The 57671-nt window shown below is 42.7% G+C and carries 54 protein-coding genes (1 of these 54 running past the window's edge); 24 read left to right on the top strand and 30 right to left on the bottom strand.

What is annotated here, in order from left to right; all coding sequences use genetic code 11:
• Window positions 1–54: 54 nt before the first annotated feature.
• A complete protein-coding gene (locus tag FWE23_04685) occupies window positions 55–795 on the top strand; it encodes an outer membrane beta-barrel protein (protein ID MCL2844732.1) in 741 nt (246 codons plus the stop codon).
• A 77-nt stretch (window positions 796–872) separates the two neighbouring features.
• Here the strand turns inward: FWE23_04685 and FWE23_04690 are convergent, their stop codons facing one another.
• From FWE23_04690 to argF, 5 genes are read right to left on the bottom strand one after another with little or no spacing between them, the layout of a single operon-like run.
• On the bottom strand, window positions 873–2153 hold the full coding sequence (locus tag FWE23_04690) for an AMP-binding protein (GenBank protein ID MCL2844733.1): 1281 nt from the start codon (window positions 2151–2153) through the stop codon (window positions 873–875).
• Window positions 2154–2164: 11 nt separating this feature from the next.
• A complete protein-coding gene (locus tag FWE23_04695; GenBank protein ID MCL2844734.1) occupies window positions 2165–2491 on the bottom strand; it encodes a hypothetical protein in 327 nt (108 codons plus the stop codon).
• The gene (locus FWE23_04700) at window positions 2491–2793 is read right to left on the bottom strand and encodes a hypothetical protein (protein ID MCL2844735.1); all 303 of its coding nucleotides are present in this window, start codon (window positions 2791–2793) and stop codon (window positions 2491–2493) included. Before FWE23_04700 ends, FWE23_04695 begins: the two co-directional genes overlap by 1 nt.
• Before the next feature lie 17 nt (window positions 2794–2810).
• Window positions 2811–3587, bottom strand: coding sequence for an ATPase (locus FWE23_04705; GenBank protein MCL2844736.1), 777 nt, complete (start codon window positions 3585–3587; stop codon window positions 2811–2813).
• A gap of 7 nt (window positions 3588–3594) precedes the next feature.
• Window positions 3595–4524 carry an ornithine carbamoyltransferase gene (argF, locus tag FWE23_04710; protein MCL2844737.1) on the bottom strand — a complete coding sequence of 310 codons (930 nt, stop codon included), beginning with the start codon at window positions 4522–4524 and terminating at the stop codon, window positions 3595–3597.
• Between the two features lie 319 nt (window positions 4525–4843).
• On the opposite strand from argF, the gene FWE23_04715 reads away from it, so the two are divergent.
• Genes FWE23_04715 through lptE form a run of 4 tightly spaced genes read left to right on the top strand, consistent with a single transcriptional unit; the run spans window position 4844 to window position 10202 of the window.
• Complete coding sequence (locus tag FWE23_04715; GenBank protein MCL2844738.1) at window positions 4844–6151, top strand: ATP-binding protein; 1308 nt, start codon at window positions 4844–4846, stop codon at window positions 6149–6151.
• Window positions 6152–6199: 48 nt separating this feature from the next.
• Window positions 6200–6559 carry a flagellar protein FliS gene (locus tag FWE23_04720; protein ID MCL2844739.1) on the top strand — a complete coding sequence of 120 codons (360 nt, stop codon included), beginning with the start codon at window positions 6200–6202 and terminating at the stop codon, window positions 6557–6559.
• Between the two features lie 2 nt (window positions 6560–6561).
• Window positions 6562–9705 carry an exonuclease domain-containing protein gene (locus FWE23_04725; protein ID MCL2844740.1) on the top strand — a complete coding sequence of 1048 codons (3144 nt, stop codon included), beginning with the start codon at window positions 6562–6564 and terminating at the stop codon, window positions 9703–9705.
• 2 nt (window positions 9706–9707) lie between these two features.
• Window positions 9708–10202 carry an LPS assembly lipoprotein LptE gene (lptE, locus tag FWE23_04730; protein ID MCL2844741.1) on the top strand — a complete coding sequence of 165 codons (495 nt, stop codon included), beginning with the start codon at window positions 9708–9710 and terminating at the stop codon, window positions 10200–10202.
• A gap of 80 nt (window positions 10203–10282) precedes the next feature.
• Here the strand turns inward: lptE and hisC are convergent, their stop codons facing one another.
• The 3 genes from hisC to vapB are packed head-to-tail and all read right to left on the bottom strand — an operon-like array spanning window position 10283 to window position 12002.
• Entirely contained in the window at window positions 10283–11356 is a 1074-nt protein-coding gene (gene hisC / locus FWE23_04735; GenBank protein MCL2844742.1) for a histidinol-phosphate transaminase, read from the bottom strand.
• Window positions 11353–11772, bottom strand: coding sequence for a type II toxin-antitoxin system VapC family toxin (locus FWE23_04740; GenBank protein ID MCL2844743.1), 420 nt, complete (start codon window positions 11770–11772; stop codon window positions 11353–11355). Before FWE23_04740 ends, hisC begins: the two co-directional genes overlap by 4 nt.
• On the bottom strand, window positions 11769–12002 hold the full coding sequence (vapB, locus tag FWE23_04745; GenBank protein ID MCL2844744.1) for a type II toxin-antitoxin system VapB family antitoxin: 234 nt from the start codon (window positions 12000–12002) through the stop codon (window positions 11769–11771). The genes FWE23_04740 and vapB overlap by 4 nt, the downstream gene beginning before the upstream one ends.
• Window positions 12003–12198: 196 nt before the next feature.
• Here vapB and FWE23_04750 point away from each other — a divergent pair, with 196 nt between their 5' ends.
• Window positions 12199–13575, top strand: a complete 1377-nt coding sequence (locus FWE23_04750; GenBank protein MCL2844745.1) for a TrpB-like pyridoxal phosphate-dependent enzyme — start codon at window positions 12199–12201, stop codon at window positions 13573–13575.
• Between the two features lie 44 nt (window positions 13576–13619).
• On the opposite strand, the gene FWE23_04755 is transcribed toward FWE23_04750, so the two are convergent.
• From FWE23_04755 to FWE23_04765, 3 genes are read right to left on the bottom strand one after another with little or no spacing between them, the layout of a single operon-like run.
• Window positions 13620–14009 carry a hypothetical protein gene (locus FWE23_04755; GenBank protein MCL2844746.1) on the bottom strand — a complete coding sequence of 130 codons (390 nt, stop codon included), beginning with the start codon at window positions 14007–14009 and terminating at the stop codon, window positions 13620–13622.
• Between the two features lie 4 nt (window positions 14010–14013).
• On the bottom strand, window positions 14014–15726 hold the full coding sequence (locus FWE23_04760) for a glycosyl hydrolase family 8 (GenBank protein MCL2844747.1): 1713 nt from the start codon (window positions 15724–15726) through the stop codon (window positions 14014–14016).
• A 42-nt stretch (window positions 15727–15768) separates the two neighbouring features.
• Window positions 15769–18210: a glycosyl hydrolase family 8 gene (locus tag FWE23_04765; protein MCL2844748.1), complete on the bottom strand. Its 2442-nt coding sequence runs from the start codon at window positions 18208–18210 to the stop codon at window positions 15769–15771.
• Window positions 18211–18362: 152 nt separating this feature from the next.
• Between FWE23_04765 and FWE23_04770 the strand changes: the two genes are divergently transcribed.
• The 13 genes from FWE23_04770 (at window position 18363) to FWE23_04830 (ending at window position 33042) form a co-directional block, all read left to right on the top strand.
• Window positions 18363–19010, top strand: coding sequence for an HAD family hydrolase (locus tag FWE23_04770; GenBank protein ID MCL2844749.1), 648 nt, complete (start codon window positions 18363–18365; stop codon window positions 19008–19010).
• 86 nt (window positions 19011–19096) lie between these two features.
• Window positions 19097–19339: a hypothetical protein gene (locus tag FWE23_04775; protein MCL2844750.1), complete on the top strand. Its 243-nt coding sequence runs from the start codon at window positions 19097–19099 to the stop codon at window positions 19337–19339.
• Window positions 19326–19667 (top strand): type II toxin-antitoxin system PemK/MazF family toxin, encoded by a 342-nt coding sequence (locus FWE23_04780; GenBank protein MCL2844751.1) that lies wholly within the window; start codon window positions 19326–19328, stop codon window positions 19665–19667. Before FWE23_04775 ends, FWE23_04780 begins: the two co-directional genes overlap by 14 nt.
• Window positions 19668–19815: 148 nt before the next feature.
• Window positions 19816–20577 carry an exodeoxyribonuclease III gene (locus FWE23_04785; GenBank protein ID MCL2844752.1) on the top strand — a complete coding sequence of 254 codons (762 nt, stop codon included), beginning with the start codon at window positions 19816–19818 and terminating at the stop codon, window positions 20575–20577.
• A 2-nt stretch (window positions 20578–20579) separates the two neighbouring features.
• On the top strand, window positions 20580–20810 hold the full coding sequence (locus tag FWE23_04790) for a hypothetical protein (GenBank protein ID MCL2844753.1): 231 nt from the start codon (window positions 20580–20582) through the stop codon (window positions 20808–20810).
• An 18-nt stretch (window positions 20811–20828) separates the two neighbouring features.
• Window positions 20829–22562, top strand: coding sequence for a hypothetical protein (locus FWE23_04795; protein MCL2844754.1), 1734 nt, complete (start codon window positions 20829–20831; stop codon window positions 22560–22562).
• A gap of 15 nt (window positions 22563–22577) precedes the next feature.
• The gene (locus FWE23_04800; GenBank protein ID MCL2844755.1) at window positions 22578–23549 is read left to right on the top strand and encodes an adenosine kinase; all 972 of its coding nucleotides are present in this window, start codon (window positions 22578–22580) and stop codon (window positions 23547–23549) included.
• Between the two features lie 14 nt (window positions 23550–23563).
• Entirely contained in the window at window positions 23564–25609 is a 2046-nt protein-coding gene (locus FWE23_04805; protein MCL2844756.1) for a hypothetical protein, read from the top strand.
• A gap of 10 nt (window positions 25610–25619) precedes the next feature.
• Window positions 25620–28202 (top strand): LptF/LptG family permease, encoded by a 2583-nt coding sequence (locus FWE23_04810; GenBank protein MCL2844757.1) that lies wholly within the window; start codon window positions 25620–25622, stop codon window positions 28200–28202.
• Entirely contained in the window at window positions 28199–28606 is a 408-nt protein-coding gene (locus tag FWE23_04815; GenBank protein ID MCL2844758.1) for a hypothetical protein, read from the top strand. The genes FWE23_04810 and FWE23_04815 overlap by 4 nt, the downstream gene beginning before the upstream one ends.
• A gap of 65 nt (window positions 28607–28671) precedes the next feature.
• The gene (tmk, locus tag FWE23_04820; GenBank protein MCL2844759.1) at window positions 28672–29295 is read left to right on the top strand and encodes a dTMP kinase; all 624 of its coding nucleotides are present in this window, start codon (window positions 28672–28674) and stop codon (window positions 29293–29295) included.
• Between the two features lie 15 nt (window positions 29296–29310).
• A complete protein-coding gene (locus FWE23_04825) occupies window positions 29311–31176 on the top strand; it encodes a S41 family peptidase (GenBank protein MCL2844760.1) in 1866 nt (621 codons plus the stop codon).
• Window positions 31177–31224: 48 nt separating this feature from the next.
• On the top strand, window positions 31225–33042 hold the full coding sequence (locus FWE23_04830) for a peptidylprolyl isomerase (GenBank protein ID MCL2844761.1): 1818 nt from the start codon (window positions 31225–31227) through the stop codon (window positions 33040–33042).
• A gap of 46 nt (window positions 33043–33088) precedes the next feature.
• Here FWE23_04830 and FWE23_04835 read toward each other — a convergent pair whose 3' ends face one another.
• Window positions 33089–33523 (bottom strand): rhodanese-like domain-containing protein, encoded by a 435-nt coding sequence (locus FWE23_04835; GenBank protein ID MCL2844762.1) that lies wholly within the window; start codon window positions 33521–33523, stop codon window positions 33089–33091.
• 107 nt (window positions 33524–33630) lie between these two features.
• Between FWE23_04835 and hydE the strand changes: the two genes are divergently transcribed.
• The gene (hydE, locus tag FWE23_04840) at window positions 33631–34662 is read left to right on the top strand and encodes a [FeFe] hydrogenase H-cluster radical SAM maturase HydE (GenBank protein ID MCL2844763.1); all 1032 of its coding nucleotides are present in this window, start codon (window positions 33631–33633) and stop codon (window positions 34660–34662) included.
• Here hydE and FWE23_04845 read toward each other — a convergent pair.
• From FWE23_04845 to FWE23_04860, 4 genes are read right to left on the bottom strand one after another with little or no spacing between them, the layout of a single operon-like run.
• Complete coding sequence (locus tag FWE23_04845; protein MCL2844764.1) at window positions 34659–35213, bottom strand: manganese efflux pump MntP family protein; 555 nt, start codon at window positions 35211–35213, stop codon at window positions 34659–34661. The genes hydE and FWE23_04845 overlap by 4 nt on opposite strands.
• The gene (dxr, locus tag FWE23_04850; protein ID MCL2844765.1) at window positions 35210–36349 is read right to left on the bottom strand and encodes a 1-deoxy-D-xylulose-5-phosphate reductoisomerase; all 1140 of its coding nucleotides are present in this window, start codon (window positions 36347–36349) and stop codon (window positions 35210–35212) included. The genes FWE23_04845 and dxr overlap by 4 nt, the downstream gene beginning before the upstream one ends.
• A 37-nt stretch (window positions 36350–36386) precedes the next feature.
• On the bottom strand, window positions 36387–37490 hold the full coding sequence (locus FWE23_04855; protein ID MCL2844766.1) for a type II toxin-antitoxin system HipA family toxin: 1104 nt from the start codon (window positions 37488–37490) through the stop codon (window positions 36387–36389).
• Window positions 37480–37710 (bottom strand): helix-turn-helix transcriptional regulator, encoded by a 231-nt coding sequence (locus tag FWE23_04860; GenBank protein ID MCL2844767.1) that lies wholly within the window; start codon window positions 37708–37710, stop codon window positions 37480–37482. The genes FWE23_04855 and FWE23_04860 overlap by 11 nt, the downstream gene beginning before the upstream one ends.
• 347 nt (window positions 37711–38057) lie before the next feature.
• Here FWE23_04860 and FWE23_04865 point away from each other — a divergent pair, with 347 nt between their 5' ends.
• Complete coding sequence (locus tag FWE23_04865) at window positions 38058–39161, top strand: polysaccharide deacetylase family protein (GenBank protein MCL2844768.1); 1104 nt, start codon at window positions 38058–38060, stop codon at window positions 39159–39161.
• 120 nt (window positions 39162–39281) lie between these two features.
• On the top strand, window positions 39282–40559 hold the full coding sequence (gene ectB, locus FWE23_04870; GenBank protein ID MCL2844769.1) for a diaminobutyrate--2-oxoglutarate transaminase: 1278 nt from the start codon (window positions 39282–39284) through the stop codon (window positions 40557–40559).
• Window positions 40560–40644: 85 nt separating this feature from the next.
• Here the strand turns inward: ectB and FWE23_04875 are convergent, their stop codons facing one another.
• The 4 genes from FWE23_04875 to rdgB are packed head-to-tail and all read right to left on the bottom strand — an operon-like array spanning window position 40645 to window position 43076.
• On the bottom strand, window positions 40645–41454 hold the full coding sequence (locus tag FWE23_04875) for a hypothetical protein (protein ID MCL2844770.1): 810 nt from the start codon (window positions 41452–41454) through the stop codon (window positions 40645–40647).
• Window positions 41441–42016 carry a hypothetical protein gene (locus tag FWE23_04880; GenBank protein ID MCL2844771.1) on the bottom strand — a complete coding sequence of 192 codons (576 nt, stop codon included), beginning with the start codon at window positions 42014–42016 and terminating at the stop codon, window positions 41441–41443. Before FWE23_04880 ends, FWE23_04875 begins: the two co-directional genes overlap by 14 nt.
• On the bottom strand, window positions 42013–42456 hold the full coding sequence (aroQ, locus tag FWE23_04885) for a type II 3-dehydroquinate dehydratase (GenBank protein ID MCL2844772.1): 444 nt from the start codon (window positions 42454–42456) through the stop codon (window positions 42013–42015). Before aroQ ends, FWE23_04880 begins: the two co-directional genes overlap by 4 nt.
• On the bottom strand, window positions 42453–43076 hold the full coding sequence (gene rdgB, locus FWE23_04890) for an RdgB/HAM1 family non-canonical purine NTP pyrophosphatase (GenBank protein ID MCL2844773.1): 624 nt from the start codon (window positions 43074–43076) through the stop codon (window positions 42453–42455). The genes aroQ and rdgB overlap by 4 nt, the downstream gene beginning before the upstream one ends.
• 134 nt (window positions 43077–43210) lie before the next feature.
• Between rdgB and FWE23_04895 the strand changes: the two genes are divergently transcribed.
• Window positions 43211–43402 carry a hypothetical protein gene (locus FWE23_04895; protein ID MCL2844774.1) on the top strand — a complete coding sequence of 64 codons (192 nt, stop codon included), beginning with the start codon at window positions 43211–43213 and terminating at the stop codon, window positions 43400–43402.
• 194 nt (window positions 43403–43596) lie between these two features.
• On the opposite strand, the gene FWE23_04900 is transcribed toward FWE23_04895, so the two are convergent.
• From FWE23_04900 to FWE23_04915, 4 genes are all read right to left on the bottom strand, one after another.
• A complete protein-coding gene (locus tag FWE23_04900) occupies window positions 43597–45081 on the bottom strand; it encodes a hypothetical protein (protein MCL2844775.1) in 1485 nt (494 codons plus the stop codon).
• A gap of 48 nt (window positions 45082–45129) precedes the next feature.
• Complete coding sequence (locus FWE23_04905) at window positions 45130–46362, bottom strand: phosphoglycerate kinase (GenBank protein ID MCL2844776.1); 1233 nt, start codon at window positions 46360–46362, stop codon at window positions 45130–45132.
• A gap of 122 nt (window positions 46363–46484) precedes the next feature.
• Entirely contained in the window at window positions 46485–47888 is a 1404-nt protein-coding gene (locus tag FWE23_04910; protein MCL2844777.1) for an ATP-dependent 6-phosphofructokinase, read from the bottom strand.
• 5 nt (window positions 47889–47893) lie between these two features.
• Window positions 47894–48484: a phosphatase PAP2 family protein gene (locus FWE23_04915; protein MCL2844778.1), complete on the bottom strand. Its 591-nt coding sequence runs from the start codon at window positions 48482–48484 to the stop codon at window positions 47894–47896.
• Between the two features lie 58 nt (window positions 48485–48542).
• Between FWE23_04915 and FWE23_04920 the strand changes: the two genes are divergently transcribed.
• Window positions 48543–50342: an ABC transporter substrate-binding protein gene (locus tag FWE23_04920; GenBank protein MCL2844779.1), complete on the top strand. Its 1800-nt coding sequence runs from the start codon at window positions 48543–48545 to the stop codon at window positions 50340–50342.
• Window positions 50343–50495: 153 nt separating this feature from the next.
• Here FWE23_04920 and FWE23_04925 read toward each other — a convergent pair whose 3' ends face one another.
• From FWE23_04925 to FWE23_04950, 6 genes are all read right to left on the bottom strand, one after another.
• On the bottom strand, window positions 50496–50732 hold the full coding sequence (locus FWE23_04925) for a phosphopantetheine-binding protein (protein MCL2844780.1): 237 nt from the start codon (window positions 50730–50732) through the stop codon (window positions 50496–50498).
• 14 nt (window positions 50733–50746) lie between these two features.
• Entirely contained in the window at window positions 50747–52444 is a 1698-nt protein-coding gene (locus FWE23_04930; protein ID MCL2844781.1) for an AMP-binding protein, read from the bottom strand.
• Between the two features lie 111 nt (window positions 52445–52555).
• The gene (locus FWE23_04935; protein ID MCL2844782.1) at window positions 52556–53308 is read right to left on the bottom strand and encodes a hypothetical protein; all 753 of its coding nucleotides are present in this window, start codon (window positions 53306–53308) and stop codon (window positions 52556–52558) included.
• A 107-nt stretch (window positions 53309–53415) separates the two neighbouring features.
• Window positions 53416–54705: a phosphopyruvate hydratase gene (gene eno, locus FWE23_04940; protein MCL2844783.1), complete on the bottom strand. Its 1290-nt coding sequence runs from the start codon at window positions 54703–54705 to the stop codon at window positions 53416–53418.
• A 122-nt stretch (window positions 54706–54827) separates the two neighbouring features.
• On the bottom strand, window positions 54828–55229 hold the full coding sequence (locus FWE23_04945; protein MCL2844784.1) for a response regulator: 402 nt from the start codon (window positions 55227–55229) through the stop codon (window positions 54828–54830).
• 19 nt (window positions 55230–55248) lie between these two features.
• Window positions 55249–57671 carry the 3' portion of an ATP-binding protein gene (locus FWE23_04950; GenBank protein MCL2844785.1) on the bottom strand. The gene runs 1030 nt beyond the window's last position, so the window shows 2423 of its 3453 coding nt (coding positions 1031–3453); its start codon lies beyond the right edge, outside the window — the gene reads right to left on this strand; it ends in the stop codon at window positions 55249–55251.

The following is a 57671-nucleotide window of genomic DNA, read 5'->3' on the forward strand; positions in this document are numbered from 1 at the left end:
ACCGTTTTTTTGCACCGTTTAATAATTTTTAATATTCAAAAAAGGAGTGGGCTAATGCTTGCTAAAAGAAGTTTATTGGTGTTATTGTGCTTGGTAATGTTTGCTTTTGCAAACGATTCACGCGTGTTTCTTGGTCTTCGTCTCGGAGGCGGTATCGGTATGAGCCGTCCGACAGGAGATGTAAAAGAAGCTTATGACGAATCTGAAGGTTCAAAATTCAGAAGCGGCGGCGGCTCTTTTGATGTTGCTCCTTTTGTGAGTTTTCAGTTGACTGACAACTTTGCTGTCGGAACAGAGTTTATGTTCACTCGTTTCGGTTATGGCGGCGAGAAACTTACGGAAGATGACCCCTGGGATGATGGTAAAGACGGTGATTGGTTTTCAACAAGCAGAGCCGCTATGGTAATTCCTGTTTTGGCGCAGTTTACTTTGGCGCAAAGAAAAGTTAATCTTTTCGTAGGTCCCCATTTTACAATAAATATGGGTGATATGAGAGATGCTGAGAATTGGGCTGGTGAAAGCAAAAGCGAGAAATGGGATTCGGAAGAGATGGACTGGTTCAAAGATGAAATGAACGTTCCTGTTATTGGCTTGACTGTCGGCGCGGCATTTGCCGTTGGTCCTGTTTTCATTGACATAAGATACCTTACAGACTTGGGTGCTGTTAAGCCCAAAGACGCGGGGGAAGTACTTTATGCAGGCGAACCTTGGGAATTTACAATGCCTGACGGCGGAGTTCGTCGTGCAAAATTGGCGCTTTCTGTAGGTTGGCAATTCGGTTTGGGTTCAAGATAATTTGAACTTAAAAAGTTAAGATTTAAAAAAGCGGGAGAACATTTGTTTTCCCGCTTTTTTATTTTATTTAATCTTTTTTACTTTCTGTTATCCACAAAACGAATGGCTTTTCTTGCCTCGCCTCGCAGGTGTTTTATTGAGCCTTTATTGCTCAAAAAGACGGAAACGCGAACTCTCGCTACATTCAAAATCGACTGCGTTATTTTGTTCAATTCCTTTTTATCGGCAATCACGTGGAGAATAATATCGTTGTGATTGTCGTCGGCTTTGTGTCCCTTTAATTCTATAATATAGTCTTCGCAACATCCCAAAGAATCCATAATATTTGTTATTGTCGATGGGTAAATTGTCGTGCCTTTTATCTTTATTAACTGCGATTTTCTGTAAATTATCGGACCTATTCTCATAGAATTTCTGCCGCATTCGCAATTTCCGGGGACTTTAAACGACATATCGCCCGTTCTGTATCTCAGAAGCGGCATTCCTTCCATTCCGAAAGTCGAGACTACGATTTCGCCTACTTCGCCGTCGGGAACGGGATTTCCGTCGTCGTCCAGAATTTCTGTGTAAACCAATTCGGGGTGCGAATGTCCGCCCGTTCTGTATGCGCAATCGCAAAAAGACGAGCAGGTTTCGGTTGACGCGTAAGTGCTGAAAACCTGAGCGTTATAAAGCGATTCTATTTTTTGCGCGGTAGCATTCCACGACATATCTTCGTTTCGTAGCGGCTCGCCTATACAAATAAGCTTATTTACGGACGAAGTACAAATATCTTTTCCCATATTTTTGAGATTTTCGGCAAGTTTTATGAAATACGACGGAACGCCGACAAGAACGGTCGGACGCAAAAGTCGAATGTAATATTCCTGCATTTCAAAAGGCAAAACGCCTATACGCGTCGTATTTACGCCAAGAGCGATAAAACCGCGATAATACGCCATTCCCGCGACAAAAAGACGGTCGAGCGACACCATAACTTGCGCTCGGTCGTGCGCATTAATACCTATCGAATTAAACGACATCGACTCGTTGTAAGCAAGGCGGTCAAGGTCTGCGGCGGTCAGCGGAACAACAAGAGGTTGCCCCGTAGAGCCGCTTGTGACGCAGGTTTCCACAATATTATTGCTACAATAAAAATTATTTGTTTGCGCGCACAATTCCTCTTTGGTTGTAAAAGGCAAGCGCGAAATATCGTCAAATGTTTTTATATCCTGCGCGTTAATTTTATCAAGTTTTTTTGCATAATATGCAGATTTTTCTTTCAGGTTAACGACTTGATTTCGCATCACCCGAAGAGTGTTATTTTCTATTTCGTCTTTGGACTTAAAGTCCCAAGAATATTCCGGTAGAAAAGGCATATCGCCCTCCTTTATTTTTTCAAGTTTTCAGAAAACAGCCAACGCCAATAAATCATTGTAACAGGAAACGTAGAAAGCACAAGCATTGCGCGTAAAGCCATAGTAGTCGTCGATATTTCGTTTTTGTCTGCATCGTTCATAAAATTCGGAAGCACAATATCCGCCGCAATAAGAAAAATCAGCGCAATCGCACAGCCGTAATAATAATGATAGAAATGAGGCACCGCCAAAGCTTCGCCGATTTTTTTGCTCAGAGCCGCTAAAATCATCAGCAGAAAAAACACGCTCGCGTCAAGGATGTGAACCGCGCCTAAAATCGGCAAAAACGCTCCCTCCATTATTGCCCTCCGTTCTTAATGTTTTTTCTTACAATAAAGTGCAATTTTATCCCATTCCAAAGCGAGGCGATTGACGCAACCGACAATGTTAAAATCATAATTTTTGTGAAAATTGCTTTGTCTTCGATAAACGAGGCGCCGATGGCAACGCTTATGGCGCACATCGAAATAACAAACCCCGTCGGATTAAGACGATTATCTACTTTTTTTCGATAATATTCGGCAATCATATAAATAAATAGATTAAGTGCAAAAACAGCTACAAGGTAAGCCAAAAGTAAAAAATTATCAATAAAAAACATAGTCCGACCGCTCCTTTTTACCCTTTTTTCTTCCCGAAAACATTAACAAAAGCGTCTTGTGGAGTAAGGCGCGAACTTCCGCTCATAATTCCCTCGCGACCCATAAATTTGCTTTCTACTTCTATTCCGTTTGCAGTACATTTATATTTGCGAATATCCTTTTTGTGGTCGCTTCCGCGCATTTTAAAAATTGTAAGCGCCTTTTGGATTTCGCTGTCAATTTCCACATATCTAAGCAGTATAAAACTATCTACAACAAAAGGAACTTTGCTGTTAATTGCGTCTATGCTTCCGAAAACCGCGTTGTTTTCACGAATAAGAATTGCCGTTGTTCCCTCGCGCTTAAAGCCGTTTACAATCTGCCGCTCAATTTCCCGCAGTTGATGAATATCCATTGTCAACGCCTCAAAATGCGAAATGCTGTCAATTACAACCCGCTTAATATTGTATTCTTTCATAAGCGATAAAAGTTCGCCGCTCGGCTCGTTAATTTCATTTAAAATAGTCGCAGGTGTGGAAAAAACAATTTTGAGTTTCCCTTCTTTTTCGAGGGTTTTCAAGTCCCAGCCAAGCTGTGCCGCATCGTGATAATACTGCAACGGAAACTCTTCAAATGAGATTATCAGCCCGTTTTCGCCGAAAGTTTTTATTCCGTTATATATAAATTGCATTGCGATAGTGGTTTTTCCTGTTCCCGGCGCGCCCTCTATGAGATTGGCGGAATTCTGCAAAAACCCGCCGCCAAGCATTTCGTCTAATCCGACAATTCCTGTTTTTACACGCTCGTCGCCCACAAAAAACTCACTTTGACTGTTGTAAAAGATACATTATTATAGCCTTGTGAGCGTGAAGCCGATTTTCCGCTTCTTCAAAAGCAATGGAACGCTCGCCGTCCAAAACGCTGTCTATAACCTCTTCGCCTCTGTGAGCAGGCAAACAATGCGAAAATAAAGCGTCGGGTTTTGCTTTTTTCATTAAATCTTCGTTTACCTGATACGGCATAAATATTTCTTTTCTCGACTGCGCTTCGTTTTCTTTTCCCATACTCGCCCAAACGTCCGTATAGACAACATCCACGTCCTTTAGCCCTTCGTCTATGTCGTTTGTTATGGTTATTAAACTTCCCGTATGTGTGGCTATTTTTCTGCCTTCCGCGGCAATTTCCGCATTCAGTTCAAAGCCTTTCGGACAAATAAGCGTAAAATCGTAGCCCATTTTTGTGCAGTAATGCAAGTGCGAAGCACAAACGTTATTTCCGTCGCCGACAAACGCCACTTTTATCTTTTTGTCGCCGAATTTTTCTTTGAGCGCAACTCCGAAAGCGATTGATTGGCAAGGGTGAAATTTATCCGTAAGCGCGTTTATTACGGGAATATTCAAATGTCCCGCAAATTCGCGGAGCGTATCGTCGCTAAAAGTGCGAACAACCAAAAGATGTACCCAACGCTCAAGATTTTTGGCGACGTCGTAAACCGACTCTCTATCGCCCAATCTTCCGTTTGCAGAAGGCATATCAAGCGCGTTGCCGCCCAATTCGTAAATGCAAGTCTGAAATGTTATTTTTGTTCTCAGAGACGGTTTATCAAAAACCAAAACAGCGGTTTTGCCACGCATTTCGTCGCGCATTAATTTTCCGTGCGCTCTTTCTTTCTTCACTTCGAGCGACAAATCAACAATTTTACGAATTTCTTCGCTCGAATATTCCGATAATGTTAAAAAATCTCTTTTCATAATAACGCATACCTCGCTTTGTTTTGCGATTTTTTAAATATATGAGGCACTAAAATAATAAATGCGCACCGATTTTGGGGAATATTTCTTCTTATTTGAATAAAAAATCAGTGAATTTAGAAAAATTGAGTGAAATTTCCAAAACTGAACACTGTTCAAAACACTGTTCAAAAATAATAATTCGCAAAAAAACACACAAACTCCCCACGACTTTATGTTGCATACTACAGAAACTCCCCACGACTTTTGCAAACAAAACACAAAAACTCCCCACGACTTTGTGTAAATATAGTATATTATACTAAAAAAAGGAGGGCTTATGTATAGAAATATGATAGAAAACTTGCTTAATTGGAAAAACAAAGCCGACAAAAAGCCGTTAATACTGAAAGGCGCAAGGCAAGTCGGTAAAACATTTTTGATGAAACAGTTCGGTGAGCGGCATTATAAAAGCACGTTTTATGTGAATTTTGAAAACAATTTTGCCATAAAACAACTGTTTGCAAACGACATTTCGCCCGAAAAAATAATTCGCGGACTTGAAATACATTTCGGGCAAAAAATAGACAGTCAAAATTCCTTGATTATCTTTGATGAAATTCAGGAAGAGCCGAAAGCGGTTAGTTCGCTTAAATATTTTAACGAGGACGCGCCGCAATACGACATAATTTGCGCAGGCTCATTGCTTGGCGTTGCGCTTCATAAAGGAACTTCTTTTCCTGTCGGCAAAGTGGAATTTCTGAACTTATTCCCTATGTCTTTTGAAGAATTTTTGCTTGCAATCGGCAAAGAAAATTTGGTGAACTTATATAAGGAAAAGGAATACGACCTTATTAACGCGTTCAAAAACGAGTATATTTCATTGCTTAAAACTTATTATTTTGTCGGCGGAATGCCTGAAGTCGTCGCAAGTTTTGCCGTTGAGCAGGACTTGGAAAAATGCAGAAATCTACAAAATAACATCCTTGCGGCATACGAACAGGATTTTTCAAAACACGCGCCGAACGAAATTGTTCCTAAAATTCGGATGCTCTACAATAATATCCCCGTTCAACTTGCCAAAGAACACAAAAAATTTGTTTATAGCCATATAAAAGAGGGAGCGAGAGCAAAAGAATTTGAAATGGCAATGATGTGGCTTATTGATTGCGGGCTTATTCACAAAGTTGACAATGTAAGCACGGTTCGCATTCCGCTTAAAAGTTATGCCGACCCAAAAAACTTTAAACTGTTTTTGCTCGACGTCGGACTTTTGTCTTGTATGAGCGGCTTGCTTCCTCAGATAATTTTGGAGCAAAACAAATTTTTTGTAGAATTTAAAGGAGCGATAACAGAACAGTTTGTATTGCAGGAAATGAAGACTTTCAACGATTTTGAGATTTTTTATTGGTCTAACAGCAACGGAAGCGCGGAAGTCGATTTTTTAATTTCCAATAAAAACAATCCTATACCCATCGAAGTAAAGGCGGAAACTAATTTGCAGGCAAAATCATTATCTGTTTTCAGGGATAAGTTTGCGCCCGATTTGCTTATGAGAATATCCATGAGCGATTACAGAAAAGACGGAAATTTACTTAATTTGCCGCTTTATTTGATAGAAAATTTGAAATCGGAGATTGGCAAATAGTATTTTCCCTCTAAATTTACTAAAAAGTTTGGTGGGAGCAAACCATAAATGCGGGTAGATGCGGAAACGGTTTCGGAATACTATAAGCAAATGCAAATTGAAACTTTGCCTCAGTATAATCGTGTCGCGTTTCTGCACGAAACTATGTATAATATGGTACGACAGGCAATTTTAGGCGAAAAAGAAGACGTGCGAAAACGTCTCGATACCGTCCAAAACATACTTGTTCAACTTATGGCGGTCGTGAAAAAAGACGATGACGACGAAATCGCCGAAGGATTGCTTTTGCTTTACGACTATATATATGTAAAATTGGAAAGCAACGACGTTGTCGCAATGAACGAAGCTCTTCAGGTGCTGTCGGTGCTTCACGAAACTTTTGATAAACTTATGAAGAAAAGAGTGTAATTATGTCTATTTTTAATTTTGCCGATGAAGAAACAAAGAGAAAACTTTATGCGATGAAGCATATGTCCAAGAAAAACATAGAGGGGAATACGCTGAGGAACACACTCGGGCAGACACACGTAAATATCAACGGAAACATTGTCGATAAAAAATCAAAAGCCGCGCCCGAAAGCATTAACGGAAATTTAATCGACGAGCTGAAAAACGTGCCGAAAGAGTTGACCCCGCGCCAAAAATATCAGTCTAACTGGAGCAAAATTCCCGATTTTGTAGCGGTGGACATCGAAACCACGGGATTGAGCAAAACCAAAGACAGAATAACCGAAATCGCCGCTATAAAATTTGTGGACGGAAAAGCCGTAGAAGAATTTACGACGCTCATAAACCCCAAAATCGAAATCCCAGCAAAAATAACGCAACTTACGGGAATTGACGCGGAAACCGTTAAAGACGCGCCCGAATTTGTAGAAGTTATGGACGAATTTGTAGAATTTGTGGGTCGCCTCGCAATCTGCGGACACAATGTGGACTTTGACATTTCGTTTTTGAACGCAGAAATAAAGCGAAACTGCGGAAAAGAGATAAACAACTGGAACATAGACACCCTGATTTTATCGCGAATAATTTTGGAACTCGAAGAGGGCTACGCGCTCACAAAAGTCGCAAATTATCTTAACATAGCGCTCGAAAACGCACACCGCGCATTGGATGACGCGAGAGCTTCGGGACTTATTGCAACAAAACTTATCCCAAAAATTAAGGAAGTTCCGATACTTTCGAGAGCGCGAATTGCGAGTAATTCGGTCGGCTTCACCAAAAAGATTTTTGAACGCACGCTTACAGGGTATATTCCGCCTCAAAAGATAAAACTTGAGGTCGTTCCAAACGTAAAACCGCTTAAACCTAACGGCAAAAAAGTTGATGTTTCCAATACTCAGTTAAAGAAATATTTCAATTCAAAACTTGGGCAGGTTATAAGAAGATACCGCTCGCGCCCCGAGCAATTAGAGTTTGCACAAACCGTTGCCGACGCGCTCAACAACGGAAAAATCTGTGCGATAGAAGCAGGAACGGGAACGGGTAAAACGCTCGGATATTTAGTGCCTGCAATGCTCGCCGCCATCGGAAAAAACGAGCGGATTGTGATTTCGACGGCAACAAAACAGTTGCAAAACCAACTAATCGAAAAAGATTTGCCCGCGCTCGCAACGACTTTGGAGGGCAAAGAAGGCAAAATTTCGGCGGCTATCCTTAAAGGCAGAAGCAACTACGTTTGCCGAAAAGCGTTTGAAAAAATTATTTCGGGAGAAGTTCCGGGGATTTCGCCCAAAGAAAAAGGCGCGCTTTTGCCCATTATTAAATGGTACGAAAAAACAAAATCGGGCGACATTGACGAGCAAAACGCGTTCCACAGACGAGGCAATAAGCAGTTGTGGGATTTGCTTTCCGCTCAAAACAGACACTGCGGCGGCAAATGCGAATACAGCAACTCCTGCTTTCTGATAAAGGCGCGCAAATACGCAATGGCGGCTAATATTGTGGTGGTAAATCACGCGTTTTTTTACAGCGACATAGTTGCAGGAAACGAAATTATGCAAAACGCCGCGGCAATAATTTTCGACGAAGCACACCGCTTAGAAGAAACTGGCTACTATTCGCTTCAGACCGAAATAGACACGCACTCGCTCAATAATTCGGTGGAAGGTTTTCAGCATATTCACACGGTTTTGTATAACATAACAAAAGCAATTCCCGCAGACGTTGCGGAAAACAAAGACAACCGCGAATTTATCGATGACGTTATAAAACTAAAACATATTATATATAATTTCCGCAAAGCAAGCGAGAATTTTTTGGCGGCGATTTCGGATTTTCTTGTCGATAACGCCGACGCAAACAATGCCACTCAAAGCGCAATTTTAACTTTGGGCTACAAGGCAAACACGCTCCACAAATTACACGCCCTAAACGAAATTATGATGAATATCTGCGAATTTACGGATATTTTGCGGCTCATAAAACAAGCTCACCGCGAAAAAATCAAGGCGGACAACAACATCGAAGCGCAGATTTCGGCGGCGGAAAAAGCGGCGCAACAATTAAAGGCGGATATGCAATATTTGAGCGAAGCGCAAACCGTCGGCGATATATTCTGGGTAGAAGGTCCCGCAAGCAAGAAATGGGTAAAATTGACGGGAACAACCACAAACATAAAAAATTTCCTGAACCCTTTTTGGCAACAGTTTCAAAAGCCCGTGATTTTCACTTCGGCAACGCTTTCGCCGCAAAAAAACATTGACTATTTTGCCGACCGAGTAGGAATTTCCGGCTTGGAACCCGTGCTTAAACAATTTACAAATGAAATTATCAGCGAAAACTTAACTTTTGCAGTAGCGACCGAAACTCCCGAAGTAAGCACGCCCGAGTTTAACGTGTACACGGCGCAGATAATAAAGGATTTAAGCGCGAAATTCCAAAAAAATATACTTGTGCTTTTCACAAACAACGAAAATTTGGAGCAGGTTTACAACGAATTGTGCAAAGACGGTAAAAATCCGAACATTTTCGCACAGGGAATAAGCGGCAACAATGCGTGGATACAGCGGCAAATGCGAGATGTTCGCGGCGCCGTTTTGCTGGGAAGCGGTTCTTTTTGGGAGGGCGTGGATATGCCGGGCGACCAATGCGAAATTCTCATTATCCCCAAACTTCCGTTCCCCGTGCCGAACCATCCGCTTCAAAAACAGCTGGCGGAAAACGCCGAAAGCGACGGCAAAAACGGCTTTATGGACTACTCGCTTCCCGAAACTCTGCTTAAATTCAGACAGGGAGCAGGTCGTTTAATACGAAAATCTGAAGATATGGGCGCGTTTTTTGTGCTCGACAGCAGAATTGTAAATAAACCATACGGCAAATTCTTTGTAAATTTAATGAATTCCGAAGCATTAACATTCTCCGAAATAAGCGAAACTTGGGAGCCGCTCGAAAAACTTTTTGCCAAAAAAGAAGAACTGGAAAAAATAAGAGAAGCGGAAAAAATTGCGAAAAGAGAAGCTTGGGCAAAAGCCGAAGCAGAAAAAGCGGCAAAAGCAGAAAAAAACAATGCTGAAAATGTCGAAAAACAAGCAGAAAGCGCAAAGGAATAAAAATGAAAAAAGCGGTTTTGGTAATATTTCTCGTTTTTCTCGTATTTTTCACAGGTTGCGGAATTTATTCATTCACAGGCTCTACACTTCCAAGCAACGTGAGAACAATAGAAATACCGCTTTTTGAAAACGTCGCATTGGTGAGCGGTGCGGCGGAGCGAATTACTGAAGTTTTGTCGCAAAAAATCGTGAGAGAACGTCTTACCGTTGTAGCAAGAAACGGGGACGCGATAATCAGAGGAACGGTAGTATCGTATATAAACAGAGCAAGTGATTTTACAGGCACACGAGACGACTTAACCGTTCTTCAGTCGTCGGTGGAAATTGTCGCGGACATAATCTTTTTTGACAACCGAAACAACCGTGAAATTTACAGAGGTCGCGTAATCGCCATAGGAAATTACGATTTTGCCACCGAAACCGAAATGGACGGAAGAGAACGCGCCATAGACGATTTAACCGAACGAATTTTGATGAATTCAATTAGGAGCTGGTAGCGCCGCGCGCATTCGTAGGGGCGTATTGCATACGCCCGATTTCTGTTGGCTATTTGGGCGTATGCAATACGCCCCTACAATTATTTCTGCATTTCTTTAATTTTGTCGATTAGCGCTTTCATTTCGCCGTCGGTGCCGATTGTAATTCTCAGCCAATCGCTGATTTTCGGTTTATTCCAAAAACGCACTAAAATACCGTTTGCTTTAAGTTTTTTGTACAATTCTTCGGCTGAAATTCCTGCTGAAATAAATTTTGTCGGACGAGCAAAAACAAAGTTCGCCGACGACTCTAAAATATCAAAGCCGAGTTCTTTGAGTTGAGCCACCGCCCAATTTCGAGTGCCTATAACTTTTTTGCAACAATTTTCAAAATATTCGCTGTCTTTTACTGCGGCAACGGCTATTTTCAGCGCCAAACGGTCAATCGTGTAAGAATTAAACGAATTTTTTATTACGTTAAGCGAAGAAATAAGTTCCGCGTTTCCGATAGCAAACCCCACCCGCGCGCCTGCAAGCGAACGACTTTTTGAAAGAGTGTGAACAACCAGAAGATTGTCGTATTTTTTCGTAAGTTCAATACTGCTCTCCCCTCCGAAATCGATATACGCCTCGTCGCAAAGGATAAGCGTGTCGGGGAATTTTTGCAATATTTCTTCGATTTGCGCCATTTTTACGGCAATTCCAGTAGGCGCATTCGGATTGCAGATTACAATTCCGCCTGCGTTTTTCGGAAAGTTTTCAAAGTCGATAGTCCAGTCTTCTTTGAGTGGCACAATCTGCTTTTTTATGCCGAAAATGTCGCACCAAACGGGGTAAAACGAATATGTTATATCGGGAAAAACAAGCGGTTTGTCGCCTGTAAAAAACGCCATAAACGCCATAGCGATTATTTCGTCCGAGGAGTTTCCGCAGAAAATATTTTCGGTTTTAACGCCGTAAAATTCGCCGATTGCTTCCCGCAGTTCGCTTACGTCGGGGTCGGGGTAAAGTTTCAGCGTGGAATAATCGAAACTATCAATCGCTTCTTTCACTTTCGGCGACGGTGAATACGGGTTTTCGTTTGTATTCAATTTTATGTATTTCATATCTTTGGGCTGTTCGCCTGCAACATACGGCACCAGCCCGTCAAGCATTTTTCCGTTAAATCGGCTCATTTGTTCTCCTTCCAGTCTTCCAATTCTAACCCGCGTACACGCTCAAAATCTTTTGTATTGTTCGTGACAAGAACAGCGCCATTCGACATAGCGTGAGCGGCGATAAGTATATCAAAATCTTCTATCAAACACCCTCTTTTCTGCAAATCTGCACGTATTATTCCGTATTGTTCCGCTGCATTATTATCAAACGGCAATATTTCCAATGCACACAAAAAATCGTCCAACGCTGAACGATTTTTTTCGCTACTTTCACTAAGTTCAACGCCGTGCAAAAGTTCCGCCAAAACCAACGAAGATATTGCAATACCTTCTTGACTTCTTATTCTGTCAAAAATGTGTCGATACATACTATTGTTTTTTCGTGCGCCACGAATAGCAAAAACGCAGGTGTTTGTGTCAAGCATATATTTCAAAAGACAATCTCTCTGGTTCTGTTAATGTGTTCTGCTCTGCCGTCTTTCATAAAATCTTCGGAAAATCCTTTTGCGCCTCTTTCAAAAATTTCCAACATTTTTGATTTTGGGAAAAGATATACCGTGCTTCCGATTTTTTTTATGCAGACCTCGTCTTCGTCAAATCTATATTCTTTCGGAATTCTAACCGCCTGACTTCTCCCCGTCTTGAATACTTTTGCCGTTGCTATCATATTTTCCTCCTTTTTCTGAAATTCTCTTCGGATACATACTGTGGTACATATCAAATATAATAAATGTTCCGGGAAATTGTCAAGGAAGATATGAAATGTAGTGAAAAAACACTAAATATTCCATTACACCTCAAAACAAATATTATTTTGTTCCTATAAATAGAAACAAAAACATTTTCTGAAAGGAAAAACAATGTCTCAAGTACCATACAAAATCCACTTGTCGGAAGACGAAATGCCTAAGCAATGGCTTAACTTGCGGGCGTTTATGAAAAATAAACCCGCGCCGATTTTGCACCCCGCAACACTGCAACCGGCAACTGCCGACGAACTAAACGCCGTTTTTTGTGAAGAGTGCGTAAAGCAGGAATTGGACGATACGTCAAAGTTTATCGACATTCCGTCGGGGATATTGGAGTTTTACAAGGGCTACCGTCCGTCAGCGCTGGTTAGGGCGTATTTTTTGGAGAAAGCGCTCGGTACTCCCGCGGAAATTTACTACAAATACGAGGGAACAAACACAAGCGGCTCGCACAAATTAAACTCCGCAATTCCACAGGCGTATTACGCTAAACAGCAAGGTTTAACATCTCTTACAACCGAAACGGGAGCAGGTCAATGGGGTTCGGCGATGAGTATGGCGTGCGCATTTTACGGGCTGGATTTGCTTGTTTATATGGTAAAAGTTTCAGCGGAACAAAAACCGTATCGCAAACATTTAATGGAAACTTACGGCGCAAAAGTTATTCCTTCGCCGTCGAATACGACCGAAGCGGGAAGAAAAATACTCGAAAAAGACCCGAACACAAGCGGCTCTTTGGGCTGTGCAATCAGCGAGGCAGTCGAAACTGCGGTAAAAACCGACAAATGCCGCTATGTTTTGGGAAGCGTTCTCAATCACGTTCTTTTGCACCAATCGATAATCGGTTGCGAGGCGAAAATTGCACTTGACAAATACGGAATTTCTCCCGATATAATTATAGGATGCGCGGGCGGCGGCTCAAATCTGGGCGGACTTATTTCACCGTTTATGGCGGATAAACTGACGGGCAAAAGCAATGCGCATTTTATTGCGGTAGAGCCTACAAGCTGCCCGTCGCTTACACGCGGAAAATACGCCTACGATTTCGGCGACACCGCACAAACAACGCCGCTTATGAAAATGTACACGCTCGGAAGCGGATATATTCCTGCTCCCGGACACGCAGGCGGATTGCGTTATCACGGAATGACCACAACGCTTTCGCAGCTTTATGCGGACGGATTTATGGAAGCGCGCGCAGTTGAGCAGACAAAAATTTTTGACGCGGCTGTCCTTTTTGCGAAAACCGAAGGAATTTTGCCTGCGCCCGAATCATCGCACGCAATCCGCGTTGCAATCGATGAAGCGCTAAAAGCAAAAGAGAGCGGCGAAAAAAAGAAAATTTTGTTCGGACTTACAGGAACAGGGTATTTCGATATGACCGCTTATGCGCAATACAACGCAAAAACAATGAGCGATTATATACCGAGCGACGAGGAGTTGGCGAAAGGTTTTGCTACAATTCCCGATGTTGCGGTGAACAGATAATTTGTGATGTGTTGGGGCAGGTTTTAAACCTGCCCTTTAAACATTTATTGCAACAAAAATCTCCGTGAAATATTCAATCCATTCCTGCCGTCCACCCGTAAAATCAATACTTGATTTCTTGAAATTGTTGCGGGGATTGCGAAACTTGCGACACCTGCCGAATTAAGCGTTATATTTTCACTCAAAAGTTGGCGTCCTCTTACATCGGTTATACGTAAAACAACGTCGCTTTGTGTCGGAATATTTAAGTTAATATTATTTCTTGCTACCGAAACGGAGGCAGGCAGGCGACTTACCGTTCTCGCATTGGGAATTGAAAAAGCGGATGTTTCGGAGCCGTCGCCCGTAAAACCGACAAGTTTCAGCTGAGTAATAATTCCCGAAGTTGTGCCTTGAGTAAGCGTTTCTACTCTTATGCCGCTGACCAGCGACAAATCGTTAGGCGCAATAAGGTGCTGACTCCATAGAAAAACCCAATCCGGCTGAGAAAACGCCCTCGGATTGACGGTAATAGTTCTTGGTTCGGCGCTTACGGGAAGCGTTGTGTAAAATCCCGCGCCCTCGCTGACAAGGGCTGGATCGTCGAGAATAAGGCGTATAGGTCTCGTTGCCGTGTATGTTATGGTAATGGAGCGCCCTTGCAGCTTCAAATTCGGTGTAAATGTTTGCGTAGGCGTAATAAGGACTGGCAGTTCTTCCTACGGTTAAGGAAAAATTAACATTATTGGCAGTATGCGTGAAAGATACGGAAGATGTCGTGCTCGAACTGTCTCGCCAATCGGTTTGCGCTCTTGTTAAGTCGATAAAAGGAAGATTTTGGTTTTCGTTGCCTCGCGTATCCAAGCCCCACCAATTTCCTGTTATTAAAAGCAAGTTCATAAGTCGAAGCGACTCGTTGTAAAAACTGCTCTGTCCTCTGGCGACAATATTGTTGTAAGTTGCATTCAAAAACTGTTGATTAGCCGCGTCGGCAAGCATTCCCGAAGCAAAAGGAGCGGCAAACGCCATAGCGGAATAATCGCTGTATCTCGTTCCGTTCAATAAATACCCCGAGCCGATTAGGGCAGGATTGCCCCCTGTTGCGCCTCTTAGCCAAGTGCTTATCCTGCTGATTTGTTCTCTTGCTTCGGGAGTTGCGTAGTGAACATAATCCAGTGCGAGCCGCCAAGGAACACGGCAGGCGTTAAATGCGTAATTATCCCAGTTGTGTTCTCCTGCAACCAATGCCTCCGCCGAATTGGCGACAGTTCTTGCGTCATTTCGCTCCCCTATAACAAAATCAGCCATAAGTCCTGTAATTCTGTGCGAAACTTGGTGTAAAAGCGAATAAACTTCGTCTGCGGCGGTAAGCCAGAATGGGTCGTCCGTTGCTCTGTAAAACGCTCTGAAATGTCCCGGCATCCAATCGGAACTACGCGAAGTTGTTCTTTGGGCAAGCGTTATCGCTTCAAATCTTCCGTGCCAATCTCCGAGATTTGTTCTGTAAAGCCCCGGGTGAAAATTCAAGTCCTTAATTGAATTGATAATCGCTATTGCGTCGGTCATATACTGCGGGTCGCCCCACTGAGCATAAGCCAAAAGCAAAGCAAACGCCATATCCATATCGCCGTCGGTGGCAGAACTGCTTCTGCCGAACGTCTGCCAACAACCCTCCCATTCGTCCCAACAAATTCTGTTTTCGGCAACAGGATTGCTTGATTCCACATCGTGTATCACCCACGACATAAGGTTGTTGCGGGGTAAATTTCTGGGAGCGATATTTGAGCCTTGTACACGTCTCAGCGCGTTCATTCTGTCGAAAGCTTCCTTTTCGTCGCCCTCAACTCCCGCCATTAAAACGAGTATCATCATTCCGTAGCCGTGCGTTTCTGAGTTTGTACGCGCTCGGCTTCCGTTTACTCCTGTTCCGCCTGCCTCAAACCACGAATGTCTGCCGTTATTTGACGTCCTGAAAAAACGCGTTCGCAAGTCCCTGTATAAACGAGCAACGTCGGTATTCATTTGGTCTTGCGAAACGTGGTCAGGTCTGATTGTATTCCCTATCGGTTCAAATTCGTCTGCCTGCGGAAACGGGCGACTTTGAGCGAAAAGCGGTGAAAAAATCGAAATTAACAGCAATATAATTGCAATATGCTTGATTTTTTTACACACAAATCCCTCCCTTCTCTAAAAAAACATTTTACATATATAGGTTTATTGCAACAAAATTCTCTGCGTAATATTTACTCCGTTTTCGCCTCTGACATTCAAAATCAACGCCTGGTTTCTTGCTATTGTCGCAGGAATGTTCAAAGAGCCCAATCCGCTCGAATTAAGCCTTAGATTTTCGCTGAAAAGTTGGCGACCTCTAACATCGGCTATTCTTATTTCAACGCTCGTTTCGCCTTTAATGTTCAGATTTACGATATTCTGGGCAACGTTAACCTGCGAGATGTTGCTTATTCGTCTTGCGTTTTGCTGTGGAGAGACAGAAACAGACAGCATTTCTTCGCTTAGTATCAACCTGCGAATTTCCCCTTCGGTTATACTATTTGCCGACTGCGCCGAAATTAAAATTCCCGACACTCTTGCCTTGTTAATCGGAGTGCGACTGCCTGCGCTTAACCAACTCGGTTGCTGAAACGAGGTCAAAGGAATGGTAATGGTTTCAGGCGCGCCTCTGTTTTCTCTGAGTAAAAATTCGTGGCTTGTTCCGTTTGCCGTAAGTACTGAATCGCCGATTATTATATGTATCGGTCTTTCCGAAACATACTCAATAGTTATGTAATTTATCTGCTCAAAACGTCCGCCCGCTCTGAAATATGCTCCTGCTTGCGCCCAAGTAAATATTGTTCCGCCTTGAGGACCTCTGTCGAGATTAAAACCCACAATCCCTTCTGCAAAATTGGTATCTAAAACAACCTCGGAGAGAGGGTCAACCTGTGTTTCCCAATCCGTCCAATTTACCAAATCAATAACTCCTGCCATCGGAAGAGGCTCGCGCTGTCTGGCAGGCGGGAAAACGGTTATTTCAAATGCTTTTTCAAAGTAGTTTGGTGTTTGGGTTGATGATGCGTCAGCCACTCTTATTCTTACGGAATATGTGTTTGCTTCAAGTTCGGCGGTAGCGTTCAAATTCGCTCCGGAAATTGTAAACAACGCATTGTTAGCACTGCCGTTTCCGCTTACAAGCGAGAATGTGTATGTATTTGCCGCTTGCGTTTCCGCGTCAACTGCGCTTAAAGTTCCTATTCTTGCGCCCGATGCAACAGGTGCGACCAAATTATTTTGCGACAACAAAATATCGGTAGGCGTTCTGTTTTCTCCCTGATTTCCGCCCACTAACTCAGCAGTGGGATACCACCAGTTTCCCGATATAAGAAGCAAGTTCAAAATATTGATTGCGCCTCCGTATGAGCCTCCGCCCGCATTTGAGCGAATACGGTCATAAGTAGTATTCAAAAACGTCTGATGCGCGCTCCCGCCTGCCGTATTACCTAACATCGCCGTGGTAAAAGGAGCGCCGAATGCCACGTCAAAACTTCTTCCGGTAGCCGTTCCGTCCAATTCATAGCCGTTTCGGATATTTGCAGAGTTTCCGTTAGTTGATGTCCTCAGCCAACTCGAGATTCTATTGATTTGCGTAAGAGCTCTCGGCTCTCCGTGTTGTACCCAGTCCTGCCCGATTCTCCAAGGCATACGGCAGGCGTTGTAGCTAAACGTTTCGCAACGAAGTCCGCCTTCACTTGCGCCACCGCAACGCGGGTCGGGAACTGCGGGAATGCCTGTTGCAAAATCGGGGGTAAGCCCTGTTGTCCGGTGGCTCACCTGATCCAAAAGAGAGTAAACGGTATCAACGGCGGCAAGCCAAAAATTGCGGTTTGACATTGTCGTTTCAGCCAGTGCAAACGCTCTGAAATGCCCCGGCATCCAGTCTGAGGAGCGGGTGTTTGAGTTGTTTTGAGTTCCTGCCCATAATCTTGTTCTGTGGGTTGCGCCGGGCATCGTCGTCATACCTCTGGTTCTCATTCCTGTAATAATGCGTCTTGCTTGATCCAAATAGCTAACATTGGTAAAAGCGTCGCCCTCGGGCCACTGCGCGTGCGCCAAAAGAAGAGCGTAAGCCATATCCAAACATCCGTCAGTGGCGTTTCCTCTTCGCTCATTTGCCGATAAAACGGGTGTTCCTGTTGCGGCAACGTTTTCGGGGAATATTACCCAAGACATCAAACTGCTGTCGTTTGTTGCGAAGTGTGCTCTTCTTAAACGGTTCATTCCGTCAAATATTGCTTTTGCTTCGGGGTCGTGCCCTGCCATAAGCACAACCATCAGCATTCCGTAGCCGTGCGCTTCCGATTGAGTTACATACGCTCTCGATTCGGCGGGAGTTCCCCCTGCTCGAAAGTAGAAATTTCCGCCCGGCACCCTTACCAAGAAACTGTTCTTGAAAGCGGTGTAGCGGTCAATCACGTGCTGGTTCATTTGTGCTTGTGTAAAATTTGTCGGACGCAATATTTGGTCTGCGTGTGCGCCTCTTTCCCATCTTCCCGCCATCGGGAACGGTCGTTGTGGTGCTTGTGCCGAAATCGGAGTTGCTGATGATATTAATAATAGTGCCAAAATAAAAACCCTCGGTAGTTTTGTTTTATTCAACATAAAATCCCCCCTATTTTTTTCCTATATTTCAATAGGATTTAAATATATCTTACGGAAATCATATAAAATATACTGCAAAAAACAGATTTTCGCTCGAATTTATTTTTGGCATAAACTATTTTCCCTAATTAAAAAGTGAAGGGGAGAGAATTTTGATAGACTTAAAAAAATATACTTCGATTATTTGGGATTGGAACGGCACCATTATGGACGATTCGCAGTTAGTTTACGGCATTTACAATGAAGAATGCGAAATTCACGGCTTGCAAAAACTAACCGAGAGCGAATACAAAAAGCGATTTTACTTCCCCGTTGCCAAATTTTACGAAGAAATGGGATTGCCTCTGCACAAATACCCCGCCGTCGCCGAGAGATTTTCGAGAATTTATCGTCCACGATGGAACGAAATAAAAGTGCACAAACAAGTTTATGAATACTTGCAAAAATTTGAAGCGGCAAAAATTTCACAATTTGTATTATCCGCATACGAGCAAAACGAGCTCTCGGAAATGGTAAATTTCTTTAATTTGCAAAACTATTTTACGGAAATCGCAGGAGTATCCGCCGATTTTGTAGCGCAATCCAAAATTCAAAGAGGTTTGGAACTGATAAAACACGACAAAATCGACACATCAAAAACGCTTATGATAGGCGACACCGCCCACGATTTCGAGGTAGCGCAAGCGCTCGGAACAGACGCGTGCATAGTCGCTTGGGGAGCGACTTCTTACGAAAAATTAGCGCAAGTTTGCGGCGAAAAAATAGTTTTCAAAAGTTTGAGAGAAGCGTTCGGGGAGTGAAAACTTCAAACTTTTCAATTTTCCGTCCACTTCGCCGAAAACAAATATTATTTTAATAGTAAAAAATAACATAAAGGAGAAAATTTATGAACGCGACGATTTCTATTCCGCAAAGCTTGTTTCATCAAGCGGATAAAATTGCTATAGATATGGGAATGTCTCAGAGCAAGTTGTTTGCGGCTGCAATAAGAACATATATTAAAGAATACAAAAATAAAAAATCTGAAATTAAAATAAAAAAGATGTGTTTTGAATTTATTCCCGACGAGCAGATGTTAAGAGCAGGACGAAAAAATGTAAGGAAGTTGCTGAAAGATGATGCGTGGTGAAATTTGGTGGGTAGATTTTGGCGACCCGATAGGTAGCGAGCCCGGATTTAGACGTCCTGCGGTAATTGTTCAAAACGATAAATTAAACATAAACAGATTAGCGACAACTGTAGTTTTACCTATAACAAGTAATTTAGCGCACAAAGATATTCAAGGAAATGTGTTTTTGAATAAAAGCGTTTCAAAATTGAGTAAAGATTCGGTAATTCTTGCGCATCAAATCGCTTGCGTTGACAGAGCCGCTTTAATAGAAAAAGTATCGGAATTGACAAACAAAGACCTGCTCAAGCGAATTGGAAACGAGATGATGTTTGTTTTGGGTATATAGAATACTTAATTTTGGTGGTAGATTTGGTGGTAAAAAAAAGATTGTTTGTTTTTTAATGCAAGGGGCGCAAAACGCGTCCCTTTTTTATTGTGCGAAATAGTATTTTAAGTAATAAAGAATATATATAAACAGAAAAAGGCGCTGAAAAATGAAAATCTACTCTTGGAACGTAAACGGAATAAGAGCCTGTGCTCGCGATGGCTTACTGCAAGAATTTTTCGCAAAAGAAGACCCCGATATTTTGGCTATTCAAGAAACGAAAGCCCATAAAGGACAGTTAAGCAACGATATTTTGAATATAGGCGGCTATAAAAGTTTTTGGTATTCTGCAGTAAAAAAAGGATACAGCGGAGTTGCCGTTTACACAAAAACAGAGCCCAAAAGCATTGAAAATCTCGGCAGTGAAAAATACGACAACGAAGGACGGACAATAATCGCAGAATTTGAAAATTTTACGCTTGTAAACTGTTATTTTCCAAATTCACAAGCGGAAAGAGCGCGGCTCGATTACAAACTCGGTTTCTGCGATTATTTGCTTTGGAGGCTGAAACAAATTACAGAAAGCGGCAAAAACGTAATTTTAGTCGGAGATTACAACATTGCGCATACCGAACTTGATATTAAAAATCCGAAAAGCAACGAAAATTCGCCGGGATATTATTGGGAAGAACGCGAATGGATGACTAAGTTTTTAACTTCGGGGTTCAGAGATGTTTTTCGCGAACGCCACGCAGGCGAACCCAACCATTACACTTGGTGGTCATACAGAACAGACGCTCGTACAAGAAACGTCGGCTGGAGAATTGACTACTGTTGTGTTAACGATGAGTTTGCAAAAGACGTAAAAAACACGGCAATTCATAAAGAATATTTGGGAAGCGACCATTGTCCCGTAAGTATAGAGGTGTAAAAATGCTTGAAACCGTATTTGCCGTTGTGCTCATAGTTGTAATACTTGCCATTATTTGGTTTGTTTTTAAGGCGTTGATAGTAGTCGCAATAGCGGTAATTATTTTACTGACTTTGCTTTTCATAGGAAATAGACTGTTTGGCGAAGAAAAAAGCGGAGAGTTTAACAAAAAATGGGAGGCGACCGTCGCCCAAATAGTATTTTCTCGCGAAAAGAACAGTCTTCACAATTAAATTCAAATAGGATTTTTTATGAATAAGATAGGATTTTTGCTAATTTTTTTGGTGTTTTTGCCTGTAATTTGCATAGCGCAATCGATGCACGAGGTTCCGACTGAGTCTGACGGCGATTTGGTGCAACATATAACACTGCACGAGAAAGACGGCGCAACAGCAACGCCGCAACAACCCGCGCCGGCAACCGAAGCAGGGCAATTTCTCAGAAGTTCCATATCTTTATTGAACGTCTTGGCGACAAGAGATGCGCCTCTGCCTCCACAGTGGGCGGACGCGCTTGTGCGAACAATTCAGGACAGTATTCGTATGGCGCGCTTCGATTACAACGCGATAAGCCAATCGGTAGTTGAACGATTTTTGGCAATGCCGTCAAGTATATCTATTGAAGAACGAATGAATGCAACCGTTGTTCCCGCGGTTTTGACGGCAGTCGAAGCCGAAAGCGAACTTCGCGCAATGGGAATGCTTACCGAACAGCAAAGAAATTCTTTTATCGTAAATAAAGCAAGAGAATTGGGGATTACGGAAGCGGAACTAAACGCTGTAATGAACTCCGCCTACATTTTTGTGGTCGTTTTTAACGGAATGGAGCGCAGAAGAAACCAACAGGGCGAAACAACAATTCGCTTAAGCGCGGGCGGGCATTGGTGGAGAATAGACAACAGCGGCGATGTGCCAACCGCAGTACTTTTTTCCCGAATAGAAAGAACACACACGGCAACCGACGCCAACCCTAACAGAGCGTTCCAAACAGCGGCAAGCGCTATTGCGGCGGACGTTCAGACGGCGACAAGAGGAATACCCGAATTTCAACTGACCGCGCAAATACTCAGCAGAACGGCTCGCCACGTCGAAATATCCATAGGGCAAAGCGAGGGTGTCAGAATTGACGACAAATACAGAATTTACGAAAGCATAGAAGACGCCGACGGCACTATACGCGAGCGTCGTCGCGGTTGGATAATGGTAAACAAAGTTATGACGGACGCTCAAGCATCGCAGTCGCGGGCGCAAATAATTTCAGGTTCGCCATACCTCGGCGCAGTTGTCCGCGAAGTCCCCGAACTCGGCTTTGACGCAGGTTTTGCGTTTGTTCAAGTGCCCCGAAGAATTACCGTAAAAAACGACAGCGCAGGCGGCGATTTACGTTTTAACGACGTAAAAATAGGCAACAGTTTTGGTCCCAGAGTAAAAATCAGCGCAAATATGGCTCGTTTAGGCGTTCCGATTTCGCAACTTTGGGTAAATTTAAGCCTCGAATATCTTTGGGGAAGTGCGGACGGCTCAGTTTTTCTCCACGGACAAGATATTCGTTTATCAAACACCGAAAGCTATGGCGGCGAATTGTCGTTTACTAAAAAATGGTATATCAGACGTTTTGTTATCGCTCCCGAAGCAGGTTTTGGCGTTAAAAGAGTTTTGCTTAAAACCGATGAAGTTCGCGCAACTTGGACGCCTGGGCAAAACCCTTGGCTTACTCAATTCGCGTATTCTCAATGGTCTGTCGGAGCAATTGCAAATTTAGGTGTGGAAATCGCAATCTCACCTTTGGTTAACATAGGAAGTTTTGCAGGAGTAAATGCCTTTACAGGCAATAATCAATGGTCTCTTACGTGGCTTAACAGAGACAATAAATGGGAAGATTTTGTAGATTTAACTGACAGAAAAAGCGGCGATTTTCGCCTTAATAATATGGGAATGTCTTGGGGAATTTATTTTTCAATGGCTATTCCGAGTGGAAACAGATAAAAAAAGGAGTGCATAATGGCAAAATTTGCAATAGGCGTCGGGTCGGCGTTAATGGACATAATACTGTTGGAAAGCGACGGTTTTCTTGCAGACAACAAAATCACAAAAGGCGGAATGACGCTTGTTGAGGCGGATTACGCCGACAACCTTTTGGCAAAAACACCGAACAAACCGATAATCGCCCCCGGCGGCTCGGCTTGCAACACCATTATAGGTTTAGGGCGTTTAAGCGGAAAAGCAAAATTTATCGGTTGTTGCGGTGTGGATGAATTAAGCGAAAAATATCGCAACGCGCTCGCCAAAAACAATGTCGAGGCGCAACTTACCGCAACCGATAAAGCTGCAACTGGACGAGTGGTTTCGGTGGTCACTCCCGACGCGCAACGTTCTATGCTCACATATTTGGGCGCAAGCGGCTACACAGACCCCGCGCTTTTCACCCCCGAAATTTTTGCGGGAGCGTCTCTTGTTCATATTGAAGGATACTTAATTTTCAACGAAAAACTTTTGCGCGCAGTTTTAGACGCCGCCAAAAAAGCAGGCTTAAAAATTTCTATGGATTTAGCAAGTTTCAACGTTGTGGAAAGCAATTTGGATTTAGTAAAATCACTCGTTAAAGAATACGTGGACATTGTCTTGGCTAACGAAGACGAAGCAAGAGCATACAGCGGAACATCAGACGAAAAAGCAGCGCTCGACATTATCGCAAAAGACTGCGAAATCGCCGTGGTCAAAGTCGGAAAACGCGGAAGTTTCGTGAAAAAAGACGGCATTGTGTACGAAATCGCTCCCGTAGGCAGTGAGACGGCAAAAGACACAACGGGCGCAGGCGACTTGTGGGCAAGCGGCTTTCTTTACGGCGTAATAAACGGACTTTCTATGGAAAAAGCGGGCGCAATAGGCTCACTCTGCGGCTACGAAGTTTGCCGAGTATTCGGCGCGCACATCCCCGACGAACGTTGGGATGCTATTCTTAAGGAAATATAAAATTTGAGAAAACCGTGAAAAAACTCACCGCAATTTTTTTGTTTTCTGCATTTTTCTTCAGCGTTTTTGGTGCTGAAACCATTGAGATTACGCGAAACGAAATCGCCGAAGTTGCGCAAGAATATGCGAACGATGAAAACATAGAGGCAAATAATGAGTTGCCCCTGCAAACCGACGAAACAATTAACGAAGAACAGCAACAAGCGCTCCGTAATTCCCTTTTTGAACAGCTTGCAATACAAGAAGCGCATTACAGCGAGCGGTTTTTTGACAATGCAACGCTTTTTTCGCCGAACAGAATTTTGCGGCAACACTTTTTCGGAAGCGATTGGTTTAATTGGACGGACGCGCTCAGAGGCAATCCTAATTTTGTGTCGGTGTATAATTCGCCCGATTTTCCGATAAACCGAGCGCTTTGGCGTGGCTACACTATTCCGATGGAGTATTCGCTTCTCAATCGCCTCTACTCCCCTACTCTGCCTTGGGAACATTACGACTTGCTTGAAATTCGAGAATTTGGAATTAGTCCGACAGGCGCCATATCGCCGACAATTTTAGATGGGAGAACTATAACTCCCGACGTATTTTTCGCTTGGCAGGGCGGACTTTTTTCGGGAAATATGCTTAATTTCAGGATGATGCGTAATTTGTCGCACAATTTGTCGCTCAGCGCATTTATTTCTCACACTGACCTAAAAAGAACCGATTTTTACAGAACCGGCGGAATTGCACCGATGTTCAGAACGTGGTACAGAGACACAACAAAAACGGTCATTCGCGGCTACAATCCGCTTTCATACAGCAACAGAAGCGGTTTTGCGCTTGATTATCAAAACAATATCCGCGTCAATTTTCGCTATTCTTACTCCGACCTGCGCTTTGATTTGCCGTATCAGACAGATTCTATTTTGGCTGTAGATACAACTCGACAAGAAGGAAGCCGTTTGCCTATCGCTTGGAACGAAGCGCGAAATTTTCTGAACCAAATAGACGGAATGCTCGAAATACCGATAGGCGATAAATTTTTATTGCGAAATCTCGGCAGACTGGAAACGGTAAATCAAAGAGAAACTCCGCTTTCAAGAACAAGAAGCGGATATTTTGCAACTCCGAGAAGCTCGCAAAACCATACCGTTCAGGCGGCAGGCTCTCAGTTTTTTTTCGCGCCTGTGCCAAACGACAGCATTTCAATCCAATTTTCAGTTAATCGCCATATTTCGCAAGCGGAAGATATTACTCATACCGTCGCACACCATACAAAAATTATTGCAGAAAATAAATTTACGTCGCCCAATTCCGATAATTTTTCAGTAATAACAAGAGGCGGCGCTCAGTTTATTAGAGCAAACGCGAGTGAAATAGAGACAAATCCGCTCGCTTTAGCTGAAATCGACTGGCAAATCGGCAATTTCAGCACACAATTTTGGGGAAGATACGACATTGCTCCGTTAGCTTTCTCAACACCGTTTACTTATAATTATTACTACGAATTAGGAGAGGGTTTCTGGGGGTTCGGAGCAAATTTACGCTATCAATTTCCTGCCGCCTCAATTCACGGCGGATATTCTTATATGCGCTTACCTATTGGGTCTGTGGGTAAATTTTGGCACAGAGATATACCATATTTTCAGCCGCAAAATGTGTTTTCTGCCGGCGGAAATCTTGGTGAAATCGGCAGGTTTTCTTTATTCACAAATTGGTTTTTAAGCGACGAAATGCCACACGTCAAGTCATCTTCGGGGTTAAGATTTCGCTTTAACAGAGACTTGCAAGTCCGACAATTTTACGTAGAGACGTTTTACAATTATTGGAGCCCAAGAAGCATATCTATAGGCTCGTGGCTAAATTTCGAAGATTTTACCATTTCCTACATCGGCAATTATCCGCATTGGTATCGCGCCATCCACGACGTTTCGCTGAAATTTACCGCCGAAGTTCACACTTTCAGGATGTTTTGGAAGATAGACAATTTCCTTAACCGCGCCAACAGTTATGTTCCGGGGTATATTATGCCGGGGATTATTTTCCGTTGGGGCTTTTCGTGGAATATTTTAGGGTAGGAGCGGATAAATGATATTTTACAGATACATAGTTCGCGAATTTATACGCCCGTTTGTATATTCGGTCGCTGTTATTTCTATGATATTTTTTATGCAACTCACCGCACAAATTTTGCCGCGAGTTTTATACAGAGGCGTTTCTTTTGAGATAGTCGCCGAGCTTTTGGTTTTGAATATGGCAAGCATAATTTCGCTCGCTCTTCCTATGGCTCTTCTGATTTCGTCGCTTATGGTTTTCGGAAAATTATCGTCGGATAACGAATACACTGCAATGAAATCGTCGGGAATGAGCTTGTTCGATATGTTGCCGCCCGTTATAAGTTTCAGTGCGGTAATCGCCATACTCTTAATGTTTTTTAACGCCAATATTATGCCTAACGTAAATCACCACGCGGCGCGCCTGATGTCGGACGTTATGCGAAAAAAACCTGCCGCACTAATAGAGCCGGGTGTGCTTATAAGGGATTTCCCGGGTTATGCCATAAGGGTGGATTCTGTCACTACGGGAACGGGAAATTTATACGGAATTACTATTTTTACAACTCAAAACAATCAATTTCCCGTGGTAACCGTCGCCGACAGCGGCACTCTTTACCTTACCCAAAACGAGCAATTTTTGGAACTGACGCTTTTTTCGGGGCAGACAATAAGCGACAATTTGGCTATGAGCGCGTCAGGCAGAGACGATGCTAATTTCTTCAGAATTGACTTCGCAAAACAAGTGATTTTTGTTGAAAACATAGACAGCGAATTTACCCGAAGCGACCTGCATAATCGCGGCAGAAGAGAGATGACAAATGACGAGCTCTTTACCGAAAGAGACAGGCTAAAGGAGCGAATATCAGTCGAAGAAGACCGCTTCAAAAAACGTTTGACGGAAATGGCAAGCCGAATAGAAACCGCCGTCGAAGACACTTCCGCCGCCCTTTTTATTGAAGATTTTTCGCTGTGGTATCAGCACGTAAGCAATCGGATTGGCTCGCGAGGCGTAAATGACGCGTTATCGGGCGAGATAAATTTTGCCGCCGCGCGAACTCAAAGAACAAGCGAATATCGTCTCGAAATAAATCGGCTTATGGTCGAAGTCCATAAAAAATACGCGATTGCAATCGGCGCAATAATTTTTGCCATTTTAGGCATTCCGCTGGGACTTATAGCCAAAAACGGAAGCGCCGCTATAAGCGTAAGTTATAGTTTGGTCTTTTTCGTTTTTAATTGGGTGTCTCTGATGAGCGGCGAACATTACGCAAATCGAGGTATTTTGCCTGCCGCCGTCGCAATGTGGGGCGGAAACGTAATTTTGGCGCTTGTGGCAATTTGGCTTTTGCGAAAAGTGTCGGGCTACGAAAGTAATTTCAGCATTTTGTCCGTATTACGAATTATTTTATCGCCTTTTAAAAAATTTGCAAATTTAATTCGTCTGCCGCTTATCTGGAAACTTGTAAAAAACATATTTGCCTTTTTGGCAGACTTGCCTCGAAAGGTTTTAGGAATATTATTACCTATAATTCCCGCATACCTCATAGGTCGATTTTTCTCTTATTTTATCATCACCACCGTCGGAATTTTCGTTATTACGGCAGTAATTGACTTTGTCGGCAATATCCACATTTTTAACGGCGCAAAACCCGACGAAATAGTGGAATACTACAAACATTTCATTATCACGTTTTTGTCTATGCTTATCCCTATCTCTATGCTTTTGTCGGTTATGCTTTCCATTGGTTCTTTTGCTAAAACAAGCGAACTTACGGCGATAAAAGCGGGCGGTGTCAGCATAGTAAAAATCACTTTTCCGCTGATATTCTTGGGACTTTTTCTTGCGGTCGGCAACTTTTGGTTTAACGAGACATTCTTAACCGAAGCAAACGAAAGAATAGAACTTTACCGCGAAATTTTTTCCGCTCGCAGACACGGTCGCCCTGTCCCTACGGAAGTTATAGAATCCAGAAGAGACTTTTATTTCTTTTCCAACGATAACACCGCGTATTTCTTCCGCAGAATAGGCACATCTCCCGCAAAAGGCGAAACAGTTGTGCGCTACGCCTTTAAAAACAACAGATTGTCAAGCGTAATCACCGCCGACAAAATAGAGTTTTATCACGATACAAAACAATGGATTATGCCTGTCGGACAAGAGCGAATTATACACGAAGACGGCACTAAATCGTTAAATATACTATCGCAGACAACACTTTACGACCTTATCCAAGCCCCCTCAGATATGATGAAAACCATTAGACGAGTAGAGCAGATGAGTTGGTCGGAATTGCAGAACAGAATAGAAAATGCACGACTTAGAGGCGAAAGAACCCAAAGGTATTTGGCAGATAGTAATTTTAAGTTTTCTCTGCCGCTTATGAACGTAATTGCGGTGCTTATCGGGATTGCGGTTACTGCGCGCTCAACCAAAAGAGGCGGAGCAGTGCATTTTGGAGCAGGGCTTGGATTTGTATTTATTTATTGGGGAATTGCACAATATTTGATTGTGCTTGGAAGAAACGAGTCAATAAATCCATTAGTGGCGGCGTGGAGCGCTACTGTGATTTTTACAATTTTAGGATTTTTTCTTTATACGAGGGCGTCAAGATGAAAATGAAAGCGGATTTACAAAAAATTAAAATCGACAAAACTAAAAAAAACGTCGTAATAATCGGCGACAGTTTTGATTTAACTGACCTTTTGGAAATTTATCTTTACCAGAAATACAATGTAATAACCGCGCTTAACGAGTTTGACGGTATGGAAAAAATAGGACATTTTGAGCCGAGCGTAGTTTTCATAAAAAGTACAAACGACAACACTGCAATCCTTGCCTTTATGCCGAAATTAGCGGCAAGACATTCGAGAGATATTCCCGTAATCGTATATACCAAAGAAGAAATATCAACCATAAACGATTTTTCTATGAAAGCGGCAGGAATTCGCGAAATAATAAAATTTCCCATAACCCACAAAGATTTTACAACAATAATGCGACTTTGTGTTAAGGATTAGAAAAACTTGGAGTATTTCATATAAATTTACAGGACGATGAAATTGCAAGAAAGGACAAAGCGAATATGTTTATCACCTTTGAAGGCATTGACGGCGCGGGAAAAAGTACGCAAATCAGCAATTTAGCGAATTTTCTCAAAGAAAAAGGCGTTGAATTTGTCTTAACAAGAGAGCCGGGCGGCTGTGAAATCAGTGAAACTATACGCAATTTAATTTTAGACGTAAAAAGTGATTTGGGCGCTGTCGGCGAATTGTTTTTATATTTTGCGGCGCGAGCGGAACACGTAAGACAAGTGATAAAACCTGCGCTCGACAGTGGTAAATGGGTAATTTGCGACAGATTTGCGGACAGCACTTTTGCATATCAAGGCGCAGGAAGAGGGCTTGACATTGAAAAAATGAAATATATAAATTTCTTTGCAACAGACGAAATTTCGCCCGATTTAACAATTTTACTCGATATTTCGGTTGAAGCGTCGCTTGAAAGAAGAAAATTGCGAGGAAAAGCAACGGACAGATTGGAGCAAAACGACAAAATTTTCTTTGAAAACGTGCGAAATCGCTTCTTGAAATTAGCCGAAAACGAGCCGACGCGATTTCTTGTAATTGACGGGACGCTCGATGAAAATGAGATTTATGAAAAAATTATCGCAAAACTTCAATCGCAAAAAGTATTTTACTCCCCATAAGTGAAAGGGAATTAAATGAAAAAGAAAAAAAAGAACTTATATTCGGGTATGGCGGCGATTATTATTGTTGTCGCCGTGGTCGCAGGCGGATTTTTTGACACGGTTGTCGCTAAATCGAGAAATGTATCTGCGAACGAGCCGTTTTATGAGTGGATCAGCGTGTTCGAAAGAGTTATGCAAAGAGTGCGTTTCGGGTATGTCGAAGAGATAAATGACTCCCTCCTTATGCGGCGGGCGATTGACGGAGCGCTTGGCGTTCTTGACCCGCATACTACGTTTTTTGACCAAAGGGACTACGAAAATCTGCGCCTTCACACAGAAGGAAGATACGGCGGGCTCGGAATGCTTATTTCAATCCGCAACAACGTTTTGACCATAATGAGCCCTTATGAAGGAACGCCTGCCGAGAGAGCGGGGCTTCGTTCTGGCGACAGGATTTTGCGAATTGACGGAACATCGACGCGCGGAATGGGTTCTGACAGAGCGGCTTCTCTTATGCGAGGAACTCCGGGAACAAACGTTACTCTCACAATTCAGCGCGAGGGACAGGAGCAAAACGAGATTACAATTACGCGCGAAATTATAAACATTCGCTCTGTGCCTTTTGCAGGGCTTCTAAATGACAGCGTAGGCTACATTCGCCTTAATTCATTCTCGCAGACAGCGGCAACCGAGGTCGCGCGAAATATTGATTCTTTGCGCGCGCTCGGAATGCGTTCGTTAATCTTTGACTTGCGCTCAAATCCGGGCGGACTTCTTAATCAGGCGGGCGAAATTTCGGAGCTTTTCCTCGAGAGGGGAAGATTGGTAGTTTTCACACAAGGGCGCGCGGGCGTAAGAGAACAGCAGTTCTTTACGCGCAGAGACCCGCACGTGCCGCTCGATATGCCGCTTGTAATTTTAGTTAACCGCGGCTCGGCTTCGGCTTCAGAAATTGTTGCGGGCGCAGTTCAGGATTGGGACAGAGGACTTATTTTAGGCGATACCACTTTTGGAAAAGGCTCAGTCCAGAGCGTTTTTCCGATTGACGAAATCCGACACATGAAAATGACTACCGCTTTCTATTACACGCCGTCGGGCAGATGTATAAATCGCCCTGAAAACAATAGACGAAACACAGGCGAAGAGGAAGAAGAATACGACGACCCTTCGATGAACGAAGCTGATAAATTGCTTGACGAAGAAGCGAGAGCAACTGCGGCGGTCGCCAAAGAAGAGGCAAAAGATACTGCGCAAGAGGTTTTCTTTACCCATAACGGACGCAGAGTATTTGGCGGCGGCGGAATAATTCCCGACACTATTGTGCGAGCAACACCTCTTCCTTATATAGTACAGCGAATTTTTGCGAACGATATGTTCTTCAGATTTGCTAATTTTTACTATCCTGTTTTGGAGAACAACAACACTCCCGTCGATACTAATTTCGTAATAACGCCCGCAATTATCACGAGTTTTTTCAATTTCCTCGATTCTATGCAACAAGATTACGGCACTTTAGCCGACAGAAAATATCGTGATTTCAAGGCTTATTTGGGACTTGTGCAAGACACAACTATAGACAGCGCCTCTCTTGCTCAGCACAGAATTACATTCAGCGGTGCGGATTCAGTAAGATTGGTTGCAATAATCGCCGAACTTGATAAAATGATGGAAACAAACAGGAACGCACGATTGAAAGCAGAAACGAAGATAATTTCTCGCCACTTGCGAAATGCGTTTTTGGTGCGAGCTTTCGGACAGGATAACAGCTTTGTTCAACGGCAACGCCTTACACACGACGAACAATTAGAAGCGGCGCTCAGAATTTTGAGCGACCGAAATAAATATAACGCGCTTTTGGGAATTGAGAACACGAGAGACCAAAGAAGGTCAAGGCGCTAAGAAACGGACATTGCAACTAAAAACAAAAGATAAAAGGAGTTTGAATTTATGCTTACTTGGATGAGAAAATGGACGCCGATAATAATGATAGTGGCGCTTGTCGGATTTATGCTGACCATATTTCTTGAATGGGGTATGGGACTTGAAAATGTTCCCGGACGAAGAGGACAAACCGTCGGAAAAATCGGCAGAGATTACGTAGGGATACGTGAATTTTCGCAAATTTTAGAGAGAGAAAGGCACGCGCGCCGTATGCAAGGGCAACGAATGGACGACGAAGGACAACTTCCGATGCAGGTTTGGGAGTCTTTCGTAAATGAGACTATTACGAGCCTTATTGTGCAAAGATTAGGATTAACCGCGACCGACGAAGAAGTTTATCTTTATTTGCTGAATAACCCTCTGCCCGAATTTGCACAGAGCGAATTTTTTCAGACAAACGGACGTTTCGATATGGAAACGTATTTGGCATTCATAAATAATCCTGCAAGTTGGGATAACCCCGCAATGGTACAGATTGAACAATACGTGCGAAATGTTCTTGTTCCGATAAGCAAGTTAAACGCCATTATCGAAAGTGCAAACAACCCGTCGTTTTCGGAATTAGAATACGAATACAGAGCGCAGAGAGAGCGTGTCAGCTTTGAATTTTTGCACTTACATCCTTTCGCGATTGATTTGTCTGCGGACGCGTTGAATGACAATGCGCTTCTTGCGCATTACAATGCCAACATTGCTGACTTTGCCACTGAAGAAGTAGTCATATTGAACTTTGTAAGATTTCCCAAAACTCCGACATCGAGAGACGAAGAAATGATTAGACGAGAACTCAGAGATATAAGAGCGAGCATTTTGGCGCAATACGCAACTTTTGCAGACGAAGCGGCAGCAGAAAGCGATGATGTCGGTAGTGCTAGAAACGGCGGGGAGCTCGGTTGGTTCGGCAGAGGCAGAATGGTAGGCGAATTTGAAAACGTCGCATTTTCGACCCCTGAGGGCGATATTTCGCAACCGTTCAGAACGCAATTCGGTTATCATATTGTAATGGTGGACAGCATCAGAAGAGAAGACGGACAAATTACTGAAGTAAAAGCAAGACATATTCTAAAAAATATTATGGCTGGCGCAGAAACACTTGACAGCATAGAAGCGCTTGCTTCAAGCCTGCTTAATTCAGCGGAAAGCGGCGAGAATTTTGCAGACGCGGCAATGCGACTTTCACTTGCACTCGGCACAACACTTCCGTTCGGCAGAGGCGAAACGCCGTCGGGCATAGGTAATCTTTCGGGTTTGGGTCATTTTGTTTTTGACAGAGACACAAGAGCAGGCGATGTCGGCGAGTTGTTTGAAACAGAAGACGCGTTTTTTGTAGTGCAATTACAAGCAAGAATACCCGCAGGAACGATGCCGTTTGAACACGTAAGAGCAAGAATAAGGGATATTGTGTCGGATTCGCTTCGCGTACAAAACTCAAGAAGCTACCTTGCAGAAGTCGCAGGCAGAATAGGCGAAATGTCATTTGAAGAATTCGCCGAAACAAACGACATACTCACCGCAGGCTCGGCGCAATCAATAACAAGAAGGCAGTTTGTCCCAAGCGTGGGCAGAGATAACAGAACACTTGCCGCGGCATTCAGACTACCGATAAATACAATTTCTTCACCAATAATTTGCGATAACGGTGCGTTTATAATAAGAGTAAGCGAGCGCGATGCAGTAAGAGCAATGCCTGCCGACGCTCCCGAAATCGCCGTAATCCGCAATCAACTGCGAAGCGAGGCGGCAAGAATTGCGTATCAACAATGGTTTGAAGCAATGAAAAGACAAATCGGCGTCATAGAAAACGTGCGAGAGTTTTATTATTAATTCAGAGTTTAGTTTTATTTAGGGTGCGAAAGCACCCTTTATTTTTTCATTCCCTGACCGTCCCGTATCCCCAAGATTGAATTCCGCCGAAATCATAAACGTTGGTATAACCAATAGAAATTAGTGTGTTAGCGGCGGTGCGGCTTCTGCCTCCGCTACGGCAATATACCAAAATCAGAGCATTTTTGTCGGGAATAACTATTGACGCATTTTCTTTTATTTCGTTCACAGGAAAATTGACGGAATTTTTTATACGACTTTGTCTGAATTCCTGTTCTGTGCGAACGTCCAATATTATGACATTTGCGCTGTCGGTCATAATTCGCTTAGCCTCAGATGCTGATATTCTACGCTCGACAACTGTTTCGTTTTGCCCTGAAGCACGACTTGTACCGTGTCCGAATAAGACGACAAGACCAAGCAAGATTATCGCTATGGTTATTACTCTGTTGTTCAACAGTGAGTAGTTATTTGCTTTCATTCATACTCCTTAATGTTTAGTTTTATATATTACAAATACATAAAATAATATATTGACGCGAACAAAATAGTATTTTAGTGGCATTTGAAACATAAAAAGGAGTAAAAATGAGAGAACTTACAGATAAACTCGAAAAACAACAAACCCTTTCCGCTGACGAATTTGAAAAAATTTTGCTTTGCAACGAAGAATATCTTTTTGAACGCGCAAGAGAAGCAACAAAAAAAATATTCGGCAATAAAATTTACATTCGCGGATTGATTGAATTTACAAATTACTGCAAATGCAACTGTTTTTACTGTGGATTGCGCGTAAAAAATAAAAACATTGAAAGGTATCGGCTTTCAAAAGCAGAAATACTCGAATGCTGTGAAAAAGGATACGCACTCGGATTTCGCACTTTCGTCTTACAAGGTGGAGAAGACCCGCATTTTACGGACGAAATACTTGTTGATATTGTCTGCGCAATAAGAGCGAAATATTCGGATTGCGCCATAACTTTATCTACGGGCGAGCGCAGTTTCGATAGCTTCAAAGCCCTATACGACGCAGGAGCGAACAGATATTTACTGCGCCACGAAACAGCAAACAGCGAACATTACGAATTACTGCATCCTGAAAATATGTCTGCCGAATATCGAAAAAAATGCCTGTTTGAACTTAAAAAAATCGGTTATCAGGTAGGTTGCGGCTTTATGGTCGGTTCTCCCGGACAAACATTGCAAAATATTGTTGAAGATTTGATGTTTATTAAAGATTTAAGCCCCCAAATGGTTGGAGTTGGTCCGTTTCTTGCACATCACGACACTCCGTTCAAAAACGAAAAATCGGGAGATTTGCGCTTAACGCTGAACATTTTAGCGATTTTACGTCTTATGCAACCCAATTTGCTTTTACCTGCAACAACAGCATTGGCAACACTTGACAGTCGCGGCAGGGAACTCGGAATAATGGCTGGCGCAAATATCGTTATGCCAAACCTATCCCCTCTTGACGTTCGCAAAAAATACCTGCCTTACGACAACAAAATCGCCACAAATACCGAAGCCGCCGAAAGCGTCGCCGCAATGCACGAACAAGTAAAAAAGATTGGCTACGAGATAATTACAGCGAGAGGTGATTGGAGAGAATTCGCTTAAAGCAAGCCCTCTAACAAAATTTTAAGCCCGAGCGCGATAAGAACTGCACCGCCGAAGATTTCCGCTTTCGACCTGAATTTTGTTCCGAAAATATTTCCGACTTTTACTCCTATCATTGATATAACGAATGTTGTTAAACCGATTATTGCGACTGCGGTGAAAATGTTTATTGTAAAGAAAGCAAAGGTTATCCCGACCGCCATTGCATCTATGCTTGTAGCAACAGCCAAAACCAGCATATTGGCAAACAAAAAATTGTTTTTACTACAACACTCTTCTTTTGCAAATCCCTCTTTTATCATTTTGGCGCCGATAACTCCAAGAAGTGCGAATGCTATCCAGTGGTCGAAACTCTGTATTTTTTCAGCAAAAAGAGTACCTGCAAAATATCCGATTATAGGCATAATCGCCTGAAATAAGCCAAAATATATTCCTGCAAGCAAAAACTCTTTTATTTTCGGTTTTTTTACCGACAAACCCAAGCAAATCGACACCGCAAAAGCATCCATCGATAAGCCGATAGCGATTAAAATAATTTCGGAATAGCTCACATTAACTCTCTGCGCACCGCTTTATCGATTTCTAATATCTGCTCCACGCTTTCGCTCGTTTGCCTATTGTGTCTGTTCAAGGATTTTTCTACAATCTCGGCAATTTGGGTAAATTTTATTTCGTTGCGCAGAAATTTTGCTACCGCGACCTCGTTTGCCGCGTTCAAAACACAAGGAAGCGTGCCGCCCGCTTTGCCTGCTTCAAAACACATTCTCAGGCAGGGAAATTTGTCTAAATCTGGCTCAAAAAACGTTAAATTTCCGATTTTTGCCAAATTCAGGCGCGGAGTTGGACTCATAAAAAGGCGTTTTGGATAGGTAAGCGCGTATTGAATTGGCAATTCCATATCGGGATAGCCGCATTGAGCAAGAACTGCGCCGTCCGTAAAAGTAGCAAGCGAGTGAATTATCGACTGAGGATGAACGACGACATCGATTTTGTCGTAGCCGATTTTATACAGATGATACGCCTCTATCACCTCAAAGCCTTTGTTCATAAGCGTTGCGGAGTCGATTGTTATTTTTGCGCCCATCGCCCAAGTCGGATGTTTCAGCGCTTTTTCGGGAGTGATTTTTTCAAATTCGGATAGTGGTAATTCTCTGAAAGGTCCGCCGCTTGCCGTTATTGTTATGCTCTCAAGCTCCTTGCGGTTTTCGCCGTGAATACACTGCAAAATAGCCGAATGTTCGCTGTCAATCGGAACAATACTGCCGCCGTATTTCGCGAGCAAATTATCGATTACCTCTCCCCCGACTACCAAGCTTTCTTTGTTGGCAAGGGCGACTTTTTTGCCGCGAGTGAGCGCCGCCGCAGTCGGAGCAAAGCCCGCACAACCAACGATTGCGTTAAGTAAAACGTCGTATTCGGCGTTTTTTACCATTTCCACAAGACCGTCTGCGCCGTCGAAAAACTTTACTTTGTTAAAATCGTTTTTCGGGAAATTTTTTGCGGCGTTTTCGCTTGTTATTGCGGCACATTTTACGGTATTAAAGGTCTTTAGGCACTCGCTCCCCAATTCCGCCCTGCTGTTAAAGGAAATCCCAACAAGCTCGAACTCGTCGGGGTATCGTTTTACGCAGTTTATTGCGGATTGTCCGATAGAGCCGCTGGCTCCGAGAAGTAGTATTTTTTGCATAGTTCTCGCTTTTTGTTAATGTTTCTTTAGTAAAATACTATCTGCCGCAACCTTCAAGCAATTTATCCACCGCTTCACGTACTTCATCGCAAATTTCTCTTGCTTTCGTTTCGGCAATCCCATTTTTCTTTGCAACTCCCAAAATATCAATTAAACTTGGCTCTTTTCCTTTGCCGTTTACCGTTGTCATACGTTCGCCGTTTATTCCGTTGCTGAGCGTTAAATCATAAGCAGGCGCCACTCGCCATTTTGAATTTTTGTAAAGAAATGAGAAATTTTTTGCGTGGTCGTCAAGATTTTTTGCCACAACGTTAAAACACATCAATCGAAACATTTTTTCTACTTCACCGAAGTTCCTTGTAAGTTCCAAAGTTGCCGAAAGCAAGTCGTTGTAGTCGAGCGTCGGGTATCTGTGGCTTGCCTCCATCAGTCCGCCTGCCGAAAGCATTTGAATTTTTTGTCCGTTTTCTCTGTCAAAACGCTTTGTGCCGAAATATTTACCTTCAAAAAGACGGCAGTCGCTCATTTCGATTTTTGCCGCTTTTGCCGCAATGGAATACTGATATTCCAGCTCGCCGATGTCTTGCGGGTCGTATGAAGAACGAAATTTGATTATCCAGTCCTCGTCGTCGATTTTCACAAGCACTTTCGGACGCGCTCCGCCCGAACTTCCGCCTTTTTTTACAAGCGTTTCCAGTTGTTCCGATTCGTAATTGTCGTTTGCTAAAATTTTTTCACATTCTTTCGCCAAATCGTCAAGAGGGGCAGATAAATCTTCATCTCCAAAACCCTCCGACGGCTCGTATTCCAAAGCGCCGGCGCCATTTTTTCCGACAATTGCCAAACGGTCGAGAATGCTTATGCCTGATGGCTGCAAACCCTGTTTTTTCAGCATTCTGTCAATAAGTAAACGCCCCCAGCCATCTGGCAAGCTATCTTCAAAAACGCCAAAATTTCCCCTGAACGGCTCTCTGTCTGCAATAAACACTTTTTTGACAAGCGGAAGCGAAAACGGTGAAATCGAGAAACCGCTTGCAAGCCATTCGTCGCTGTATTCAAAGGCGCAACAATAATTTTTAGTCATTGCGAGCCGCCCGACATTTTTGCCGAAACAATTTACCAAAATTACCTTATTGTTCATTTATCACCTCGTCAAGCGAAAGGTATGTCTTTTTTGCGAAAACTTCGTCAAAATCCTTTTCGCAAGAAAGAACAATGGCAATTTTCAAAAGCGAATCAAGCGATATTTCTCCGCTTCTCTCAAATCTTCTTATTGACCCAAGAGACACGCGCGAGATTTCAGCCAGTTTTTGCTGTGATATATTTTGTTCCTTGCGCCTTGCTTTAACGCGATTCGCCATTTTGGTTTTTATTGTTAATATATTAACGATTTCCTCCTTTTTTGGGGCTTTTGTGTTAATATATTATCTGCGCATTGTTTTTGTCAAGGGGATAGTATAATTCTCCCGTATCATATTTTGCTTAATAATACCAAGGCTGGAAAATAAAATTTAGGTTCAAGATAAGTTAATAATATTAATGTAATATAGAAACAAATGATTTGCTTGTTTTTGGTGAAAGCGAATTTTTTTATTAGAAAAAAGCATTTTTTTGCCGCTTTTTGTCGCACTGATAGTACGCAATAATATATTTTTGTATATAAGGTCATTGAAAAACTGCAAATTACAAGATTTTTAGGGGGTGGATTATGTCTTGCAAAACAGAAAACAAAATACCTGCAATCACTTCGTGTTTGGCTTCTAAAATTTCGCCTGTAGAAAATCCGCCGTTGTTTATTGTTGTTGGAAGCGATGACAATACCGACCCTGTTGCGATTTCGTGGATACAAAGCGTTATGGACGGCGGAACAAACGCAGACGGAAGCAAACGCTATATGTCTTTTTATGTAAACACAGGACAAAAAGTTGCAATGTGGTCGGAAAAACCTGACTTGTCAGCCGCCGCATCAGCCGCATATAAAGCAGGACACGAAGTTAGCAATCACACCGAAGACCACCTTTATTGCCTTACTTACGACAGAAAAACAAAGGAAGATGTCAATACCATCACAAAAACAATAGAAAACGCGCAAAATGCACTTGTTGCGGCAGGAATTCCCGCAAAGCATCATTTTGGATTTCGCACGCCGTATTTGACATATTCGGACAACACTTTTGTCGCAATGAAAAACGTAATGCTAAAAAACGGCGCAGAATTTTTATACGACTGCTCAATAAACGCAATGGACGACAAAGACGGCAATAATTTTCCATACACCTTAGACGGTCCAGCCGATAAAAACGGAAACGTAGCGCCCGACAACAACGAAGATTTTAACGAATGGGGAAAAGACAATCCCGTCCGCGAGCACAAAGGAATTTGGGAGTTGCCCGCACACAAAGTCTATATAGACCCGCAAGATTACGCTTTTGTCGAAGAAGTCTTTAAGCGCAAAGAATTAGATTACGATTGGAAACATATAACAGGGCTCGATTACAATTTGTGGAACGAAGCCGAGTTAAACGCCGAACAAACCACCCGCGCATATATGAACACTCTGAGAAAATGCTTGTCGGGCAACCGTGCGCCTCTGACCTTAGGCGTTCATTCGCAGTTTTATTACGAAGAACGCGGCGATTTATATCCAAACATTACCGATCCCGCCGAAAAACGTCGCTCTTTTATTGATTTTGTGGAGCAGGCAAGCAAAATCGACGGCGTGTTTTTTGTGTCGGGCGATATGGTAATTCGCTGGATGCTTAACCCTGTTTCAGCCGATAAATTTAAACCCGAAAACTATCGCCGAACTTGATTTTACAAGAAAATTCAATATATTTGCAAAATTCACTGCAAACCTTATTCGCATAATGTATTTTCCCCCTGCTTTTTTTGTTAAATTTAAAACATTCTCATTGAAAGGGTAGCTTGGCTTATGTCTGCACAAATCTTTGAGCAATACGAATCGACGGTCAGGTCGTATTGTCGCAGTTTTACCGATGTTTTCACAAAGGGCAAAAATGCTTTTTTGTATGGAGAATCGGGCAAGGAATATATTGACTTCTTCGCGGGAGCGGGTGCATTAAACTACGGACATTCCAATCCGTCTATAAAACAAAAGGTTATAGACTATATCGCCGATGACAATATTTCGCACGCTTTGGATATGCACACTGTCGCAAAAGCGGAATTTTTGCAAAAATTTCAGGAAAAAATATTAAAACCGAGAAAAATGGATTATAAAGTAATGTTCCCCGGACCAACAGGAACAAACGCAAACGAAGCGGCGCTGAAACTTGCCCGCAAAGTAAAAAGACGGACGAACATTTTTGCGTTTATGGGAGCGTTTCACGGACAAACTTTGGGCGCGCTTTCGGCAACGAGCGACGCTACTATGCGCGCAGGTGCAAGCATTCCTCTTTACGGAACTACTTTTATGCCTTTCCCGTCCGAAACGGGTTATTTGAGCAAAATAAACTCTATCGAATATATGGACGGCATTTTGAGCGAAGACCATTCGGGGATAGATAAACCCGCGGCAATCATTCTCGAAGCGGTTCAAGGCGAGGGCGGCTTAAATGTTGCGCCTGTTCAATGGCTCAAAGATTTGGAAGTCCTTTGTAAAAAACACGACATTTTGCTTATTTTGGATGAAGTCCAGACGGGTTGCGGAAGAACGGGAACATTCTTCGCCTTTGAAAGAGCGGGAATTTCCCCCGATATTATTACGATGTCAAAGTCAATCGGCGGCTACGGGTTTCCTATGGCGCTTACGCTTATTAAGTCGGAGTGCGACATATTCAAACCGGGTGAGCATAACGGTACATTCCGCGGAAACCAAGTTGCATTTGTTGCGGCGGCGGCGGCTATTGATTATCGCGAAAGTTTCGATTTTGACGGAGAAACCAACAAAAAGGCAAAAATTGTCGAAGATTTCATAAAAACAGAAATTTTACCGATGAAAACAGGACTTCGCCACAAAGGTATCGGCTTAATTCAAGGTGTTTGCTTTGAAAACGTAGAATGCGACATCAATGCGGCAACAGGAGCTATTGTTAAAGAATGCTTTGCGAACGGGCTTGTTTTGGAGCGCGCAGGAAAATGCGACTGCGTTGTAAAAGTAATGCCGCCGCTCACCATAGAAGAAGAAGTTTTGCGCAAAGGAATGGAAATTCTGAAAGCGGCTTGTCAAAAGATAATTGCAAAAATTTGATTTAATGTAGGGGCGTATTGCATACGCCCTGTTTTTCACGATAACGGTTATTGGGCGTATGCAATACGCCCCTACAGAAAATTCCCTATTTCACTAAATACTGAACACCTGCATACTTGCTCAATCCCAAAGCGTTATGAAGCGAAAATGCGGCGTATGAACGGGTTTGTTTTACATTAAAAACAAGCCCGATTTTTATTATAAAGGGTTTCGGCACAAAAGAAACGCCCATATTTACATATTCGTGAAGAATAAGCGAATACGCCAATTCCGCAGAAGTTCGACGGGTGAAGTCGTCGTATCGAAAAACCGCCGCCTGACTTCCAAAACGGTTTTCTTTCAGGCGAATTATTGCTTTTATTTCTTGGATTATCGGGTTATACGTTTCGTCGCCTATATTTTGAACCGAATACGCCACAGTTCCCATAATTATTCGATTGCCCACTCCACCGGCGATTTCGCCGCCTGCTCCGTAAATTGCCTCGCCCTCGCTTCGATAAACCAAATAGTCTCCGATAAGTCCCAAGTGCAAAATTCGTATAAAAGACCTGCCAAAACTCGCACGAAGATTAGTTTCCGAATATAATTCAAAGGCGTTCAGAGAAGTCATTGAAAACGAAAATCTATTTTCACCGCTTCTTAAAAGTGCTCCGCAGAAAAAATTTGTTATCTGCTCTCCCCTGTCAAAAACTGGAGTGTCATAATACGAAACTCCACCCATTTCTAAAACTAATCTTTGCCGCTCGGTGTTGTATATAGCGTTAATCATCGGCGAATTTCCGCCTGCGCCCGTTCCGCCATCAATAACAGACAGTCCCGGATTTTCGGGAAGACGTGCGAAAACGCTCGCAATACCCAAAAACGTGATTGCAACAAAGGTTTTAATTAGTTTCATCTGATTTTTTTAATACAAGAAAGCGAGTGCGATTATCCGCCTCATCGGTAATGTTTTTAACGCAAAATTTGTAATTTCTCGAATACTCTTCAAAAAGATGACTTGGAACAACTGCGGCGCTTTCCAAACTCAAATCTTCGTTCAGTTTTTTAAAAGAGTCTATATTACTATCAGTATGAATGATTTTATTTGATGAGTATTCGCTCAAAAATTTAAGACATTGATTTTGTGCTTCTTCTTTAACAAAAATTTTTTTGATTTGCGAGGGTTCCGCTTTAGAAAAGAATGAAAGTTTTACGGGCAAAACCAAGTCGTCAATAATACTGACTTTAAAATTTTTTAATGCAACTTGGGTTTCTTTCACAATGCCTTGTGTTTTTGTGCTGTTTTCGGCAGGAACTACGCCGAGGTCGCAATTTTGCGCCGACAATTCTTCAAAAACATTTGTTATTGTCTGCACATACACAATTTGTGCCTGCAAGTTTGGATGTTTCTCCAAATATTTTTGCGCGGCTTTGTCCGAAAATGTTCTTTCGGGACCCAAAGTTGCTATTTTTATCATTTTTTATCACCTGTTTTTTGCGCTAAATAATGCATTGCGGCAACATACCCAAAGAAGCCCAAGCCCGAAATTACACCTTCGCTTGCCCCAGCTGTAAAAGAATGACGACGAAATTCTTCGCGCTTGTAAATATTTGAAATATGCACCTCAATAAACGGAAGGCTGACCGACGAAATTGCGTCAAAAAGCGCAACAGAAGTGTGTGTATATGCGCCCGGATTAAAAATTACGCCGTCAAAATTTTCGCCCGACCATTTTTGAATAATATTTATAAGTTCGCCCTCAACATTACTTTGCGCAAATTCGAGTGTTATGTTTTTGCCTTGCGCTTCTGTTAAGAGTTGGTTTTTAAGGTCGTCAAGCGTTAATTTACCGTAAATTTGCGGCTCTCTTTTACCCAAAAAATTAAGATTAGGTCCGTTCAAAATTCCGATTTTCATAGATTTCCTCCGTCTAAAATATCCTCAAAAATATCGGTCAGTATTTCGAGTGCGTTTGCTCTGTGCGAAATCTCATTTTTAATCCCCGAAGACAGTTCTGCAAATGATTTATCGTATCCGTCGGGAATAAACACGGGGTCGTAGCCAAAACCGCCCGAACCGCTTTGGGCAAAAGCGATTTTGCCTTTACATTTTCCGATTGCCGCAAACGATTTGTCGCTGACGGGTGAAACCAAAACCATAGCGCAGGTAAAATGCGCTTTTCGTTGTTTTTCATCACGAAATTCCTGCATTTCGCTAAGCAATTTTTCTATGTTTCTTTTATCACTTCTCGGCTCACCCGCATATATTGCCGATATAACACCGGGGGCTCCTTTGAGCGCTTCGACAACCAATCCCGAATCGTCTGCCAAAACCCAATTTCCGTCAAATCTTTCGGCGAGCCAAGTTGCCTTTGCAAGCGCATTGCCCGTAAAAGTTCTCTCATTTTCGGGGATTTCCGGAATTTCGTCAAAAATATCTTTCAACGATAAAATCTCGATTTGATTGTTAATTTTTCTGAGAATTTCGCCTATCTCTTTAACTTTACCCGCATTAGACGTCGCAACTAAGATTTTCATTTTTTTTTCTTCTCCTTTTTCCGATACAAAAATACTATCTGCCATCTAAAAAAAACACAAAAAACAAAAGAGAAGTATTTTACTTGCATAAGATATTGAAAAAATAGTATTTTAATTAAAAGAAAGGTGGATTTATGATATTAGACAAAGGGAAATGCAAAGTAATAGCGGGCGAATATTTTATCAATATCAGCCTTGCTGTCTTTGTGGGTGGCGTTATAGGTGGAGCGTTCGGACAAAAATTTGATTTAACGAGTGTGTCTGTTGGTTTGATTTTGTCGTTAATAATTTTTGTATTTGGTCTTTTAATGAAAGGTGGTAAATAATGGAATTAATGGTAATGGGTGGCGGTATGGCTGTTGCGGCTATGGTTTTCTTTTTCATATTTAAAGACACTAAAATAATGCCGAGTGCAGTATAATAACGGGCGAGGAAACTCGCCTTTTTCTTATTATGCCAAAACAAAAAAGAGAGCCGATTTCTCGGCTCTCTTTAATTATAAGCAAAATTCAAGAAAGAATTAGAAGTTTGCTGTAAAGCCAAGTCCCAAACGAGCGGCTCTGAGACCTGTGCGTTTATTATCATCTATGTCGTCAGAAGAAGACGGCAAAAGGTTTGGAGAAGGGAATGCGTTGTCATATTGCACTCTATACCTGTCTCTTCTGAACGCCATTGCAAATTGCGGTCCAAAAGCAAAATTGTCGCTTAATCTAAAATTCCAATCCAACGCCAAATCATTAAACGCAGAAGATGTTATACTTTTTGTCGTATGACTTCCGCTGGCACCGGGCACGTTTGATTCAATATATTCTTTATCTGTAAATCTTGCAACACCAAAGCTGTATGAAAATGCAATTTCATTTATTCCGAATGTCATCGTCGGAGCAGCTCGCAAAAGAAAACCAAAACCCGTAAGTCTTTCGTTTTCGCTATTTGTGCCAACACCGGGAATATTAGTTTCACTTTCATCGTAATGAAGGCGAATATGTCCAAGCGCCGCGCCTACTTCAAGGTTAAAGGCATCGCTTAATTCAATACCCAAATCTGCTCCGTATGTAAACAACACAGGCGTTCTGAATACCTCTTCTTCGTCTATGTTTTCAAAACTATACGAAAGAGCATCAAAAGAACGAAGAGTTATAATCGGACTAAGTGTAAGAGCCCCTAAACCGATGTCTGCACCAAAAATAAAACGGAAATCAACATCAGTTGGAGCAAGCGCCGCAAAATTAAGCGTAAAATCAGGAGAAAGCTCTACATCCATTTTTAAGCCAACCTGAGAAGCATTGGTGATTGCATTCCAGTTCTGATAACTTGTCCAAAGCCCTCCTGCACTATTGTTAAGCGGAGCGTGTACCCTTTGCTCAACTCCTGCAACAAAATCAAGGGCGGTGTTGCCTTTAATCTCAAGAAGTCCGCCGTAAAAAGAAAACATTGAATTAGGTCTCAAAGTAATGAATGCATTCGGAACTCTTGGGATAGACCAGCCTCTAAACCAGTCGTCCTGCCCCGTCGTAACTTCGCTTCCCCGCCAAAGTCCACTCAATCTGTTCATATTATTGCCTGCGTATCCTGCAGGATTACTGAAACGAAAATCCAACGAAACTCTTTCGTTGAAATCAAGTCCAAGGCGAACGTTCCAATTATACATAATGTCAAACCAATCTTCGACGTTATCTACTCTTACTGTATCTATTACCGGGCGACCATCTCTGTCGAGCACAGGAGAACCGTCCGGGTTCCTGCGTTGCTCTTCACGATGGCGATAATTATTCGCAAATTCAAATCCGGGATTGAGATAAAGATCGCCGGAAACTCTGACGCCAATATTGCGATTACGATTGCGCTCTCTTGTTGTTGTCGGAGAAGTCGCCGCAGGCGCTGTCCAAGTCGGCTGAGCCGCCGCAGGTGGGGGGGGGGTAGTAAACCACTCGTCTGCGTCATTTTGTGCAAATACCATAGCAGACGCCGCCGCTACAACTAAAAATACTTTTGAAAACTTCATAAAAAAACTCCTTTTGAAAATTATTTTCTTCTAACTTTTTTTCTATGTTTACTTATCGCTCAACGCAACAACACCGGGAAGTTCTTTGCCTTCCAAGAATTCCAAACTTGCGCCGCCGCCTGTCGATACGTGCGAAACTTTGTCTTCCAAGCCCGCTTTTTCGATAGCCGAAACCGAATCTCCGCCGCCGATAACCGTAATTGCGCCGTTTGCTGTCGCTTCAGCAAGCGCTTGCGCTACCGCGAATGTTCCTTTTGCGGTCGCCGCGATTTCAAATACGCCCATAGGACCGTTCCAAAGAACTGTTTTTGCGCCTTTTACGATGTCAACAAATTTCGCCATTGATTTGGGACCAATGTCGCAACCTTCTTCGTTTGCGGGCATTTTGTCGTAATCGTAAATATGCTCGTCGGCAATTGTTCTGCCGTCAAAGTCAAGTTTTGTCGTGCAAAGGCTGTCTATCGGAAGAACGATTTTGTCGCCCGCTTTTGCAAGAAGTTCTTTTGCCAAATCAACTTTGTCGTTTTCGCAAAGAGAATTTCCGATTTCGTAGCCTTGCGCTTTAAGGAACGTGTAAGCCATTCCGCCGCCGATAATAAGTTTATCAACTTTCGGAAGAAGCGCGTTTACAACATCGATTTTACCGGAAATTTTTGCACCGCCGATAATCGCTACAAAAGGACGAACGGGGTTTGCAACCGCATCACCCAAGAATTCCAATTCTTTTTTGAGCAAATATCCGCTTGCTCTTTTAAGATTTACGCCGACCATAGAAGAATGCGCGCGGTGAGCAGTTCCGAATGCGTCGTTAATGAATACGTCGCCGTGTTTCGACAATGACGCGCAAAACGCCGCGATTTGGTCTTTGGTAGCTTCGGTTTTTGTGCCGTCGTCGTTTTTCACTTTTCCTTCTTCTTCTATATGGAAACGCAGGTTTTCGAGCAAAATTACATCGCCAGCTTTTGCCACCGCGGTTGCCGCTTCAGCTTCTGCGCCAACGCAGTCATTTACAAATTTTACGGGTTTGCCCAAAAGTTCTTCCAAGCGTTTTGCTACGGGAGCAAGAGTGTATTTTGCGTTTACCTGTCCGTTTGGTCTTCCCAAATGGCTCATTAAGATAACTGATGCGCCTTTATCGAGCGCGTATTTAATTGTGGGTAAAGCCGCTTTAATTCTTTTGTCCGATTCCACAACGCCGTTTTTTACGGGAACGTTAAAATCCACGCGTATCAACGCTCTTTTTCCGACCAAATCAAGGTCTTCAATAAACAATTTTGCCATTTTGTATCCCTTCCTTTTTGTTAAAATCAGTTAAATTTGTCGTGAAAATAATATTTTCCCACACACGATTTCAATTTTTTCGCTATTTTTGTAAATATTTCCTCAAAACTATGCAAAAAAGATTAACAATTACACTTTACCGCATCCTGTTTCATAAGCGGCGGCTGTCCTGTTAGTTCCAAAACCGCCCGCCAAATTGTAGAATTCGGAGGCAATGTATTACGACTTTTTACCGCCATTTCTATAGGAACGTGCACATAATAATTATGAACAATCCCCAAAAGTATTCCCGTTTTACCCGCCATTGCCGCGTGAACGGCGTTTGCCGCAAGCAACGAGCAGTGAATGGAATCGTTTGCATTAGCAGGTTGGCTTCGTATCATATACGACGGGTCTATGTATTTCATATTCAAATCGGTTTCCTTATCGGCAAAATACTTCATAATTTTATCGCGCAAAAAAGTTCCGATGTCGTCTAATTTTTTATTGCCCGACGCGTCAAGTTGCTCCTCTTTTCCTTCGCTGGATTTTTTAAGAAGGTCTTGCCCCGCGCCCTCAGCTACAACAACAACCGCATATCCGTATTTGGGGTCAAGCACTTTTTTGCGAAGAGATTCCAAAAATCCGTTTTTACCTTCCAATTCAAAAGGAACTTCGGGAACAAGCACAAACGCCACGTTTTTTGCCGCTATAGCCGTGTGCGCCGCAATAAATCCCGATTCGCGCCCCATAAGTTTTACAAGCCCTACCCCGTTTGGCGCGCTTCTTGCTTCGGTGGTCGCCGACAACACTGCTTTTGCCGCTTCTTCAACCGCCGTTTCAAATCCGAATGACTTGCGCACATAACTTAAATCGTTATCTATGGTTTTGGGAATTCCCACTACCGAAATTTTCAGACCGCGGCGTTTTGCTTCTTCATAAATTCTCAGCGCGCCCTTTTGCGTTCCGTCGCCGCCTATCGTAAAGAGCATATTTATTCCCTTATCCTCCAAACGATTAACAATGTCTTTCGTCCTGTCGCCGTAGCCGCGAGATGAACCTAAAATAGTTCCGCCCTCACGGTGAATATAACGCACCACGTCTCTGCTGAGAGAAACAATCGGATAATTAAATTCGCGCAAAAAACCCTTGTAGCCGTTGCTTATGCCGATAATTTCATCAACTCCGTATCTTCTGAGAGTATATGTAATATCACGAATAACGTTGTTTAGACCGGGGCATAATCCACCGCAAGTAACTATGGCGGCTTTTACCTTATGAGGCTCAAAGTAAATTTTTTCCCGAGGTCCCGCCGCCTCAATAAAAATAGGTTTGTATTTCTCGTCTTTCGTTTTCAGCGCTTCTTCCAAATACTTTTTATCCGTATGCCCGTTGAGAATTATAGACTCGCTGTCATCTACAAAATTCGGCAAGTAATTTCCTCTGGTTTCAGTCGATGTCAATTCTATCGGCGAATCGACGTTTCGTTCTCCAAGCATTTCCACAATAAAGTCATCCGTACAAACTTCTCCGTAATCAAAAACCATAAGTTTTACTCCTTTATTTTTTTGTCTGTTTTTTTCTCTAAAAACCGCTTCGATAATTTATAGGCGAGAAACCCGAGACCTGCGCCGAAAATGAAGCCGAAAAGTATATCGAGCGGATAATGAACACCTACATAAATACGCGTAAAGCCGATAAACAATGCAAAAGGCACAAAAATCCACCACAGTTTCGGCGCCCAAAGCGTCCAAACCGTTGCCACCGCGGCGTTTGTCATTGCGTGATTACTCGGAAACGACACAAAAGCGTTGCTCGGTCGTCCAAAGTTGACATTCGGAAACAAAATATGTACGCCGTCCACAAAATAAAGAGCATTGTTCGGACGAGGACGTTCAAAAAATTCTTTAAGCACTCTCGCCCCGAGCAAATCGGCAAGCCCCAAAATTATGGAGGCGACAACAACTCTTTTTAACGCCAATATTTTATCTTTTGCCATCGCAATATAAATCGCCGAAAGCGAAAAGTAGAATATCGTAAGATTCGTAGCCGAAGTTATATGCGGAATCACGAAGTCAAAAAACGGATTTGAAAAGAAAGTATTAAAAAAAAGAAATAACTGATAATCTATACTTGTTAACATAATCACCTCTAACATAAATTATTTTTCTGTCGTAAAACAACAAAAAAAGGATTATTTTATGATAAAATACTTTATTTGCGCATTGATTGCGGTATTTTTCGTATCTTGCGGACAAAATACAAGTTTTTCGCAAGAAAGCAGAGACCAATACACCCTCGAACAACTCGACAGCATCGGGCGCGCGTTTGTGCCGAACATCGGAAATCGCGGCGGAACAATCAATCTGATTTTGGCAAGCGACCCCGACGGATTTGCACCCGCGCTTACAAGTTCGGGATATTCTATGGAAGTTTTGGGCTTTATTTTTGAGGGACTTGTAAGACGGAGCCCCATAACTATGGAATTTGAGCCGAATATTGCAGAAAGCTGGGAAATGTCCCCCGACGGCTTAGTGTGGACGTTTAATTTACGCAACGACGTTTATTTTTCGGACGGCGTACAACTGACATCGGCAGACGTTCTCTTCACTTTTAACGATATAGTCTATAACGACCGCCTTAATTCGCCGCTAAATCACAATTTTCGCGTGGACGGCGAAAAAATAGACGTCAGCGCACCCGACAGTTTCACGGTTGTCTTCAATTTGCCAAAACCCTTTGCGCCGTTTTTAACGGTTGTCGGAATGTCGATTATGCCCAAACACCTTTACGCAGAACACGCCGCAAACGCTACAATGGAAGCCTTTCTTTCGAGCGGCACAAATCCGAAAAATGTCGTCGGGACGGGAGCTTTTATGTTGTCTCGCGTAGAACTGGGACAACAAATAATTCTGGAGCGAAATCCGTATTACCGTAAAAGAGACGCCGAGGGCAACCAACTCCCCTACCTCGACTTTGTGCGTTTTGCAATAATCCGCGAGCCGAATATGCAAACAATGATGTTTCAAAACGGACGAATTGACCACTATATGCTGAGCGGCGAACATTTTCCGCTTCTTAAGCCAAGGGAGCGCGAAGGAAACTTCAGAATATTCCGCGTAGGACCGCGTCTTTTCAACAGATTTTTTGTATTTAACCAAAACAACCAAATTAACGAAGAAACAGGGCAGCCGTTCCTCGACCCGATAAAACAGCGTTGGTTTCGCGATAAAACTTTCCGCCAAGCCGCCGCATACGCCATAAATTACGACGAAATTATCAACATCGTTTTTAACGGCTTGGCTCATCCGCCCGCGGGAGTTTGGGGAAATCACAAAGGCAAATTCTCCGACCCCGACCTCGAACAATTTCACTACAATCCACAAAGAGCCGACTCGCTACTTAATTCAATCGGATTTTTGCGAGGCGCCGACGGTTTCCGTACCGACGACGCGGGCAATCGCGTAGAATTTACCATTACTACAAGCGCTGGGGTAGAGCGAATTTCACGAATGTTCGGCATAGTTCGCAAAGACTTGGAAAACTTGGGCTTTCGCGTTCACTTGGATTTTGTAGAGTTCAACACTATGATTTCGCGTGTATTCAACACTTTCAACTGGGACGTAGTCGCATTTTCGATGGGCGGGATATCAGACCCGCATTTTGCACGCTCGTCAATAATGCATAATTCGCAAAGATACATAATAAATCCGCAACGCCAAGACAAAAACGGCAACAAAATCGCGAAAATCGACCGAGATTACGAACTGCGAATTGCCGAAATCTTTAATTTGGCAGTCCAAGAAATGGACGAGGAAAAACGCGCGCAGTTGTATTTTGAATGGCAAAGAATAGACCGTAAACACAGCCATTTTGTATATTTGCCAATCGACGAAGTCATCTTAGGCGTAAACAATCGCCTCGGCAACATTCACCTAACGGCACATTTAGCAACAATGGAGTCGCTCATTCACAATATTGAGTATATTTATATAAGATAATTGTAGGGGCGGGTTTGAAACCCGCCCAAATCACCGCCCGCCTGTGTTTAATCTCGTGTTTGATACAGTAAGGGTGGGTTTGAAACCCGCCCCTACACAAAAAAGGACGGAAGCATTATTTCCGTCCTTTTTATTCTTGTTCCAAAGTTTCTTTTACTTTTTTGCCGCTTGTTTCTCGTTAATATAATCAAGAACATTTTGCACGGTTTTGAGCGTGTTAATATCGCGGTCGTTCACTTTAATGTCAAATTCAGTTTCGATTTCGTTTACTATTCCTGCAACGTCAAACGAATCAAGTTTCAAATCCGAAAGCAATGCCATTTCGGGCTCAACTACAATGGACTTGTCGCCTTTTGCCTCGCGGACAATTTCCTGAAATTTTTCTAACATAAAATTCACTCCTTTTATTTTTTGTAATTTCTTTTAATTTTCTTCGTCGTCGTTTTTGGAAACTCCTCGTCGCGCACCAAAGTTTTCCCGATGTTCTTTTGCGGCGGCTGTTTTCTGTTGTACTCAACGATGTCCCTTGCAAATTTTTTCGCGTAATCGACGTCCTGCGTTCCCGTTTGCTCAATGTATTCGGGATTGAAATACGCTTCTGCTACAATCACTTTTTCCTCGTCATCTTGGAAAACGACAACTTCCATAATGTATGGCATTTCGGTCATAATTTCCTGTTCCATACCTTCGGGAGAAACGTTTTCTCCGTTGCTCAAAATTATGAGATTTTTCTTACGTCCGCCGATGTAAAGGAAGTTATCCTCGTCTTTATATCCCACGTCTCCCGTTCTGAACCACTTGCCGTCGGGATGTTCAAAGAACGCTTCTTTGGTTGCCTCTGCGTTGTTGTAGTAGCCCATCATAACGTTGTCGCCTTTAACGCAAATTTCGCCCATTCCTTTTTCGTCCGGTTCAAATATTTTAATGTTTATGCCGGGAAGAATGAAGCCGATACTTCCTTTTTTCTGCCAGAAATTTCTGTTTACCGAAACAACGGGCGAGCATTCGGTAATTCCGTAGCCGTTTATAGTATTTACGCCCAATTCACGGAAGCCCTGAATGTATCTTTCGTCAATAGGAGCGCCGCCTGTTACAATCAAAGTCAAATTTCCGCCGAATGCCGAGTGTACCGCCTTAAACAACGTTCTTCTAAGGTCAATGCCGAATTTAAGCAGGAAGTTGCTGATTTTTATCATTTTTCGGAGCAATTTTGCCTTGCCCGATTTTTCTGCGCTTGCCCAGACACGAGCATAAAATTTTTCCACAAAAAGCGGCACCAGAAGAATGCTGTCGGGCTTAAATTTACCCATATCAGCCAATACGTTCGGAAGCGATTTGTTTATACATATATCACATCCGTAATATAACGGACACAATACGCAAGCCATAAACGCAAAGGAATGATTAAGCGGCAAAACCATAAGCACTCTTCCGTAAACTTCGGCGGCAAGTACAACTTGATTTACATTGGAAGCAAGGTTTTTATGCGTTAGCATAACGCCTTTGGAATTTCCAGTAGTTCCCGAAGTATAAATTATCGCCGCCAATTTTTCGGAGTCAATTTTATATTCCAAAAATTCTTTTGCAGACGGAGCGTTTTGCGCAACAAGCTCTTTTCCGCTTTCTATCATTTTAACAATGTCTGTGTGCAGATTAAGTTTTAATTTAAGTTTATCGCTTTTGATTTTTTCGGCAATGTCGGCAAAATCATTGGAATAAACAAGAACGCCCGCCTCGCTGTCTTTTACTAATACCTCCAGCTGTTCAGCAGAAAGATTTTTATCAAGCGGCACCATAGCGCTTCCGCCGTTTGCACCCGCAAAATACGACAATACCCACAAATACGAAGATTCGCCAAGCAGGACAATTCTTTCATTTTTTATGTTTTTTTCGTAAAACGCCGCTCCCAGCGCATCTATTTCCTGCTTAAAGCGGGTGTATGAAATATTGACTTCCTTATCGTTGTCGTCTTCAAAAGAAAAAGCGTTTTTTTCACCCCACTTTTTACTTGCATAATCCATAAGGTCTTTTAAGTCCCTAACCATCTCTCTATTGTAAAGAGGGTACGGCTTACTCGTAGTTTTCAGCATTCCCTTAATCATTTAACAAATTCTCCCCAAAATAAAAGTTAAAAAAGACATATAAAACTGCCATAAAATACGTTATTTCCGCGCCATAAACGGAAAAAAAGTGAAAACGAGCATAATCCTATGTTATCCGCCGAGCCAAAATTTTGCTTCACTCACGCTCTCTCCGCCTCTTTCTGCGTAGTCTTTCAGCTGGTCTTCACCAATTTTTCCAACCGCAAAATACTTTGCTTTGGGATTAGTAATATAAAACCCGCAGACCGACGAAAGCGGCGACATCATATAATTTTCGCTTAAAGTTATACCTATACTTTTAAAATCGAGAATTTTGTCTATATCTTTCATAATTCGTATATCCGGAAGCGATGGAAAACCTGCCGCCGCACGTATTCCGTGTCTCCCGTCAAGGTATTTTTTGTGATAATATTCCGACAACGCCTCCACAAGCCGCTGTGCCGAAGACGCATACAAAAGCGACAAATACATATCGTCGGCTTCGGCAAACTCTTGAGATTTTTTGTCAAATTCCGCGCCTACCGTTATCGCAAAAACGCCTATTTTATCGCCTTTTTCAATAAAATCCGATAAACAATAATACGGTTGCCCCTGTGGTTTTTTAGTTTGTTGTCGAAGCAAGCGCAATAAAACGGGCTCTTTGGCGCAAATAATTATATCGTCGCCTTGCGCTTCCACATCAAAAAACTCAATTTTTGCCTCGCCGAAGTAAAAGTTTTCATTTTGCAGTTTTTTTATTAAATCCAAGGCATCTGCGCGCAGTTTTTTTGCCTCGTCGCAATCAGTATCTCTGATTTTCCAGAAACGAAAAAATTCGTTCCAATCAATATATTCTATTACTTCTTGAGTTATTTTGTTTTGCATTAACTTTTCACTCCCTAAAAAAAACAGGGGCGAAACTATAAAATTTCGCCCCTGCTATTATAAAAACACGCCCCGCGAAGCGTCAAATCGCCCGCACGGCAAGTGTGTTATCTTCCGTAAACCGCCAATTCGCCCAATTCTTCTTCGATTCTGAGAAGTTGGTTGTATTTTGCAGTTCTGTCGGCGCGGCTGAGCGAGCCTGTTTTGATTTGTCCGCTGTTTGTTGCAACCGCGATGTCTGCGATTGTGCTGTCTTCGGTTTCGCCGCTTCTGTGTGAAGTAACAGAAGTGTAGCCTGCTCTGTGCGCCATTTCGATAGCGTCAAGAGTTTCGGTAAGCGTTCCGATTTGGTTTACTTTAATAAGGATTGAGTTTGCGCAACCCATATCGATACCTTTTTTGAGGTATTCAACGTTTGTTACAAACAAGTCGTCGCCTACGATTTGGATTTTCTTACCGATTTTGTCTGTCAAAAGTTTCCAACCGTCCCAGTCGCTTTCGCCCATACCGTCTTCGATTGAGTCAATCGGATAGTCTTCCGCGAGTTTTGCCAAGAAATCTACTTGCTGTGCAGAAGTAAGTTTTTTGCCGTTGGGTCCTTCAAACTTTGTGTAATCGTAAATTCCGTCTTTGTAGAATTCGCTTGCCGCGCAGTCCAAAGCTATAGAAACATCGCCGCCGTCCGCTTTTTTGCCTGCTTTGTAGCCTGCGTTTTTAATAGCGGTAAGGATTGTGTTAAGCGCGTCTTCGGTGCCGCCTGCCAAGTTAGGAGCAAAACCGCCCTCGTCGCCTACTGCTGTCGAAAGTTTTCTGTCGTGAAGAACTTTTTTAAGGCTGTGGAAAACTTCCGCGCCCATTCTCAAGCCCTCTTTGAACGACTTTGCGCCAACAGGTCTAATCATAAATTCTTGGAACGCGATAGGAGCGTCCGAGTGCGAGCCGCCGTTGATGATGTTCATCATAGGAACGGGAAGCGTGAATGTGTTTGTTCCGCCGATATATCTGTAAAGAGGAATATCAAGCTCTTCCGCCGCCGCTCTTGCTACTGCGAGCGATACGCCCAAAATTGCGTTCGCGCCGAGTTTGCTTTTTGTTTTTGTTCCGTCAAGTTCAAGCATTCTTTTGTCGATGCCTCTTTGGTCAAGAGCGCAAAGACCGATAAGCTCGGGAGCGATAACTTCGTTTACGTTTTCGACTGCTTTAAGAACGCCTTTACCCAAGTAGCGCGATTTGTCGCCGTCTCTGAGTTCGAGCGCTTCGTTTTCGCCCGTTGACGCGCCGCTCGGCACTGCCGCTCTTCCGCGAACGCCGCTTTCAAGTGTTACATCAACTTCAATGGTGGGATTTCCGCGGGAATCCAAAATTTCTCTTGCGAAAATGTCTTCAATATAAGCCATAAAAAACCTCCGACTAAATTGTAAATTAAATAAAATCGTTGCAAAAATACGTTATTCCATCAAGACATTTCGGAATTTCGCTGAAATTTAACAAATTTTGTCTTGATTGGCGTTTTTATCCCCTAATTATTTTTTTCCAGTTGTCGTTCAATGCGCTTGATTAAATCCGAATCCTTAGAGAGAGAAAGCGAGAGAGAAGACTTGGATATATAGTCCGCCGCACCAAAATTATGTCCTTTCATAGAACTTTCAATTCCGTCTTCCGAAGTTAAGAAGATTACTGGAATATTCTTGAAACTCGGGTCTTTTTTCAGACATTCAATTCCGTCAAAACCACTTATTTCGGGCATATTTACGTCCAAAATAATTAAATCGGGTCTGATATTTTGCATAAACTTGAACATTTTGTCAAAACACGGGAACGGATATACTTCGTAATAAGCGTCCAATCGGCTTTTCAACGAAACCAAATTGCTTGGCATATCGTCAACATAAAAGATTTTTTTGCGGGTGTTTGCACTCATAAGTTTTATTCTCCTTAAATTAAATTTTTTCTTTCGATAATTTTTCTGCAATTTGCGAAAAATCCATTTTATCAACGCTGTCTCGCAACCAAACTGCAAGGTCGGCGTCTTGTGCATATCGATACATTTCTATTTCTTTCATTGCAACGCTAACACCGTCCATACTGAAGTCTCTACAGGCGGCAACAAGTTTTTCCAAAATGTCGGCGTCAATCTTTTCTTTTTGGGGCTTTTCGTTTTCTGCGTCTATTTGTGTAATCATTGTGCTCAAGTCCGAAAGTAATTTTTTCAGTGTCTCCAAGAATGCCGAATTGTGCTCTTTTATGAATTTCAAGTCTTTGGATTTTGCCGCGGCTTCGAGTTTTGCCGCCGAGTTTGTAATATCATCCGCAAAAATACCATAACTTGCTCCCTTTATGCTGTGGGTCGCATTTTGATACTCTTCGAGCTTATCTGTTTTTTCGCCTTTTTCCAATTCGGGTAAAAGCACGCTTACACTCTTTTCGTACGAGCGTAGAATTTTAAGGTATATTTCTTCGTCGCCGTCGTATTTTTCCAAGCCTTCGACAATGTTTATTCCATCCACTTTTTTGTCGGTAAAAAATGACTTTGTTTCGCCCTTATCGACTAAACACGCTTGCGCCGCCGCGGCGGCTTCTTGGCGCGCGGCGGCTTCTTGGCGCGCGGCGGCTTCTTGGCGCGCGGCGGCTAAAACTTGTGGCGACTGTTTGTCGCGCACAAGTTTATTCAAAACCATATTCAAACGGCGAATATCTATTGGCTTAGAAATAAACTCGTTAAATCCGTTTTTCAGGAATATCTCCGCCTGCCCCACCACGGCATTTGCCGTAAGCGCAACTATCGGATTTGTGTAGCCGATTTGGCGAATTATCTTTGTCGCGTCCAATCCGTTCATTTCGGGCATCATGTGATCCATAAATATAATGTCGTACACATTGCCCATTTTAATTTTATCTATTGCCTCTTGCCCGCTGGTTGCCGTTTCTATTCGCAGTTGATAAGGTTTCATAACCCCTACGGCGACATACAGATTTGTTTCCATATCATCAACAACCAAGACACTTCCGTAAGGCATCGGGTCGCGCAAAATCTGTCTTCTTTCTCTGCTGGAAATGTATTTGCTTCGGAATTGTTTAAGATTTGCAACATTGTCGGCGCCTAAAATTTTGTCATCAGCTTTTTCCTGCAAAAGCCGCACAACAAACAAAGTTCCTACGTTAGGTTCGCTTTCTACACGAACATCGCCGCCCATAAGTTGCGTCAAATGTTTTGTTATGGCTAAACCAAGCCCCGTACCTTCAACATTTTTGTTCTTTTCCAAATCAAAGCGAGAGTATTCTTCATAAAGTTTATTCAACTGCTCTTTAGACATTCCGCAACCCGTATCGCGTACACTCAACACAAGCATTATTTTATTATCGTCTAAAACCGCTTCGGAATGCACAGAAAGCACTACTTTACCCTTATCGGTATATTTGAACGCATTAGAAAGCAGATTGTTAAGTATTTGCTTCACACGAAGTTCGTCGCCTATGAGGTTTGCTGGAAGATTTTGGTCTATTAACAATTCAATTTCTATCGGTTTGCTTTCGAGACGCGTCAAATTCATGTGGAGCGAATCGTTTATCATACTCGATACCTCGTACTCCGCAGGAACAATGTCCAATTTGCCCGCCTCGATTTTGGAAAAATCCAAAATATCGTTTATTATACCCAAAAGCAAATTGCTCGACGAGTAAATTTTGCTTAATCCCTCCAATATACTTTCAGGAAGCGTGGCGTCTTCCGTCAAGATTTCGGTAATGCCGATAATTGCATTCATAGGCGTCCGAATTTCGTGGCTCATATTTGCCAAAAATGTCGATTTTGCCCTACTCGCCTCTTCGGCGGCGCGCTGAATTTCTTTACGATTTGTTATATCGTGCGCTATACCCATAACTCCGACAATTTCGCCGCCTGTCTCAATAGGCGTTTTGGTTGTTTCAAAAACCATAGTTTTTTCACCCATCGGTATTTCTACCTCCGAAACAGTCATTATGTTTTCATTTATAGTCAGCATATCATTATTGACGAATTCTTTTGCTTTTTCATCTGAGTTCCAAAGGTCGTAATCGGTTTTTCCTATAATGTCTTGGTGCTTTTTTCCGAAAATATCTTCCCAATACTCAAAAAACGCCTTGTTGCAATGCGTATAACGCAAATTCAAATCTTTAACAAAAATAAGGTCGGGTATCGAATCAAAAAGCGTGTTGAGCATTGTTGTTTGCAAAGCAAGTTCGCGCGTGCGTTTGCGTACTAATTCCTGCCGGTTTATCGCGCTTGCAATCATTAAATTCAACGAGCGCAGAATAGCGATTTCTTCGTCTGAAAAATCTCTATCTTCTTTGCAATCGCCGACGCAGAATACTCCCCATAATTGCT

Source organism: Chitinivibrionia bacterium (genome assembly GCA_009779925.1).
GTDB lineage: Bacteria > Fibrobacterota > Chitinivibrionia > Chitinivibrionales > Chitinivibrionaceae > WRFX01.

Coding starts and splice junctions, on each gene's coding strand:
- FWE23_04685 (MCL2844732.1), top strand. CDS start 55: ATGCTTGCTAAAAGAAGTTTATTGGTGTTATTGTGCTTGGTAATGTTT.
- FWE23_04690 (MCL2844733.1), bottom strand. CDS start 2,153: ATGCCTTTTCTACCGGAATATTCTTGGGACTTTAAGTCCAAAGACGAA.
- FWE23_04695 (MCL2844734.1), bottom strand. CDS start 2,491: ATGGAGGGAGCGTTTTTGCCGATTTTAGGCGCGGTTCACATCCTTGAC.
- FWE23_04700 (MCL2844735.1), bottom strand. CDS start 2,793: ATGTTTTTTATTGATAATTTTTTACTTTTGGCTTACCTTGTAGCTGTT.
- argF (MCL2844737.1), bottom strand. CDS start 4,524: ATGAAAAGAGATTTTTTAACATTATCGGAATATTCGAGCGAAGAAATT.
- FWE23_04715 (MCL2844738.1), top strand. CDS start 4,844: ATGTATAGAAATATGATAGAAAACTTGCTTAATTGGAAAAACAAAGCC.
- FWE23_04720 (MCL2844739.1), top strand. CDS start 6,200: ATGCGGGTAGATGCGGAAACGGTTTCGGAATACTATAAGCAAATGCAA.
- FWE23_04725 (MCL2844740.1), top strand. CDS start 6,562: ATGTCTATTTTTAATTTTGCCGATGAAGAAACAAAGAGAAAACTTTAT.
- lptE (MCL2844741.1), top strand. CDS start 9,708: ATGAAAAAAGCGGTTTTGGTAATATTTCTCGTTTTTCTCGTATTTTTC.
- hisC (MCL2844742.1), bottom strand. CDS start 11,356: ATGAGCCGATTTAACGGAAAAATGCTTGACGGGCTGGTGCCGTATGTT.
- FWE23_04750 (MCL2844745.1), top strand. CDS start 12,199: ATGTCTCAAGTACCATACAAAATCCACTTGTCGGAAGACGAAATGCCT.
- FWE23_04765 (MCL2844748.1), bottom strand. CDS start 18,210: ATGTTGAATAAAACAAAACTACCGAGGGTTTTTATTTTGGCACTATTA.
- FWE23_04775 (MCL2844750.1), top strand. CDS start 19,097: ATGAACGCGACGATTTCTATTCCGCAAAGCTTGTTTCATCAAGCGGAT.
- FWE23_04780 (MCL2844751.1), top strand. CDS start 19,326: ATGATGCGTGGTGAAATTTGGTGGGTAGATTTTGGCGACCCGATAGGT.
- FWE23_04785 (MCL2844752.1), top strand. CDS start 19,816: ATGAAAATCTACTCTTGGAACGTAAACGGAATAAGAGCCTGTGCTCGC.
- FWE23_04790 (MCL2844753.1), top strand. CDS start 20,580: ATGCTTGAAACCGTATTTGCCGTTGTGCTCATAGTTGTAATACTTGCC.
- FWE23_04795 (MCL2844754.1), top strand. CDS start 20,829: ATGAATAAGATAGGATTTTTGCTAATTTTTTTGGTGTTTTTGCCTGTA.
- FWE23_04800 (MCL2844755.1), top strand. CDS start 22,578: ATGGCAAAATTTGCAATAGGCGTCGGGTCGGCGTTAATGGACATAATA.
- FWE23_04810 (MCL2844757.1), top strand. CDS start 25,620: ATGATATTTTACAGATACATAGTTCGCGAATTTATACGCCCGTTTGTA.
- FWE23_04815 (MCL2844758.1), top strand. CDS start 28,199: ATGAAAATGAAAGCGGATTTACAAAAAATTAAAATCGACAAAACTAAA.
- tmk (MCL2844759.1), top strand. CDS start 28,672: ATGTTTATCACCTTTGAAGGCATTGACGGCGCGGGAAAAAGTACGCAA.
- FWE23_04825 (MCL2844760.1), top strand. CDS start 29,311: ATGAAAAAGAAAAAAAAGAACTTATATTCGGGTATGGCGGCGATTATT.
- FWE23_04830 (MCL2844761.1), top strand. CDS start 31,225: ATGCTTACTTGGATGAGAAAATGGACGCCGATAATAATGATAGTGGCG.
- FWE23_04835 (MCL2844762.1), bottom strand. CDS start 33,523: ATGAAAGCAAATAACTACTCACTGTTGAACAACAGAGTAATAACCATA.
- hydE (MCL2844763.1), top strand. CDS start 33,631: ATGAGAGAACTTACAGATAAACTCGAAAAACAACAAACCCTTTCCGCT.
- dxr (MCL2844765.1), bottom strand. CDS start 36,349: ATGCAAAAAATACTACTTCTCGGAGCCAGCGGCTCTATCGGACAATCC.
- FWE23_04855 (MCL2844766.1), bottom strand. CDS start 37,490: ATGAACAATAAGGTAATTTTGGTAAATTGTTTCGGCAAAAATGTCGGG.
- FWE23_04860 (MCL2844767.1), bottom strand. CDS start 37,710: ATGGCGAATCGCGTTAAAGCAAGGCGCAAGGAACAAAATATATCACAG.
- FWE23_04865 (MCL2844768.1), top strand. CDS start 38,058: ATGTCTTGCAAAACAGAAAACAAAATACCTGCAATCACTTCGTGTTTG.
- ectB (MCL2844769.1), top strand. CDS start 39,282: ATGTCTGCACAAATCTTTGAGCAATACGAATCGACGGTCAGGTCGTAT.
- FWE23_04875 (MCL2844770.1), bottom strand. CDS start 41,454: ATGAAACTAATTAAAACCTTTGTTGCAATCACGTTTTTGGGTATTGCG.
- FWE23_04880 (MCL2844771.1), bottom strand. CDS start 42,016: ATGATAAAAATAGCAACTTTGGGTCCCGAAAGAACATTTTCGGACAAA.
- aroQ (MCL2844772.1), bottom strand. CDS start 42,456: ATGAAAATCGGAATTTTGAACGGACCTAATCTTAATTTTTTGGGTAAA.
- rdgB (MCL2844773.1), bottom strand. CDS start 43,076: ATGAAAATCTTAGTTGCGACGTCTAATGCGGGTAAAGTTAAAGAGATA.
- FWE23_04895 (MCL2844774.1), top strand. CDS start 43,211: ATGATATTAGACAAAGGGAAATGCAAAGTAATAGCGGGCGAATATTTT.
- FWE23_04900 (MCL2844775.1), bottom strand. CDS start 45,081: ATGAAGTTTTCAAAAGTATTTTTAGTTGTAGCGGCGGCGTCTGCTATG.
- FWE23_04905 (MCL2844776.1), bottom strand. CDS start 46,362: ATGGCAAAATTGTTTATTGAAGACCTTGATTTGGTCGGAAAAAGAGCG.
- FWE23_04910 (MCL2844777.1), bottom strand. CDS start 47,888: ATGGTTTTTGATTACGGAGAAGTTTGTACGGATGACTTTATTGTGGAA.
- FWE23_04915 (MCL2844778.1), bottom strand. CDS start 48,484: ATGTTAACAAGTATAGATTATCAGTTATTTCTTTTTTTTAATACTTTC.
- FWE23_04920 (MCL2844779.1), top strand. CDS start 48,543: ATGATAAAATACTTTATTTGCGCATTGATTGCGGTATTTTTCGTATCT.
- FWE23_04925 (MCL2844780.1), bottom strand. CDS start 50,732: ATGTTAGAAAAATTTCAGGAAATTGTCCGCGAGGCAAAAGGCGACAAG.
- FWE23_04930 (MCL2844781.1), bottom strand. CDS start 52,444: ATGATTAAGGGAATGCTGAAAACTACGAGTAAGCCGTACCCTCTTTAC.
- FWE23_04935 (MCL2844782.1), bottom strand. CDS start 53,308: ATGCAAAACAAAATAACTCAAGAAGTAATAGAATATATTGATTGGAAC.
- eno (MCL2844783.1), bottom strand. CDS start 54,705: ATGGCTTATATTGAAGACATTTTCGCAAGAGAAATTTTGGATTCCCGC.
- FWE23_04945 (MCL2844784.1), bottom strand. CDS start 55,229: ATGAGTGCAAACACCCGCAAAAAAATCTTTTATGTTGACGATATGCCA.